The 48,020-nt window shown below is 67.6% G+C and carries 39 protein-coding genes; 20 read left to right on the forward strand and 19 right to left on the reverse strand.

Annotation, left to right across the window (positions count from 1 at the left end):
- Positions 1 to 789: sensor domain-containing protein (locus tag AWC17_RS27050; RefSeq protein WP_141224812.1), on the forward strand; the 789-nt coding region annotated here is incomplete at its 5' end.
- A 35-nt stretch (positions 790 to 824) separates the two neighbouring features.
- On the opposite strand, the gene AWC17_RS27055 is transcribed toward AWC17_RS27050, so the two are convergent.
- Together AWC17_RS27055 and AWC17_RS27060 are read right to left on the reverse strand one after the other, a co-directional pair.
- Entirely contained in the window at positions 825 to 1,409 is a 585-nt protein-coding gene (locus AWC17_RS27055; RefSeq protein ID WP_047322238.1) for a hypothetical protein, read from the reverse strand.
- Positions 1,410 to 1,690: 281 nt separating this feature from the next.
- Complete coding sequence (locus tag AWC17_RS27060; RefSeq protein WP_197083370.1) at positions 1,691 to 2,818, reverse strand: adenylate/guanylate cyclase domain-containing protein; 1,128 nt, start codon at positions 2,816 to 2,818, stop codon at positions 1,691 to 1,693.
- A 25-nt stretch (positions 2,819 to 2,843) separates the two neighbouring features.
- Here AWC17_RS27060 and AWC17_RS27065 point away from each other — a divergent pair, with 25 nt between their 5' ends.
- The gene (locus tag AWC17_RS27065; RefSeq protein ID WP_046182883.1) at positions 2,844 to 3,344 is read left to right on the forward strand and encodes a DNA-deoxyinosine glycosylase; all 501 of its coding nucleotides are present in this window, start codon (positions 2,844 to 2,846) and stop codon (positions 3,342 to 3,344) included.
- Here the strand turns inward: AWC17_RS27065 and AWC17_RS27070 are convergent.
- Positions 3,339 to 4,730: an amidase gene (locus AWC17_RS27070; protein WP_141224813.1), complete on the reverse strand. Its 1,392-nt coding sequence runs from the start codon at positions 4,728 to 4,730 to the stop codon at positions 3,339 to 3,341. The two genes, AWC17_RS27065 and AWC17_RS27070, sit on opposite strands and share 6 nt — an antisense overlap.
- A 37-nt stretch (positions 4,731 to 4,767) precedes the next feature.
- Between AWC17_RS27070 and AWC17_RS27075 the strand changes: the two genes are divergently transcribed.
- The 3 genes from AWC17_RS27075 (at position 4,768) to AWC17_RS27085 (ending at position 9,663) form a co-directional block, all read left to right on the forward strand.
- Positions 4,768 to 5,196, forward strand: a complete 429-nt coding sequence (locus tag AWC17_RS27075) for an HIT family protein (protein ID WP_046182881.1) — start codon at positions 4,768 to 4,770, stop codon at positions 5,194 to 5,196.
- Positions 5,197 to 5,206: 10 nt separating this feature from the next.
- Positions 5,207 to 5,653 (forward strand): nitroreductase family deazaflavin-dependent oxidoreductase, encoded by a 447-nt coding sequence (locus AWC17_RS27080; RefSeq protein WP_046182880.1) that lies wholly within the window; start codon positions 5,207 to 5,209, stop codon positions 5,651 to 5,653.
- An 89-nt stretch (positions 5,654 to 5,742) separates the two neighbouring features.
- Complete coding sequence (locus tag AWC17_RS27085) at positions 5,743 to 9,663, forward strand: bifunctional diguanylate cyclase/phosphodiesterase (RefSeq protein WP_082122921.1); 3,921 nt, start codon at positions 5,743 to 5,745, stop codon at positions 9,661 to 9,663.
- Positions 9,664 to 9,667: 4 nt separating this feature from the next.
- Here AWC17_RS27085 and AWC17_RS27090 read toward each other — a convergent pair whose 3' ends face one another.
- The 3 genes from AWC17_RS27090 to AWC17_RS27100 are packed head-to-tail and all read right to left on the reverse strand — an operon-like array spanning position 9,668 to position 12,696.
- The gene (locus AWC17_RS27090) at positions 9,668 to 10,699 is read right to left on the reverse strand and encodes an LLM class flavin-dependent oxidoreductase (RefSeq protein WP_046182879.1); all 1,032 of its coding nucleotides are present in this window, start codon (positions 10,697 to 10,699) and stop codon (positions 9,668 to 9,670) included.
- Between the two features lie 42 nt (positions 10,700 to 10,741).
- Complete coding sequence (locus AWC17_RS27095) at positions 10,742 to 11,872, reverse strand: FAD-binding protein (protein ID WP_046182878.1); 1,131 nt, start codon at positions 11,870 to 11,872, stop codon at positions 10,742 to 10,744.
- Positions 11,869 to 12,696 (reverse strand): uracil-DNA glycosylase, encoded by an 828-nt coding sequence (locus AWC17_RS27100; protein ID WP_046182877.1) that lies wholly within the window; start codon positions 12,694 to 12,696, stop codon positions 11,869 to 11,871. Before AWC17_RS27100 ends, AWC17_RS27095 begins: the two co-directional genes overlap by 4 nt.
- A gap of 82 nt (positions 12,697 to 12,778) precedes the next feature.
- Between AWC17_RS27100 and tap the strand changes: the two genes are divergently transcribed.
- A complete protein-coding gene (gene tap / locus AWC17_RS27105) occupies positions 12,779 to 14,032 on the forward strand; it encodes a multidrug efflux MFS transporter Tap (RefSeq protein ID WP_046182876.1) in 1,254 nt (417 codons plus the stop codon).
- 4 nt (positions 14,033 to 14,036) lie between these two features.
- Here tap and AWC17_RS33155 read toward each other — a convergent pair whose 3' ends face one another.
- Positions 14,037 to 14,633, reverse strand: coding sequence for an SHOCT domain-containing protein (locus tag AWC17_RS33155; RefSeq protein WP_046182875.1), 597 nt, complete (start codon positions 14,631 to 14,633; stop codon positions 14,037 to 14,039).
- A 64-nt stretch (positions 14,634 to 14,697) separates the two neighbouring features.
- Between AWC17_RS33155 and AWC17_RS27115 the strand changes: the two genes are divergently transcribed.
- The 3 genes from AWC17_RS27115 (at position 14,698) to AWC17_RS27125 (ending at position 17,982) form a co-directional block, all read left to right on the forward strand.
- Positions 14,698 to 16,065: an FAD-binding oxidoreductase gene (locus tag AWC17_RS27115; protein WP_046182874.1), complete on the forward strand. Its 1,368-nt coding sequence runs from the start codon at positions 14,698 to 14,700 to the stop codon at positions 16,063 to 16,065.
- A gap of 97 nt (positions 16,066 to 16,162) precedes the next feature.
- The gene (locus AWC17_RS27120) at positions 16,163 to 17,404 is read left to right on the forward strand and encodes a cytochrome P450 (protein ID WP_167385655.1); all 1,242 of its coding nucleotides are present in this window, start codon (positions 16,163 to 16,165) and stop codon (positions 17,402 to 17,404) included.
- A complete protein-coding gene (locus AWC17_RS27125; protein ID WP_141224817.1) occupies positions 17,401 to 17,982 on the forward strand; it encodes a TetR/AcrR family transcriptional regulator in 582 nt (193 codons plus the stop codon). The genes AWC17_RS27120 and AWC17_RS27125 overlap by 4 nt, the downstream gene beginning before the upstream one ends.
- Before the next feature lie 213 nt (positions 17,983 to 18,195).
- On the opposite strand, the gene AWC17_RS27130 is transcribed toward AWC17_RS27125, so the two are convergent.
- The gene (locus AWC17_RS27130) at positions 18,196 to 19,335 is read right to left on the reverse strand and encodes an acyltransferase family protein (RefSeq protein WP_046182871.1); all 1,140 of its coding nucleotides are present in this window, start codon (positions 19,333 to 19,335) and stop codon (positions 18,196 to 18,198) included.
- Entirely contained in the window at positions 19,332 to 21,032 is a 1,701-nt protein-coding gene (locus tag AWC17_RS27135) for a DEAD/DEAH box helicase (RefSeq protein WP_046182870.1), read from the reverse strand. Before AWC17_RS27135 ends, AWC17_RS27130 begins: the two co-directional genes overlap by 4 nt.
- Before the next feature lie 181 nt (positions 21,033 to 21,213).
- Between AWC17_RS27135 and AWC17_RS27140 the strand changes: the two genes are divergently transcribed.
- Positions 21,214 to 21,813 (forward strand): LppP/LprE family lipoprotein, encoded by a 600-nt coding sequence (locus AWC17_RS27140; protein ID WP_046182885.1) that lies wholly within the window; start codon positions 21,214 to 21,216, stop codon positions 21,811 to 21,813.
- A gap of 53 nt (positions 21,814 to 21,866) precedes the next feature.
- Positions 21,867 to 25,283: a TM0106 family RecB-like putative nuclease gene (locus AWC17_RS27145; RefSeq protein ID WP_046182869.1), complete on the forward strand. Its 3,417-nt coding sequence runs from the start codon at positions 21,867 to 21,869 to the stop codon at positions 25,281 to 25,283.
- Positions 25,284 to 25,296: 13 nt separating this feature from the next.
- On the opposite strand, the gene AWC17_RS27150 is transcribed toward AWC17_RS27145, so the two are convergent.
- Positions 25,297 to 27,273 carry an MFS transporter gene (locus AWC17_RS27150; RefSeq protein WP_047322233.1) on the reverse strand — a complete coding sequence of 659 codons (1,977 nt, stop codon included), beginning with the start codon at positions 27,271 to 27,273 and terminating at the stop codon, positions 25,297 to 25,299.
- Positions 27,274 to 27,497: 224 nt separating this feature from the next.
- Between AWC17_RS27150 and AWC17_RS27155 the strand changes: the two genes are divergently transcribed.
- The 4 genes from AWC17_RS27155 to AWC17_RS27170 all read left to right on the forward strand — a co-directional run bounded on the left by AWC17_RS27155 (position 27,498) and on the right by AWC17_RS27170 (position 34,037).
- Positions 27,498 to 28,277 (forward strand): hypothetical protein, encoded by a 780-nt coding sequence (locus AWC17_RS27155; protein ID WP_141224814.1) that lies wholly within the window; start codon positions 27,498 to 27,500, stop codon positions 28,275 to 28,277.
- A gap of 192 nt (positions 28,278 to 28,469) precedes the next feature.
- A complete protein-coding gene (locus tag AWC17_RS27160; protein ID WP_047322232.1) occupies positions 28,470 to 32,195 on the forward strand; it encodes a multifunctional oxoglutarate decarboxylase/oxoglutarate dehydrogenase thiamine pyrophosphate-binding subunit/dihydrolipoyllysine-residue succinyltransferase subunit in 3,726 nt (1,241 codons plus the stop codon).
- A gap of 93 nt (positions 32,196 to 32,288) precedes the next feature.
- Entirely contained in the window at positions 32,289 to 33,116 is an 828-nt protein-coding gene (locus AWC17_RS27165) for an SDR family NAD(P)-dependent oxidoreductase (protein WP_046185280.1), read from the forward strand.
- A 69-nt stretch (positions 33,117 to 33,185) separates the two neighbouring features.
- Positions 33,186 to 34,037 carry an SDR family NAD(P)-dependent oxidoreductase gene (locus tag AWC17_RS27170; RefSeq protein WP_046185281.1) on the forward strand — a complete coding sequence of 284 codons (852 nt, stop codon included), beginning with the start codon at positions 33,186 to 33,188 and terminating at the stop codon, positions 34,035 to 34,037.
- Between the two features lie 60 nt (positions 34,038 to 34,097).
- Here the strand turns inward: AWC17_RS27170 and AWC17_RS27175 are convergent, their stop codons facing one another.
- From AWC17_RS27175 to AWC17_RS27185, 3 genes are all read right to left on the reverse strand, one after another.
- A complete protein-coding gene (locus AWC17_RS27175) occupies positions 34,098 to 34,964 on the reverse strand; it encodes a glycine betaine ABC transporter substrate-binding protein (RefSeq protein ID WP_046185282.1) in 867 nt (288 codons plus the stop codon).
- The gene (locus tag AWC17_RS27180; protein WP_046185283.1) at positions 34,961 to 36,157 is read right to left on the reverse strand and encodes an NAD(P)-dependent malic enzyme; all 1,197 of its coding nucleotides are present in this window, start codon (positions 36,155 to 36,157) and stop codon (positions 34,961 to 34,963) included. Before AWC17_RS27180 ends, AWC17_RS27175 begins: the two co-directional genes overlap by 4 nt.
- Positions 36,158 to 36,278: 121 nt before the next feature.
- Positions 36,279 to 37,268, reverse strand: a complete 990-nt coding sequence (locus AWC17_RS27185; protein ID WP_046185284.1) for a malate dehydrogenase — start codon at positions 37,266 to 37,268, stop codon at positions 36,279 to 36,281.
- Positions 37,269 to 37,462: 194 nt separating this feature from the next.
- Between AWC17_RS27185 and corA the strand changes: the two genes are divergently transcribed.
- Positions 37,463 to 38,563, forward strand: a complete 1,101-nt coding sequence (gene corA / locus AWC17_RS27190; protein ID WP_047322255.1) for a magnesium/cobalt transporter CorA — start codon at positions 37,463 to 37,465, stop codon at positions 38,561 to 38,563.
- Between the two features lie 12 nt (positions 38,564 to 38,575).
- On the opposite strand, the gene AWC17_RS27195 is transcribed toward corA, so the two are convergent.
- Genes AWC17_RS27195 through AWC17_RS27220 form a run of 6 tightly spaced genes read right to left on the reverse strand, consistent with a single transcriptional unit; the run spans position 38,576 to position 44,082 of the window.
- Complete coding sequence (locus tag AWC17_RS27195; RefSeq protein ID WP_085165513.1) at positions 38,576 to 39,157, reverse strand: suppressor of fused domain protein; 582 nt, start codon at positions 39,155 to 39,157, stop codon at positions 38,576 to 38,578.
- Positions 39,158 to 39,159: 2 nt separating this feature from the next.
- Positions 39,160 to 40,338, reverse strand: a complete 1,179-nt coding sequence (locus tag AWC17_RS27200; RefSeq protein ID WP_046186405.1) for an ABC transporter ATP-binding protein — start codon at positions 40,336 to 40,338, stop codon at positions 39,160 to 39,162.
- Positions 40,339 to 40,342: 4 nt separating this feature from the next.
- Entirely contained in the window at positions 40,343 to 41,185 is an 843-nt protein-coding gene (locus tag AWC17_RS27205) for a carbohydrate ABC transporter permease (protein WP_046186406.1), read from the reverse strand.
- Positions 41,175 to 42,119 carry a carbohydrate ABC transporter permease gene (locus AWC17_RS27210; protein ID WP_082123185.1) on the reverse strand — a complete coding sequence of 315 codons (945 nt, stop codon included), beginning with the start codon at positions 42,117 to 42,119 and terminating at the stop codon, positions 41,175 to 41,177. Before AWC17_RS27210 ends, AWC17_RS27205 begins: the two co-directional genes overlap by 11 nt.
- Positions 42,116 to 43,528: an extracellular solute-binding protein gene (locus AWC17_RS27215; RefSeq protein ID WP_046186410.1), complete on the reverse strand. Its 1,413-nt coding sequence runs from the start codon at positions 43,526 to 43,528 to the stop codon at positions 42,116 to 42,118. The genes AWC17_RS27210 and AWC17_RS27215 overlap by 4 nt, the downstream gene beginning before the upstream one ends.
- Positions 43,529 to 43,554: 26 nt before the next feature.
- The gene (locus tag AWC17_RS27220; RefSeq protein WP_046186407.1) at positions 43,555 to 44,082 is read right to left on the reverse strand and encodes a general stress protein; all 528 of its coding nucleotides are present in this window, start codon (positions 44,080 to 44,082) and stop codon (positions 43,555 to 43,557) included.
- 159 nt (positions 44,083 to 44,241) lie between these two features.
- Between AWC17_RS27220 and AWC17_RS27225 the strand changes: the two genes are divergently transcribed.
- The 4 genes from AWC17_RS27225 to AWC17_RS27240 form a co-directional block, all read left to right on the forward strand.
- Positions 44,242 to 44,850 carry a DUF4190 domain-containing protein gene (locus AWC17_RS27225; RefSeq protein WP_085165511.1) on the forward strand — a complete coding sequence of 203 codons (609 nt, stop codon included), beginning with the start codon at positions 44,242 to 44,244 and terminating at the stop codon, positions 44,848 to 44,850.
- Positions 44,851 to 44,920: 70 nt separating this feature from the next.
- The gene (locus tag AWC17_RS27230; protein ID WP_046186888.1) at positions 44,921 to 46,228 is read left to right on the forward strand and encodes a magnesium transporter MgtE N-terminal domain-containing protein; all 1,308 of its coding nucleotides are present in this window, start codon (positions 44,921 to 44,923) and stop codon (positions 46,226 to 46,228) included.
- The gene (locus tag AWC17_RS27235) at positions 46,225 to 46,767 is read left to right on the forward strand and encodes a DUF1003 domain-containing protein (RefSeq protein WP_046186887.1); all 543 of its coding nucleotides are present in this window, start codon (positions 46,225 to 46,227) and stop codon (positions 46,765 to 46,767) included. The genes AWC17_RS27230 and AWC17_RS27235 overlap by 4 nt, the downstream gene beginning before the upstream one ends.
- Before the next feature lie 106 nt (positions 46,768 to 46,873).
- The coding region (locus tag AWC17_RS27240) for a lytic transglycosylase domain-containing protein (RefSeq protein ID WP_085165515.1) at positions 46,874 to 48,020 on the forward strand (1,147 nt) is incomplete at its 3' end.

The following is a 48,020-nucleotide window of genomic DNA, read 5'->3' on the forward strand; positions in this document are numbered from 1 at the left end:
CCCTATTACCCAGCCGCCAACGCCAATTGGGGCAGCCCACCACCACCACAGGCCCCAGCACAATTCACCGGTGCCCCCGCCTGGAACCAACCCCCACCCAAACGACGCAACCCCTGGCCCATCATCGCCGCCGTCGCCGCCGTGCTCGTTCTCATCGCCAGCGGCATCGGCATCTGGCTAGTCGTACGACCCAAGCCGGTGCCGCCTCCCGATCCGATACCGGCCGAGCGCCTCAGCGCGCTTCTCCTGGGCGCTTCCGACATCAACTCCGTCATGGGCTCCTCGACCATGGAGCCCGGCAAGCCCATTCAGGCAATGGACACCTCGTCGCTGACGGTGTCGCAGCCCGACTGCCAGGGAGCGCTCTATACCACCCAAAGCCCGGTGTACGCGGGCACCGGTTACTCAGCGGTGAGCGGGCTGGTGTCTTCCGAGCCGGGAGACAACTACGACCATTGGGTCAACCAGGCCGTTGTCCTTTTCCCATCCGCCGATAAGGCCCAGGCCTTCCTGCAGACTTCGGCGGGGAAGTGGAAGGGCTGCGCGGGCAAGACGGTGGCGGTGACCAACAAGGGCAAGACGTACCGGTGGACGTTTGCACAAATTCAAGGCGGTCCGCCGAAGATCGCGGTGCTGGACACCCAGGAAGGCGCCGACGGCTGGGAGTGCCAGCGCGCGATGAGCGTGGCGAACAATGTGATCGTCGACGTCAACGCGTGCGGATATCACATCAGCGATCAGGGCACCCAGATCGTCGACAAGATCGTCGCCAAAGTCGACAACGGGTAACGAGCGTTAAAGCCGAAGGCGCGCTGCGGCTTTGCCTACGACTGAAGGTCCGGTCCCTCCGCGCGCAAGTCGTCGACCGCCGACATGGCGCTACGCAATTTGGCCAGCCATTCCTCGGCATGTTCACCGACCAGCTTGACCGACCACGCGAGTGCGTCGGCGCGAGACCGGGCGACGCCGGCATCGACCAGCGTGTCGAGCACCTGCCGTTCCGGTTGCTTCAAGCGCGTCATCACAGGTACTGCGATGTGAGTGAACAGGATTCGCTCGGCGCCGAATTTGGAACCGACCTCGACGCCCCAGGAAACCTTGCGGCCGTAGCGATCCTGCGCTTCGTCAGCGATGCGCATGCGCTCCGAACGGGTTTCCTCGCGGAACCGCGAGGCGCGTCCTTCAGCACGGGCCTCGGTCTCCCCTTTCTCCGGGCCTTCGGGTTCAGGCAGCCGTCCGATGACCGTGATTTCTTCGCGGTCGACGGTGACCGTCGGGTCGCCGTCGAACCAGCTTTCTGGCAGGCGCCCGGCGAACCATTCCGGGGCGTCGCTGGCGTCGGGTTGCTGTGCTTGCTGCCAGCCGCCGGGGCGGCCACAGCGCCGGCCATGCGCGTGATGCGATTTCATAATTACATGATTACACCGTTACAACTGAAATGGAATAGCGTTCACCCGCGGCGAACCCCGTCGCGGCGACGGTGCCCCGCCAAACGGTGCGTCCAACTGCGGAGAACCTGTTGATATGGGCTGTTCAAAGTTGTATTTTTGGTAGCGAAGCAGGCCCGGAACGACCAATTCCAAGCGCCGGAAGTCAGGGTAGAAGACCGGCCGCGTAGGACCCGCGCATGACGGAGTCCAACGCCCCCTAGTGTCGTCCGGGCCTGCCCATGTCCGCCGGGATTTCCGAGTCACCCGCCTTCATTGGACCCATCGCCCCGGCGGATCCGGAACAGCTTTACCTCATTCTTGATGCCCTTGAGGCGGCGCGCCCCGGCGAACGAACCATCGAACTCGCCGGCGTCACCGATGGCCTCCCAGACCGAGTCCGCCGCCAGCACGGTGCCCGGGCGCGCCACACCGGTGACCCGGCTCGCGACGTTGACCGGGCTGCCGAACCAGTCGCCCGCCCGGCTCACCGCCATGCCGGAGGCCACGCCCGCGCGCAGCCGCGGGAAGTCGTTGTCGGTGTCGACGGCTTCCACGAGCTTCACCACAACGTCGAGCATGGGCAGCGGGTCGGGGCAGACAAACATCACCGCGTCGCCGATCGTCTTGATGAACCGCACGGGCGGGACGGTGATGTCTCGGGCCAGGACCGCCAGCCGGTTGGCCAGAAGCCCTAGTTCCTCCGCCGACACCGCCTCGCCGATCCGGGTGAAGCCGACGAGGTCCGCGAAGGCCACGGTGATCGGGCGCGCGCCCGGCAGGGGTTTGCCTGCGGCGCGCTCGGCGGCGTTGACCGCTTCGGTCTCCATCATGTGGCGCAGCTGCATGAACAGCATGTGCTGGATCATCGGGCCGAGCTCGGGCGCGATTTGGCCGACCAATGCCTTTGACGCCTTGGCGATTTCCAGCTCGGTGGCCCCGGGCCGCATGATCGCCGAGAGCGCCGTGTAGCGCATGACCTCGGCGGCGCGTGACAAGCCTTCGGCGAGCACCTGGACCACCAGCACCACTTGCTCGGGATCCAGACCCAGTTCGACGAAACGCTGGGCATAGGCCGCGGCTTCACCGTCGGCACGCATGTGGATGACGGCATCGGGGTCGTCCACCCTCGCCAGGCCGATGGCGCGCTGCACCCGTTGCAGCAGGTCGAGGTCGATGCCGTGGGTCTCGCTGATCTCCCGGGTGGACACGTAGGTGCCGTCGTCACCGATGAGGCGGCGGGTGGCGAGCAACAGTGGTGGGTTGTTCGCCCTGATCTCTTCGGCGGTGATGCCCTGCTCGAGCAGCCACTCCACCAATTCCGCCCGCTCGGTGCGTGCGCTGCCCTCAAGTCCGTCGAGCAGGTCCTCGTCCACGTCGCCAACGTACAACGGCGGCGAGCCATGATGGGAAGCGATGAGCGCACCACTGCTGCGGGGATTCCCGCCGGTCGTCGATGAGCACGCGAGGGTGCTGATCCTGGGTTCGTTTCCGAGCGTGCAATCGTTGGCCGTAGGTCAGTACTACGGCAATCCACGAAATGCGTTCTGGCCGATTACCGGTGAGCTGTTCGGGTTCGACGGGGCGGCGCCCTACGAAACACGGCTGGCGGCGCTGCAATCGGCCGGCGTGGCCCTCTGGGACGTGTTACGCGCATGCCGCCGTGCCGGCAGCGCGGACTCGGCAATCGAGCCGAAAAGCTTGGTGGTCAACGATTTCGGTGAACTGTTCGCGCGGTACCCCACCATCGCACGGGTCTACTTCAACGGCGCCAAAGCCACGGAGCTGTACCGCAGGCTAGCCGAGACCGACGAGCGGGTCGAGTACCGGCGGCTGCCGTCGAGCAGCCCGGCTCACGCCATGCGGCCGGGCGCCAAGCTCGCCGCCTGGCGCGAAACCTTAGTGCCGCGCTTATGACACCGGCGGTCGCCGGTGGGCCCACGGCCTGGCGGATTCGATCTGCGCGGCCAACGACAACAACGTCGCCTCGTCGTACGGCCGGCCCACCAGCTGCACGGCGATCGGCAGGCCGTCACCGTCGAAGTCCCACGGCACGGCCGCCGCGGGCTGCCCGGTCAGATTCCAGACCTGCTGGTAGGGCACGCGCTGCGCCACCGCCAGCAGCGTCCAGACCGCGCCGCGGCGTTGGTAGGCGCCGATGCGGGAGGGGGCCGTTGCGTTGCCCGGGGTGACGACGACGTCGACGTCGTCGAAGATCGACTGAATCCGGGTGCTGACCGCCGGCTCCGCGTCACGAAGGGCGGTCATCCGGCGGTCCGAAAAAAACGAACCGGCCCGTGCCAGGTTGCGGGTGCGCGCTTCGAGATGTTCGGGGTGAGCTAGTGAATCGGCGTCGTCGCTGATGCCGCGCAGATAGCGGGGCAGGTAATTGGTTATGACGGCCGACGGTGGATAGTCGGGGTCGGCGGTGATGACCTCATGGCCCAGATCGCGCAGCAGCGCGCCGGCCTGCTCGACCGCCGTGAGCTCCTCCTTGCCGATCCTGACGGGCAGGGGCGTTGGGACCTTGGTGCTCAGGGCAATTCGCAGGCGGCCGGGGTCACGCGTCGCCGCGGCGACGAACTCACCTTCGGGCCCCGGCACCGTTGACGTCGCGTCGAGGAACAGTGCGGCATCGAGCACCGACCGGGCCAGCGGGCCGTTGACGCTCAGCCCGTGCCACGCATCGTCGTGCGGCTCCAACGACACCCGATCCCGTTGCGGTTTGACCCCGAACAGGCCGCACCAGATCGCCGGGATGCGAATCGAGCCGCCACCGTCGGATCCCAGCGCCAGCGGAGCCAAGCCGGCGGCCACCGCGGCGGCGCTGCCGCCACTGCTGCCGCCGGGAGTGCGTCTGAGGTTCCAGGGGTTGCGGGTCGCACCGAAGGTCAGCGACTCGGTGTAGGGAAACATCATCAACTCGGGCACATTGGTTTTACCGAGGATGACGGCACCCGCGGCGCGTAGTCGGCGGACCACCTCAGCGTCGGAGGTCGCGGCGGGCCGGTGTGCGCCGCTGCCGTACGTCGTCACTTCGCCGACGACGTCGACATCGTCTTTGATCGCGATCGGCACCCCGAGCAGCGGGAGCCGCTCGCCCGCGTCGAGGCGGTCCTGCGCGACGGCGGCCTCATAGCGCGCGCTGTCAGAGAGCACCACGCGGTAGCAGCGCAGCTGGCTGTCCAGCCGCGCGATCCGCTCCAGGTAGATCTCGAGCAGGTCGGGCGCCGTCAGTTCGCCGTCGGCCAGCATCCGCGCCTGAGCCGCCGCGCCGGCAAAGGCCACGTCGCGAGCGTCCACTGCGGCAGCGTATCCCCCGGCCAGTACCGTGGGCGACATGTCCTGCGTGTTCTGTGCGATCGTCGCCGGGGAGGCCCCGGCCATCCGAATCTGTGAAGACGACGACTACCTGGCCATCCTCGACATCCGCCCGTTCACCCGCGGCCACACCCTGGTGATGCCCAAGCGGCACACCGTGGATCTCACGGATACGCCGCCGGAGACGCTGGCCGGGATGATCGCCATCGGCCAACGAATCGCCCGCGCCGCCCGCGCGACGGAATTGGCCGACGCGACCAACATCGCCATCAACGACGGCAGCGCCGCCTTTCAGACGGTGTTCCACATCCACCTGCACGTGCTGCCCCGGCGCAACGGCGACAAGCTGTCGGTCGCCAAAGGGATGCTGCTGCGGCGCGACCCCGACCGGGATGCCACCGCGCAAATCCTGCGCTCGGCACTGGCCCGCATCGACGCCAGCCAGTAATACTGGGCGGATGGCACTTCCGTCCTGGGTCGAGCAGCGTTTACTGCCGCACATTTTGCGCGCGCACGACACCGTTTATCGCAAGACGAACGGCTGGATCGGTCATCGCGCGCTGCTGATACCCAGCCTGCTGCTCCACACCGTGGGCGCCAAGACCGGCCAGGCCCGAACCGCGGCGCTCACCTATGCGCGCGACGGCGATGACTACCTGATCGTCGCCTCCAAGGGGGGAGATCCGCGCGCGCCCGGTTGGTATCACAACCTGCGCAAGCATCCCGACGTGGAAATCAACGTCGGGCCAAGGCGTTTCGCGGTAACCGCTCGCCCGGTGCTGCCGGACGATGCCGATTACTCGCGGCTATGGCAGATCGTCAACAAGAACAACGGCGACCGGTACACGGCTTATCAAGAGAAGACGTCGCGGCCGATTCCGGTCGTCGTACTCACGCGGCGTTGACCCCGAACCCGGCGCGGAGGTTTATTCTCCTCTAGCGCGGTGAACTCCTCGATTGCTCACCGCACGGCGCGGGATCGGCTGGAGTGGGCATGAAACCCTGGGCGGAAAATCCCTGGCGACGGTTCCGGCTGCCCCCACGCCTTGGTTGGCTCGTCGTCGGTGCATACGGTTTCGCGGGCGCCCTGGTGGTCGGGTCCTCGATCGGCGGCTGGGAGGGCGCCTACGCGACCCGGCCGGTCGACGAAATCGCTCTCGCGATATGCCTGCTGTTCGGGGCGGGGTGTGCAGGCTACGCCGCCCGCTCCGCGGCCGGGCGCCACCGACGCGGATGGCTGGCATTGGTGATCGCCCAGCTGGGCTGGGCGGCGGGCGAGGTCATCTGGGCGGTCTACGACGTGCGTCCGGAACTGGCCCACGCCACGCATCCGGCCGCCGCCGAGATCGTGCTGCTGCTCTGGCCGTTCGGCGCCTTTGCATCGCTGTTGCTGTTGTCGCGCTTCTCCCGCCACAGTCCGCGGCGACTGGTGCTGGACGGTCTCATCGTGGCGACGTCGCTGTTCGTGGTGTCGTGGGAATTCGTCCTCGACAAACAGCTGCGCGAGGACAGCGGTTCGCGGGCGACAACGGTCGCCGAAATCTTCAACGACGTCGTCCTGTTGACTACCGCGATCCTGATGCTGTCCCGGGGACGTCGCGGCGACCAGCCGAGCCGCAACCTGCTGGCCGGCGGCGTGGCGACCATCAGCGTCTCCGACATCGCGATGGTGTTCAAGAGCGGGATCGGCAGCTATCAGGTCAGCGATCTTGTCGACCTGGGCAGGGTGGCCGGGCTGGGCATGATCGCGCTGGCCGCGCTGTCGAGCGTCTACGAGTCCCCGGTGGCGGCGTCGCGCGATGAGGAAATGCTGTCGCGTACCCGGCTGTGGCTGCCGTACCTGCCATTGCTGGTCGCCGCCGCCGTCGGGTTGGGCCACGCGGTGGGCCTGATGGCGCACGGACCGTTACTGGTCGCGCTGGGAATCCTGGTGGCCGCGGTGCTCTTACGTCAGTTCGTCGTGTTGATGGAGAACCAGAGTTTGCTTTCCGAGGTCGCGCGGGAAGCGTTCCGCGACAGTCTGACGGGACTGGCCAATCGGGCGTATTTCATCGACCAACTGGAACAGGCCGTCGCCCGACAAAGCTGCGACATCGCTCCGATAGCGGTGTTGTGCCTCGATCTCGACAACTTCAAATCGGTCAACGACGCCCTCGGCCACCCCGCCGGCGACGAACTGCTGGTCCGGGTGGCCGGGCGGCTCACCGCCACCTTGGGCGACAACTGCGTGACCGCTCGCTTCGGTGGTGACGAATTCGCCGTGCTCCTCGAGGGTTCCGTCGAGGAGTCGCATGCGGCGGCGCATCGAGTGCTCGAGGCGTTCAATGCCCCGATCCTGGTCGAGGGCGTTCCCATACCGGTCCGACCGAGCGTCGGCTTCACGGTGGCCACCGGCGCGTCGGACTGCAGCGTCGAGCAGCTCCTCCGGCACGCCGACCTGGCCATGTATACCGCCAAACGCGAAGGCGGCCAATGCGTTCGCAGCTTCGTGCCCGATTTGCCGCTCTCCTACTCGTTCTCGACCGCACTGGTCGGGCCGGCCTCGGTCGCAGTGCCGGTCGTTGAGACGAGCACCGGACCGAGGCTGCGGCGCGCCGCTGACGCGGGAACGCCAACGCCGCTGCAACCGCAGGATGATATCGACGGCATTCGGTGGCCGCCGACGCCAATCCGGATTGCCTTGGCTGTCTTGATGATTGGTGTGATCTCCTTCACCGTGACCAGCATCCTCTTCCCGAATGCCAGCCACAGCGTCTTCTTTTCGAAATCCTTGTATTCGGCGTTGAACCTGCTGGCGGCCGGGCTGATCGCCGTTCGCGCGCACCGCCTCAAGGCCGACCGGATTGCGTGGTCCCTGATCGCGGCGGGCATGGCACAGTCGGCGCTCGGTGACGTCGCCTACGCCTTGTGGGTGCCGAACGCTCAGTCGCCGTCGGTTGCCGATCCGGAATACCTGGCGTTCTATCCATTCGTCTACGCCGGGATCTTGCTGCTGATGCGATCGCGCCTGAAACGGGTGCCGATGCCTATCCGCCTCGATTCCCTGGTGTGCGCGTTGGCCGTAGCCGCGCTGGCCGCGGCGCTGCGGGCAGGGCCGATGCACGCCGCCGCCGCCCGGACACCCGCCACCGTGCTGGTCGGTCTGGTCTATCCGTGGGGCGATCTGGTGCTGCTGGCCTTGGCCGTCGGCATGCTGCCAATCCTCGGGTGGCGCAGCGAGTTTCGCTGGGGCTTTCTTGTCGTGGGGCTGGTTGGCTTCGCGGTCGCGGACGCGGTGTACCTCTTCCAGACGGCGGAGGGCTCATACCAGGTAGGCACCACGCTGGACGCGCTCTGGCCGGCTTCGTCGCTGCTGGTGGCGCTGGCCAGCTGGGCGCCTTGGTCGTCACCGGCACCCGCGCCGCGGCACGGACTCGGCTCCTACGCGGTGCCGGTGACATGCACCGTCGTAGCGCTTGGCGTCGCCATCCTGGGGCACGATTCCCGGCTCGCCTCGACGCTCGCCGCGCTGAGCCTCGTTGCGGTCGCCGCCCGATTCTCGGTGACCTTCCGGGATGTCAGCATGCTGGCCGAAAGCCACAAGCAGGCCATGACCGACGAATTGACCACCCTGCCCAATCGCCGATCACTGGCGACGGCGCTGACCGCGCTGTCGGCTTCCGCGTCACCCGCCGGAACGGCATCGCATCGTGCGCTGCTCTTGCTGAATCTCGATAAGCTGCGGGAGATCAACGCCTCGGTCGGCCCCCACTTCGGCGACGAGCTGTTGTGGCACATCGCAAACCGACTCGCGCACAACGTGCGTCGGGACGATCTGCTTGCGCGCGTGAGCGATGAAGAATTCGCCATCCTGCTCGGCGAGGGATCGGACCTCGTCGCCGCACGCGCCCAAGCGGGTCGGTTGCTCGAATGCGTCAGCATCCCATTCGAACTGGATGCGATCAGTGTGCAGATCGATGCCTGCATCGCCATTGCGCTCTACCCCGACCATTGCGACCATCCGCAGGAGCTGTTGAATCGCGCCGAGGCGGCGATCCCGCACGCCAAGTCCGCCCTCAGCAAGATCGCGGTGTACGAGCCCACCTTCGAGCTGGATCGTGACCACGACCCCAACCTCGTCGGGGAGCTGCGCGCCGCCCTGATCGACGGCGACGAGTTGACGGTGCATTACCAGCCCAAGGTCAACGCGAGCGACGGAACTGTCCACAGCGTCGAGGCGCTGCTGCGCTGGCAGCATCCCGCCCGCGGGCTGCTGATGCCGGAGGAATTCCTCCCGGCCGCCGAACGTGCGGGTTTGATGCGCACGGTGGCCAATCGCACCATCAACCTCACGCTCGAGCAGATCCGGTCCTGGCGCGACCAGGGCTTACCGCTGACCGTCGCGGTGAACCTCTCGACGACGAACCTGCTCGACCTCGACCTCGCGGTCACCATCGAGCGACTGCTGCGGACCCACGGCTTACCCCCCGACGCGCTGATTGTCGAGATCACCGAGAGCGCCCTCGTCGACTCGGATCGGTCCCGCAACACCGTCGCCGCCCTGCAACTTCTCGGCGTTCGCATCTCGCTGGACGACTACGGCACCGGATGGTCGTCGCTGGCCCGCCTGCAGGATGTGTCGGTCGACGAGCTGAAACTCGACAGGCGATTCGTGGCGCGGCTCGCCCAGGACCCCCGATCGGTCGCCATCGTGCAGTCAACCGTGGACTTGGCGCAGAACCTGGGCGCCGACCTCGTCGCCGAGGGAGTCGAAGACGAGGCGACCCTGAGCGCGCTGCGGCGTTACGGCTGCAACATCACCCAGGGGTTCGTGCACAGCCCGCCGTTGCCGCCGGACGAACTCCGGCGCTGGATCACGTCCAGGAGCGCGATCGCGGGCCACGTCGATTCCGAGCGATCGGCTCTCACGGACTGACCGGTTAGAACAACTCCTTGGCGAGCAATTCCAGGGTCGCAACCCGCGCCGGCGCGGTCGCCGGGTCGGTGCCGCGGCGGGCCGAGGCGACCGGGTGGACCATCACCTCATCGACGTCGAACCGTTGCGCAAGCGCCCACAACTGCTCGGCGGCCTCCGCGGGTGCGCCCAGCACGGCGCGGTCCAGCCCGCTGTCCACGATGCGCTGCTGCTGCGGCGTCAGCTCGGCGCCCGCGGCCTCCTCGACGAGCGGCACCGGACCGAGAGGCTGACCGGTCCGCAGCTTCGCCATCATCTGCAGGTTGGGCAGCATCAAAGCCATTGCCTCGTCGTGTGTTTCGGCCACCGCGGCGTTGACCGTCAGGAACGTCACCGGCTCGGCGGAGAAGGCGCTGGGCTTGAATCGGGACCGATAGAGCTCGAGCGCCTCTTCGGTTCCGTTGCCGGAGAAGTGATGTGCGAAGACGTACGGCAGCCCCTTGGCGGCGGCCAGGTGCGCCGAGTACATCGACGAGCCCAACAACCACAGGCGCGGCTCGCCGGCCGCCGCCGGGGTGGCCTTGAGCCGGTAGTCCCCCGAGCGCAGTGGCACCACCACGCCGCGCGCGCTCATCAGCGCCGCCACGTCGTCGAGGTATTCCGGGAAATTCTCGATGTCGCGCTCGTCCCGGCCGCCACGCAGCGCATAGGAGGTCACCGGGTCGGACCCGGGCGCTCGGCCGATGCCCAGGTCGATGCGGCCCGGGGCGGCGGCTTCCAGCAGCGCGAACTGCTCGGCCACGGCCAGCGGCGCGTGATTGGGCAGCATCACGCCGCCGGACCCGAGGCGGAGCTGCGAGGTTTGCGCGGCCAGATAGGCGATCAGGACCGGCGGGCTGGTAGCGCCGACGGACGGCATGTTGTGGTGCTCGGCGACCCAGTAGCGCGTGAAACCCAGCCGATCCGCCGCCTGCGCCAGCTGCACGGTCGCCGCGAGCGCATCGCGGGTCGTCTGGTCCGTGCGCACGGGGACGAGATCAAGGACGGAAAGACGCACGTTCGCGTCAACGCCGTTTGGCGTGCGAACGTTCCCGGCCGGTCAGTAATCCTTCAGCGTGATCGAGCTGACGATGCGGTCGAAGACCTCCTGCGGTATCGGCGCCCCGCCCGGAATGTTGTCGACCACCAGCCATTGGTTCCGGTTGACGTAGTCGTTGAACTCTTTGTGGTAGTTGGCGAAGCCGAGTTCGTAGTCGACTGTCCCGCCTTCGGAGGCGGTCGCGAGCTCGCCGGCCAGGATGTAGGCGCCCAGCAGCGCGACACTGGTTCCCTGGCCCGACAACGGCGAGCAGCAATATCCGGCATCGCCGACCAGGGCGACCCTGCCCTTGGACCAGCGATCCATTTTGATCTGCGACATCTCGTCGAAGTAGAAATCCGGTGCGCTGCGCATGTACTCCAGCAGCTGCGGACGCACCCACCCGTCGTCGGCCATCCGCCGTTCCAGCTCGGCGAACTGCGCCTCGGTGTCGCGGTAGTCGATCCGCAGCTCGGTGTCCATAAAACCCAGCATGGCCCGGGCCTCGCTGTTGTTGCGCGCGCTGTATACCCCGGCCATGGTGGAGTCCCCGTAATGCCAGGTCTGCCAGTAGTCCAAGTCCAGGAAGTTGGGCACGGTGAAGATCGCCGCGTGGGTGCCCAGCCGCTCGATGAATTGCTCCTCGGGGCCGAACACCAACCGGCGAACGTTGGAGTGCAATCCGTCGGCGCCGATGACCAAGTCGAAGCTGCGCGCGGGGGCGCGTTCGAAGGTCACGTTGACGGCCGCGCCGTCGTCGTCCAACCCGGTGATGGTGTCGTCGAAGATGTACTCGGTGGTCCATTGGCTTGCGCCGTAGAGCAATTCGACCAGGTCGTCACGCAAGAGCTCGATGTCGGGGCTGTCGATGGGCCCGCCGGTGGGCGTCGACTCGGTGTCGCGGGACAGTTCGTTGCCGTCGCGGTCGACGACGGACGCGCCGCGGATTTGCGTCCTCCGTTTCTGGGCAGCGGCCAGCAGTCCCATGCGTTCCAGCACACCCAGCGCCGGGCCGCGGACGTCGATCGCCTGACCGCCGGGCCGCGGCCCGGCATGGCGCTCCACCACGGTGACCGAATAGCCATGCCGCCCAAGCCAATAAGCCGCCGTTGCACCGGCCACGCTGGCGCCGGAAATCAGAACGTCAGTCACTTAATCCCTGCCAGCCTTTTTGCGTCGCGGAAAACGTCGTCGAGCATTGCTGGTGTCAACCTACCGGTAAACATGTTCTGCTGGCTCGGGTGGTAGCAGCCGAGTAATCGCACACCAGGCGCGAATTGCGCCACGACCCCGTGGCCGAACCGCGGCTTGCGCATCGCGGACGCGCCCGGCAGTCGCAGCGCGATTTGCCAGGCGAACCCACCCAAAGCCACGATCGTGCGCACATGCTCGGACACCAGCCGCCATTCGGCCTCCAGCCAGGGCCAGCAGGTGTCCCGCTCCACCGGCGTCGGGGCGTTGGCCGGAGGCGCGCACCGCACCGGCGCCGCGATGCGAACCCCGTTGGCCCGCAACCCATCAGCGGCATCCACGCTGGTCGGCTGGTTCACCAGCCCGGCCCGGTGCAACGCCGCATAAAGCTGATCGCCGGACCGGTCGCCGGTGAACATCCGTCCGGTTCGGTTGGCGCCGTGTGCGGCGGGCGCCAACCCGACAATCAACAACCGCGGCCGCTCCGACCCCCAGCCCGGCACCGGCCGGCCCCAATACGGCTGATCGGCAAAGGCGCGGCGTTTGAGGACGGCAACGTCCTCGCGCCAGTCGACCAGCCGGGGGCAGGCCCGGCAGACGCTGATCAGGGCATCGAGTTCGGGGATCGACGCGGCGTGGGGCGCCAGCGCGGCGACCTGTGCGGCGTCGGCGGCCACGGTGGTCTGCGGGGTCGCCGGATCGCCCGGCCATCCGGTGCCGGGAACCACCGGAGAATCGAATGCCTGGCCGGTACGAGGGTGGACGAGCACATGAACATCCTGCAGTCAGCCGGTGCGCCACGTCCGAACGCCCCAATATTCAGTGGTCCCGCTGCGGATCAGCGGCTAAATTCTCCCCCGGATATCCATGAGCCACACGAGCCGCGGCCCGGCGCTTCTGATCCTGTCCGCCACGCTGCTGGCGACGACGGGCACCGGCATCTCGATCATCGCGTTCCCCTGGCTGGCGTTGCAGCACCATGACCGTGCGCGGGACGCGTCGATCGTCGCCGCCGCCATGACACTGCCCCTGGTGCTCTCCACGCTGGTCGCCGGTACCGCGGTCGACTTCGTCGGGCGTCGCCGCGTGTCGCTCGTCTCGGACTCGCTCTCCTGCGCGGCGGTGGCAGCCGTCCCGCTGACCGCCGGGCTGTTCGGGGTCGACGCGATCAACGTCGTCGAGCTGGCCATGCTGGCCTTCTGCGCGGCCGCTTTCGACCCGGCCGGGACGACGGCGCGCCAGTCGATGCTGCCAGAGGCCGCCGCTCGCGCGGGCTGGTCGCTGGACCGCACTAACAGCATCTACGAAGCCATGCTCAACCTGGGGTTCATGGTGGGCCCGGGCATCGGCGGCCTGATGATCGCCACGGTCGGCGGCGTCAACACGATGTGGGTCACGGCGGGTTGTTTCGGGTTGTCGCTGTTGGCGATTGGTGCGCTGCGGCTCGAGGGCGCCGGCAAGCCGCACCACGCGACCCGTCCCGACGGGTTGGTGTCCGGCATCGTCGAAGGACTGCGGTTCGTCTGGAATCTGCGGGTGCTCCGGACGCTCGGTCTGATCGACCTGGCCGTGACCGCCTTATACCTGCCGATGGAAAGCGTGCTGTTCCCAAAGTATTTCGCCGACAAGCACCAGCCCGCCGAGCTGGGTTGGGCGCTGATGGCGCTCGCGGTCGGCGGCGTGGCGGGCGCGCTGGGCTATGCGGTGCTGTCGAAACACACCCGTCGGCGTACGGCCGTGCTGACGGCGACCCTCACCTTCGGCGCGGCGACGGTCGGGATCGCGTTCCTGCCGCCGCTGCCGGTGATCCTGGCGCTCTGCGCGGTGACCGGCCTGGTCTATGGGCCGATCCAGCCCATCTACAACTACGTCATGCAGACCCGGGCGCCGCATCATCTTCGTGGCCGGGTGGTCGGGGTGATGGCGGGGCTGACCTACTCTGCGGGGCCGTTGGGCTTGCTGGTGGCCGGTCCCCTCGCCGATGCCGCCGGACTGCAGGTCACGTTCCTGGCGTTGGCGGTGCCGATTCTGCTGATCGGGCTCGCGGCCGCAAGGCTGCCGTCGCTGCGGGAATTGGACCGCGCGCCGGAGTTCGAGGCGAATCGGGATTCGCCGCTGTGATTCGTCAGTCGCCGAGGATCTTTCGCTTTTGTTGCTCGAATTCCTCATCGGTGAGCAGTCCCCGGTCTTTCAGCGCAGCCAGCCTTTCCAGCCGATCGATCGGGTCTGCAGCCTGTTGCGTTTGCCCCGCCTGCATCGCGCCGAGCACCTGCTGTTGCATCTCGGCTCCGCGCCGCATCATGTCCTCCCGGAATGCGGTGGGATCGGCAATGGCTTGGCGGATGACATCGGTCATCGGCATACCCATGACCTGAGCGCCCGCCAGGTCGGGGCGGGCCGCGGTCACGGCGTCGATTGCCACATCGGCCGTGGCGGCCGGCCGGTGGTCGATTTGAACCCGGCTGTGGTCCTTCGGGTCGTAGAGCACCGGCAGTCTGGTGCCCGGCCGCGGTGAGCTCAGCTGAGGTAGCAGCGCGGTGACGCTGGCCTCGAACGGCGGTTCGGCGTCGGGCGTGATCCGCAGAAGTAGCTTCCAACGAACCTCGGTGTTGTTAACCAGATTCGGGTTGCCGACGGTGACCGAGATCGCCGACTGTTCGGCGGCGAGGACGTCCGCAAACGCACGGATGCCGACTTTGCTCAGATCTCTGCGTCCGAACATTGTGACCCGACCTTTCGGAGAATCGCTCAACTGTACAGCGCTGACGGGCCCGTAGGATCGGGTCGTGAATGCGGACGTCCTGGCCGAGCTGATCGCCGGCCTGCCCGACGGGATGGTCGTCACCGACCCGACCGTGACCGAGGGCTACCGCCAGGACCGCGCCTTCGACCCGTCGGCCGGCAAACCGCTGGCCGTGGTCCGGCCGCGGCGTACCGAAGACGTGCAGACCGTGTTGCGCTGGGCCAGCGCCCACCGGGTGCCGGTGGTGACGCGGGGTGCGGGCAGCGGCCTGTCCGGCGGGGCAACGGCGCTCGACAACGGCATCGTCCTGTCGACGGAGAAGATGCGCGACATCAGGGTCGACGCGGTGACCCGCACCGCGGTGTGCCAGCCCGGACTGTTCAACGCCGAGGTGAAGAAGGCCGCCGCCGAGCACGGCCTGTGGTATCCCCCCGATCCGTCGTCGTTCGAGATCTGCAGCATCGGCGGCAACATCGCCACCAATGCCGGCGGGCTGTGCTGCGTGAAGTACGGCGTCACCACCGACTACGTGCTGGGCATGCAGGTGGTGCTGGCCGACGGTACGGCGGTCCGGCTCGGTGGCCCCCGGCTCAAGGACGTCGCGGGTTTGTCGCTGACGAAGCTTTTCGTCGGCAGCGAAGGCACCCTGGGCGTCGTCACCGAGGTCACGCTGCGCCTGGTGCCCAAGCAGAACGCGTCCAGCATCGTGGTGGCAGGCTTCGCCACGGTCGAGGCCGCCGTCGATGCGGTGCTCGGGGTCACCGCGCGGCTGCGCCCGTCGATGCTGGAGTTCATGGATTCGGTGGCCATCAACGCCGTCGAGGACACGTTGCGCATGGACCTGGACCGTGGGGCGGCCGCCATGCTGGTGGCCGGGTCCGACGAGCGCGGCGGGGCCGGCAGTGAGGACGCCGCGATCATGGCCGCGGTGTTCGCCGAAAACGGTGCGACGGAAGTGTTTTCGACCGACGATCCCGACGAGGGCGAGGCGTTCGTCGCCGCCCGCCGGTTCTGCATCCCCGCGGTCGAGGCGAAGGGATCGCTACTGCTCGAGGATGTCGGCGTACCGCTCCCGGCGCTGGGCAGGCTGGTCACCGGCATCGCGCGCATCGCCGCCGAGCGTGACCTGACGATCTCGGTGATCGCCCACGCCGGTGACGGCAACACCCATCCGTTGATCGTGTACGACCCCGCGGATGCCGCGATGACCGAGCGGGCCCATCTCGCCTTCGGCGAGATCATGGACCTGGCCGTCGGGCTCGGCGGCACGATCACCGGTGAGCACGGCGTCGGCCGGTTGAAGCGGCCGTGGCTGGCCGGCTACCTCGGGCCCGAGGTGATGGAGCTCAACCGGCGGATCAAGCAGGCCCTGGACCCGGAGGGCATCCTGAACCCGGGCGCGGGCATCTAGGCATTCGGGCCCGTAGCGCCTGCGCTCAACGTGCGGCCGGGCGCACACTCGGCCTCCCCTCGTTGACATTCTGGCCTGATTGTCGTACCAATGAGACATGGCTGCGGTTATGTCTCACAATGCGCCGGTCGTGTTCGAGCTGGCCACCGCGGACACCTGGGCGGATCCCTGGCCGATGTACCGCGCGCTTCGCGACCACGATCCGGTGCACCACGTCGTCCCGGCCAAACGGCCCGAGCACGACTACTACGTGCTGTCTCGGCACGCCGACGTGTGGGCCGCTGCCCGTGACCACGAGACGTTCTCCTCCGCGCAGGGGCTGACGGTCAATTACCGTGACCTGGAAATGATTGGGCTGCAGGATAATCCACCGTTTGTGATGCAGGATCCGCCGGTGCACACCGAGTTTCGCAAATTGGTGTCCCGCGGCTTCACGCCACGACAGGTCGAGGCGGTGGAGCCCAAGGTGCGCGAGTTCGTCGTCGAGCGCATCGAGCGGCTGCGCGCCGACGGCGGCGGCGACATCGTCACCGAGCTGTTCAAACCGCTGCCGTCGATGGTGGTCGCGCACTATCTCGGTGTGCCCGAAGCGGACCGGGCGCAATTCGACGGCTGGACTGATGCCATCGTCGCGGGAAACACGGCGGACGGCGGGATCGGCGCGGCGCTGGGAACCGTCGGTGATGCGGTCGGGTCGATGATGGCCTACTTCACCCGTTTGATCGAGCGGCGCCGAACCGAGCCCGAGGACGACACCATCTCACACCTGGTCGCCGCCGGAGTGGGCGCCGACGGCGACATCGCCGGGACCCTGTCGGTGCTGGCATTCACCTTCACCATGGTCACCGGCGGCAACGACACCACCACCGGAATGCTCGGTGGCTCAATGCCTTTGCTGCAGCAACGTCCCGACCAAAGGCGGCTTCTGATGGACGATTTGGGGCTGATCCCCGACGCCGTCGAGGAGCTGCTGCGGCTGACCTCGCCGGTGCAGGGACTGGCCCGCACGACCACCCGCGACGTGAGGATCGGCGACACCACCATCCCCGCCGGCCGCAAAGTGTTGCTGCTGTACGGGTCGGCCAACCGAGACGAGCGCCAATACGGCCCGGATGCCGGCGAACTCGACGTCACGCGGTGCCCGCGCAACATCATGACCTTCAGCCACGGCGCACACCATTGCCTGGGTGCGGCGGCGGCACGGGTGCAATCCCGGGTCGCGCTGACCGAACTGCTCACCCGCTGCCCGGATTTCGAGGTCGACGAGTCCGCGATCGTCTGGGCGGGTGGCAGTTACGTGCGACGCCCGCTGTCCGTGCCGGTTCGGGTGAGGTCCTGATGGCGAACGACTGGCTGGGGGCGCACCGCACCGAAGCGGCAGCGGACCGGATCCTCGACGCGGCCGAGCAGCTCTACACCGAGCGCGACCAGGCTTCGATCGGCATGAACGAAATCGCCAGGGCCGCAGGCTGTTCCCGCGCGACGCTGTACCGGTACTTCGAGAACCGCGAGGCGCTGCGAACCGCCTACGTGAATCGCGAAACCCGCCGGCTCAGCCGCGCGATCAAGGAGCAGATCGGCGGCATCGACGATCCCCGGGAACGGCTGGTCGCGAGCATCACCGCCACGCTGCGGATGGTTCGTGGCAGCCGCGCGTTGGCGTCGTGGTTCGCCATCTCCCGGCCGCCGATCGGCGCCGAGGTGGCCGGGCAGTCCGAGGTGATCACCGCCCTGGCCGCCGCGTTCGTCGGCTCGCTCGGGCCCGAAGACCCCGCCATCGTGGAGCGCCGGGCGCGCTGGATGGTGCGAGTGATCACTTCGCTGTTGCAGTTCCCCGGTCGAGACGACGCCGACGAGCGGGCGATGATCGAAGAGTTCGTCGTCCCGATCGTGACGCCGGTTTCCGCGCGCAGCTAGGTGTACCGGCAGCTGGTGCCGCGCCCGTTCGTCACTCCCGCCACATTGTTCCCCGGCCGGAACCAACGCTCGAAGTGCCCGCCTCTCAGCGACAAACCCGCCTGGTCGCGCGCGCATCGCAATTGTCGCTGAGAGGCGGGCACTCCGCTGCCCACTTCCGCACCGATGCGCCTGGGGCGGATGGGGCGGATAGGACTCGCTGATCCAGGCGGCTCAGGTCCGCACACGCGTGAAGCTGTGCAGGAGCCAGGCCAGCGGAATGGTCAACACCATCGTTGCGAGGAACAGGTTCAGCATCGAGCCGGTGTAGACGTGCGCGCGAACGATGTAGACCATGGCGAATTCCATGGTGATCAGGTGGATCAGGAAGATCTCGTAAGAGATCTCCCCCAACCACACCATCGGCCGCGTCGCCAGCAGCCGCCAATACCAACCCTGATCCCCCAGGGCCAGTGGCGCCACCGCGAGCGCGGCGATCACGGCGTAAAAGCAGGTCTTGAACAAGGCCTCGCTCAGCGTCGCCGGCGACGTGGTGGGCGCGCCGGCGATGGGAGTCGAGACGATGAAATAGCAGACGATGGCCAGCGGTATGGCCACGAACGCGTAGCCGCGCACGCCCATCGCCTCCAGCACGGCCAGCAACATCCCGGCGAGGAACCAGGCGAGGTAGGTGGGCAGCCACAGCCGCGCGCCGTCGGGAAACCAGTGATCGGTGTGCACGAGGACCAGCCAGGCCGGGCTGATCAGCGTCATCGCGGCGAGAGCACCCAGCAGTAGCCTCGGCTGCCACCGCCGGCGGCAGACGAGCACCAACAGCACGTATGCCAGCAGCGGGAGCAGCACGTAGAAGGACGCTTCCACCGCGAGGCTCCACATCTGGGTCAGGCCCTGATGCAGGTACTTCCCCAGGTAGCCGTTGCAGTAGATCTGCGTCAGCGTCAGGTTGCGCACCAGTCCGAGCCAGGTGTGCCCGGGGTTGGGTCCGGCCTCGCGGAAGTGGTACAGCACATAGGCGAACAGCACGGTGATGACGTAGGCCGGCATGATGCGCCGAACCCGGTGCCACGCATAGCGACTCAGCGACGGCGGCGGCGCGCCGGTGGCGGCGGATTTCAACCAAGGACGGAAGAGCAGGAAGCCGGACAGCACGAAGAAGATCGGCACGCCGATCTCCAGCCGGGAGCCGACCAGGCCCCAATAGCCGTGGGTGTACTTGCCGGTGGAGTACGCCGCATGGGTGCCGACGACGAGGAGGGCGGCGACGGCGCGGATTCCGGTCAGCGACGCGACCCGGTCGACGTGAGCGGTCTGCTCGAGTCCGCCCTGGGCGTCTTGTTCTTCGGACAGGGTCATCCGGTGTGTTTCCTGCGCGGCTTTCCGCCGTCACGGCCGCGGGGCTTTGTCGCCGACCGGTCCGGCTGAAGGTTGATCAGCACTCCCGAAATGCGGGTGTGCTCGAGCTTTTTCAGTGTCGACTTGGGCAGCTTGGCCGGCAACTCCACCAGCGAGAAGTCAGGGCCGATGGCGATGTGGCCGAAATCGCTGCGATGCAGGCCGCCTTCGTTGGCGATGGCGCCGACGATCGAGCCGGGGCCGATCTTGTGCCGCTTGCCGACCGCGATGCGGTAGGTAGTGAATGGCCGTGTGTTCCTTGGCTTTTCGGGACGATCGCGATGCTCGGCGGGCCGCTCGCGCCGTTCGCGCGGCGGCTCGGGCGCCATCAGGAACTCTTCACCGTCGCGGGAGTGCAGCGCCAGCGCCGCGGCTATGTCGGCCAACGGGACATCGTGCTCGCGTTCGTAGTCCTCGACCAGCTTGCGGAACAACTCGATCCCCGGACGGCTTAGCGACGCGGTGATGGAATCGGCGAACCTCGCCACCCGCTGGGCGTTGACATCCTCGACGGTGGGAAGCTCGGCCTCGGTGAGCGTTTGCCGCGTTGCCTTTTCGATCGCCTTGAGCAGGTGACGCTCCCGCGGGGAAACGAACAGCAGCGCGGTCCCCGAACGCCCGGCCCGGCCGGTGCGCCCGATGCGATGCACGTAGGACTCGGTGTCGTGCGGGATGTCGTAGTTGAGCACGTGCGATATCCGCTCCACGTCCAGCCCGCGCGCGGCCACGTCGGTGGCGACCAGGATGTCGATGCCGCCGTCCTTCAGCGCGGCGACGGTCCGTTCGCGCTGGCCTTGTGGGATGTCGCCGTTGATGGCGGCCGCGGAAAAACCTCGGGCCCTTAGCTTTTCCGCGACTTCCTCGGTGGCCTGCTTGGTGCGTACGAAGACGATCATCGCCTCGAACGGCTCCACTTCCAGGACCCGGGTCAGCGCGTCCATCTTGCGCGGACCGGCAACCTGGATGTAGCGCTGCGAAATGTTGTCGGCGGTAGCGGTTTTGGCTTTGGTGGCGACCTCGAGCGGATCGTGCAGGTACTTGGTGGTGAGCTTGCGGATCGCGGGCGGCATGGTCGCCGAAAACAAGGCCACCTGTTTGTATTCCGGAGTTTCGGACAGTATGCGATCAACTTCTTCGGCGAAGCCCATGGTGAGCATCTCGTCCGCCTCGTCGAGCACCAGGTAGTCGACGTGGGAGAGGTCCAGCGTCCCGCGCTCGAGGTGGTCGATGACGCGGCCCGGAGTACCGACCACCACCTGGGCGCCGCGCCGCAGCCCGGCCAGCTGAACCGTGTAGGAGGAGCCGCCGTAAATGGGCAGCACGTTGATCTGCGGCAGATGGGCCCCGTAGCGGCTGAACGCCTCGGCGACCTGCAGCGCCAACTCACGGGTCGGCGCCAGCACCAGCGCTTGGGTCACCTTGCTGGCGACGTCGATCTTGGACAGGATCGGGATCGCGAACGCCGCCGTCTTGCCGGTGCCGGTCTGCGCCAGCCCGACGACGTCCGAGCCCGCCATCAGCGCCGGAATCGTCGCCGCCTGGATGCCCGTGGGTGACTCGTAGCCGACGTCGGCGATCGCCCGCAGGACGGAGGGGTGGATCTGCAGGTCGGCAAACGTCGTAGAGGCAGCCTCAGGCGAGCTGTCCGGGAGGGTCATCGTCCAAGGAGTCTAGTGGTGATCGCGAGCTCAGCGGTGCTGAGCGCGGCGGGTCACCACCATGAGGCCCGTGGTGATCGCGAGCTCAGCGGAGCTGAGACTGCCGCGCCCGCGTGATCATGAGCACAGCTTTGCCGAGTCCGGCCACGCCTGTCACACCCCCGCGCGCGATGACGGTACGGTGCGCGATGTGTGGTCGCTACCCCGCCGTACCGAGCCACTGACCGGCTCGGCCGCTCTCGCGTTGATCGCTCTGACGTTGACCGGCTGTGGTTCGGGAGACTCCACGGTCGCCAAGACGCCGCAGGCTACGACGACCACCGAGACCCCGTCCATCACCGCCCCGGTTCAGCCTTCCGGTGCCGCCGCACCGCCCGGCAGCAATGCCGCGCCGGCCGACCCGTGCGCGGTCAATCTCGCCTCGCCCACCATCGCGAAGGTGGTCTCCGAGCTGCCGCGCGATCCGCGCAGCCAGCAAGGCTGGAACCCGGAGCCGCTGGCCGGCAACTACAACCAGTGCGCCCAGCTGTCGGCGGTGATCATCAAGGCCAACACCAACGCCGCCAACCCCACCACCCGGGCGGTGCTGTTCCATCTCGGGCAGTTCATCCCGCAGGGGGTGCCCGACACCTACGGGTTCAACGGCGTCGACGCGGCGCAGACGACCGGCGACACGGTCGCGCTGACCTACCCCAGCGGCATCAACGGGTTGAACACCGATGTGCGGTTCCACTGGAACGGCAACGGCGTGGAGCTGATCGGCAACACCCCCGGCCGCTAGGCCCCTCGGCGAGGCCGCCTTTTCCGTCGGTCCCCTCACCTACAGTTGCTGCTGTGTTCGTCACCGGCGACAGCGTCGCGTACAGCGCGTCGGATCTCGCGGCCGCCGCCCGCTGCGAGTACGCACTGTTGCGGGATTTCGACGCGAAGCTGGGCTGGGGACCCACCGCCACGGCCGAGGACGACCTGCTCGCGCGGACCGCCGTCCTCGGGAACGAGCACGAGCGACGCGAACTGGACCGGCTGCGCGACGAGTTCGGCGATGGCGTCGCGGTCATCGGCCGCCCGGCCTTCACGGTCGCCGGCCTCGCGGCGGCCGCCGAGGCGACCCGGCGCGCCATCGCCGGTGGCGCGCCCGCGGTGTATCAGGCCGCGATGTTCGACGGCCGCTTCGTCGGCTTCGCCGACTTTCTGGTGCGAGACGACGAGCGGTACCGAGTCATCGACACCAAGCTGGCCCGTTCGGCCAACGTCACCGCGCTGTTGCAGCTGGCCGCCTACGCCGACGCGCTGGCCGCCTCGGGTGTTCCGGTGGCGCCGGAGGCCGAACTGCATCTGGGCGACGGGACGGCTGCGCGCTATCGCGTCCGCGACCTGGTTCCGGTTTACCGCTCCCAGCGCGCGCGATTGCAGCGGCTCCTCGATGAGCACCACGCCGGGGGCACCGCGGTCCGCTGGGACGACGAGGGCGTGGGCGCCTGTCTGCGTTGCCCGTTGTGCACCGAGCAGTTGCATGCGACCGACGACCTGCTGCTGGTCGCCGGCATGCGGGTGGGCCAGCGCGACAAGCTGATTGACGCCGGGATCACCACGGTGTCCGACCTGGCCCAGCATGCCGGTCCCGTGCCGGACCTGGCGCCCGGCGCGGTCGGCAAACTGGCCGCCCAGGCGAGACTCCAAGTCCACCAACGCGAAACCGGCACGCCGCGGTTCGAGATGGTCGACCCGCAGCCGCTGACGCTGCTACCCGAACCGGACCCGGGTGACCTGTTCTTCGACTTCGAAGGCGACCCGCTGTGGACCGTCGACGGGCGGGAGTGGGGTCTGGAATACCTGTTCGGCGTCCTGGAAGCCGGGCCGGCCGGCACGTTTCGCCCGTTGTGGGCGCACAACCGGGTGGACGAACGCAAGGCCCTGACCGATTTCCTGGCGATGGTGGCCAAGCGCCGCAAGCGCCGGCCGAACATGCACATCTACCACTACGCGCCGTATGAGAAGACGGCGTTGCTGCGGCTCGCCGGCCGCTACGGGGTCGGCGAGGACCAGGTTGACGAACTGCTGCGCAGCGGAACGCTGGTTGACCTTTACCCCCTGGTGCGCAAAAGCATTCGCGTGGGTGCGGAGTCGTTCAGCCTGAAGGCGCTGGAACCGCTCTACATGGGATCGCAGCTGCGGGCCGGCGATGTCACCACGGCCACCGGCTCGATCACCTCGTACGCCCGGTACTGCGAACTGCAGGCCGACGGTCGCGGCGACGAGGCCGCCTCGGTGCTCAAGGAGATCGAGGATTACAACCACTACGACTGCCGCTCGACCCAGGAACTGCGTAACTGGTTGATGTTGCGTGCCTACGAATCCGGCGTCGTGCCGATCGGCGCCCAGCCCGTCCGGGACGGCAATACCGTCGAGGACCGTGACCGGCTGGCGGTGACCCTGTCGACGTTCACCGGGGACGCCGCCGTCGGTGATCGCACGCCCGAACAGACGGCGGTGGCGCTGCTCGCCGCGGCCCGCGGCTACCACCGGCGCGAGGACAAACCGTTCTGGTGGGCGCACTTTGACCGGCTGAACTTCCCCGTCGAAGAGTGGGCGGACAACACCGACGTCTTCATCGCCGAGCATGCGTCCGTCAGCGTCGACTGGAACACGCCACCCCGCGCGCGCAAGCCGCAGCGGCGGGTGCAACTTCGCGGCGAGCTGGCGCGCGGCGAGCTGATGACCGACGTCTTCGCCCTCTACGACCCCCCGGCCCCGCCCGGCATGTCCGACGACCCCGACCGGCGGGCGGCCGGACGTGCCACGGTGATCGCGGCGGACGATCCGGCCGTGCCCACCGAAGTGACCATCGTTGAACGAGTGGGCAACGACGGCAAGCCATTTCACCAACTTCCGTTCGCGCTCACCCCCGGACCGCCGATTCAGACGACCGCACTGCGTGAGTCGATCGAGGCGACGGCCGCCGCCGTCGCGGCCGGCTTGCCGCAGCTACCCCGCAGCGCGGTCGTCGACATCCTGCTGCGGCGCGCGCCCCGCACGCGTAGCGGCTCCGTACTGCCCCGTGGCGCCGACGCCTCGAACACCACAGCCGACATCACCGCCGCGGTGAGGGACCTGGACTCGTCGTACCTGGCGGTGCACGGGCCGCCGGGCACCGGCAAGACGCACACCGCCGCCCGCGTGATCCAGCGCCTGGCCACCGACCATGGCTGGCGCATCGGCGTGGTGGCGCAATCCCATGCCACGGTGGAGAACCTGCTGGACTGTGTCATCGACGCCGGGCTCGACCCGGCGCGGGTCGCGAAAAAGCGCAACGACCGCAGCGCCCCGCGCTGGCAGGAGATCGACAGCAGCGCCTACGCCGCATTCATCGCCGGCACCGCGGGCTGCGTGGTGGGCGGTACGGCATGGGATTTCGCCAACGCCAATCGGGTACCGCGGGGCGGCCTGGACCTGTTGGTGATCGACGAGGCAGGCCAGTTCTGTTTGGCCAACACCGTCGCCGTGGCGCCGGCGGCCGCCAACCTGTTGCTGCTCGGCGACCCCCAGCAGCTGCCGCAGGTCAGCCAGGGAACCCACCCCGACCCGGTTGACACGTCCGCGCTCGACTGGCTGGTCGACGGTCAGCGCACCCTGCCCGACGAGCGTGGCTATTTTCTGGACCGTTCGTACCGCATGCATCCGGCGGTCTGCGCCGCCGTCTCCGCGCTGTCGTACGAGGGAAGGCTGCATTCCCACGAGTGCACCGCTGCCCGACGGCTTGCCGGATACCGGCCCGGCGTGCGGACGCTTACCGTTGGGCACCACGGCAACTCGACGGAGAGCCCGGAGGAGGCTGAGGCGATCGCCGTCGAGATCGATCGACTCCTCGGCACGCCGTGGACCGACGAGCACGGCACCCGGGCCCTGACCGCCTCCGACGTGTTGGTGCTGGCGCCCTACAACGCCCAGGTGGCGCTGCTGCGCCAGCGGTTGTCCGCTGCCGGGTTCGGCGGGATCCGGGTTGGCACGGTCGACAAGTTCCAAGGCGGGCAGGCGCCGGTGGTATTCATCTCGATGACGGCCTCCTCCGCGGACGTGGTGCCGCGCGGAATCTCGTTCTTGCTCAACAGGAACCGGCTCAACGTCGCGATCAGCCGGGCCCAGTATGCGGCGGTCATCGTGCGCTCGGGATCGCTGACCGAGTATCTGCCAACCACGCCCGCGGGCCTGGTCGACTTGGGCGCGTTTCTGGCGCTGACGGAGCCGACGTGACGACCGGCCCGGCCTAGCTGCCGGACGAGTGCCGGCCGTAGCCGGTGGGGTCGTCGTCGGGATCGCGGCGGTGACGCTGACCGCGCGCCGAGCCGTTCTGCGGTCGTTCCGGCCGCGGTGCGAGCCGATCGGGTGGCACGGACCGGTAGGCGCGTGCCGAAAGCTCGGTGACCGGACGGAAGCGCTCGCGATTGTCGACGTGAGAGCCGTTGTGCGCGAAGCCAATTGGTTGGCGTTGCGGAACCGGGTCATCCCGCCCGCCGTGCCACCCGTCAGCCGGCGCCGGGCGCGGGCGGCCGACGCGGTCGGCCAGCGGCTCGGCGCCGCTTTCGCGACCGTATGCGGCGCGGGGTGTGTGGGCGGGCTCGGATTCCCGAAGAAGGATGAATTCGACGTACTCGTCGTCGTCGTAGTCGTCGTCGACCACGTCGCCCGCCTCGGGCAGGCCACCTGCCATGCCCGACGGCGCGAAGCCGACCAAGAACAGCGCGGCGACGATCCCGAACAGCGCGATGAAGGCGGGCAGCAGCACCGATTGCGACATGGCGGCCGCGAACGGGTCGCGCAGGAACTCGGGCAGTTGCAGGGCGGCGGCCGCCTCGTCGCCCGAACCGCCGGGCGGCTGCGGCGGCATCTCGGCGCCGATGCGTGACGTCATGAACGCGGCCATGCCGGCGCTTCCGAGCACCGCGCCAAGCTGGCGGACGGAGTTGTACACGGCGGAGCCCGCGCCGGCCAGGCGCGGCGGCAGGTTGCGCGTCGCGGTGGCGGTCAGCGGCGACCACACGAATGCCATCCCGACGCCCGTCGCAAAGAACGGCAACACCAGCCGCCAGATCGGCGTGGCCGGCGACATCTCGAAGGTGAGCCAGGTCAGCGCGATCGCCAGCACCGAGAAGCCGAAACCGAGGACCGGCCGCGGATGGTATTTGTCGACCATCCTGCCGACGAACGGCGCGAACACACCGTTGGCGATCGCCATCGGCGCGATCAGCAGGGCCGAGCGCGTCGGCGACAGGCCGCACACGGCCTGCGCGTAGAACGTCAGCGGCAGCATCATCGCGGTCGCGACGAACGAGATGATGGCCACCCCGACGTTGCACAGGCCGAAGTCGCGGTCTCCGAAAATCACCAGGGGAACCAGCGGCTCGTCGGTGTTCATCGACTGCCAGAACACGAACACCGTCATGAACCCGATGCCGGCGACCATCATCGCCCAGATCCAGGGTTCCCAGTGCGCCGCCTGGCCCTGTTGCAGCCCGAACACGATCAGGAACATGCCCACCCCGGACAGCACGACTCCGACCAGGTCGAACCGGTGCGACTGGGTGGCTAGCACCGGGACGAGCCAGTACGCCAGCGCGAGCCCCAGCACGCCGATGGGGACGTTGACGAAGAAGATCCACTGCCATCCCAGCCCGTCGACCAGCACGCCGCCGACCAGCGGGCCCACCAGGCTGGCGACGCCGGCGGTGGCGCCCCACAGGCTCACCGCGACGCCGCGGCGCTCCGGCGGGAAGATCCGGGTGATCGTCGACAAGGTCTGTGGGGTGAGCACCCCGGCGCCGACACCCTGCACGACCCGGGCGGTGATCAGCATGGCGGCGCTGCCCGACAGCCCGCACCACACCGAGGCGACGGTGAACACGACCAGGCCGATCAGGTAGAGGTTCTTGGTGCCGAATCGGTCACCGAGCCGCCCGGCCACCAGCAACACGACCGCATAACCCAGCAGGTAGGCGCTGGTCACCCAGACCACGGTGTCGTAGCCGATGTGCAAGCTGTTCATGATCGTCGGGTTCGCGATGGCGACGATGGTCGAATCGACCATGATCATGAAAAAGCCGATCATCATCGCCCAGAGCGCGTTCCAGGGCTTCTGGGATTGTGGCGAGTTCTGGGTGAGGAGGTTCCAGCGCTGGGCGAAGTGGGCTGGGTTCGGCGCCGCGCGCCGGGTGCCCCCGGACGACGGAGGCGTCGCCGTGGTCATCTACCCACCTCGTTTCAGCTCCCGAGGATGCGTGACTGCACGGGGCCTATCTCGTCGACCGGCCCGGACCGTCACGGACATCCAGCCTGCATTATTGCCGCTGAGGCAATTGAGGGAAGGCATGGATCCGATCCGGGGTACACCAGGCGGAAGGTTTCGTGTTCGGTCGGTGTTCCGCGGCGGGCACGTTAGCCTGGTAGGAAGCCATTTGCAGGAGAGGCAAGATGCGGGCCCGACGGAAGCGGTCTTCGAACCGGTTTTTTAGCATGTCGCACGCGGATCAGGCGCCGACGCCCACCAACGGCCGGCCCAAAGCATCCGCGCGGGCATTGGCCCAGGTCATCGAGCGAAGCTCGCGGGTCCAGGGCCCGGCGGCCGAGGCCTACGTGTCCCGGCTGCGCAACGCGCACCCGAGCAGCGGCCCGGCCGACATCCTCGCCAAGCTGCAGAAACGCTACGTGGGCATGGTGACGGCCAGCGGCATGGCGGTCGGCGCGGCGGCGACCATCCCCGGCATCGGCACGTTGAGCGCGCTGTCTGCCGCCGCGGCGGAGACCGTGACGTTCCTGGAAGCCACCGCATTCTTCGTGTTGGCCGTCGCGGTGGTGCACGACATCCCCGCCGACCACCGCGAACGGCGCCGGGCCCTGGTGCTGTCCGTGCTGGTCGGCGACAACAGCAAGGAGACAGTCGCCCAGCTGTTCGGCCCGGCCCGCACCAACGGCGCCTGGATTTCCGAGACCGTGGCCGCAGTGCCGCTGTCGTCGATGTCCCTGCTGAACTCGCGGTTGCTCAAGTCGTGGGTCAAGCGGTACACACTGCGCCGCGGCGTCCTGATGTTCGGGAAGCTGCTTCCGGTGGGAATCGGCATCGTCGTCGGGGCCGTCGGCAACTATTTCGCCGGCAAGAAGATCGTCCGCAACGCCAACCGAGCATTCGGCACCCCGCCGGTGCGCTGGCCACGCGCCCTGCACCTGGTGCCGCCGTTCCCCGAAGCCGGCTAGCTGACGGCGGTCCGTTCCTACCCCGTCTCCCTGGCGAATCGCTGGCGAAAGGTTAGCCTTTATAGGGCGGAAACGTTGAGCATCGACACTGGTGTGACATGCTCCACAATCCGGGGTCGACAAACGTACAGGCGCCGCGCAGCAGCTGCTTAAAGCGCTTGCAGGACAGAGGAATTGAGGCGAACAGCGGTCGTGAGCAACATAAGTTCACCATTCGGACAAAACGAATGGCTGGTCGAGGAGATGTACCGCAAGTTCCGCGACGACCCCTCGTCGGTCGATCCGAGCTGGCACGAGTTCCTGGTCGACTACAACCCCGAGCCGACCGGCGAATCGCCCTCGAGCGCCACGACCACAGATGACGGCCAGACCGCCGCGAGCGCCCCGCAAGCAAAGCCCGCGCCGGCCGCGCAGCCGTCGACTCAGACCGCTGCGCCCGCCAAGCCGGCGGGCAGCGCAGGCAACGGCGCCCCAGCCGCAGCACCAGTGCAGCCCAAAGCCCCGACTCCCCCACCGGCCGAAGGCGACGAACTGCAGACGCTGCGCGGCGCCGCGGCCGCCGTCGTCAAGAACATGTCCGCCTCGCTGGACGTGCCGACCGCCACCAGCGTCCGCGCCGTTCCGGCCAAGCTGCTCATCGACAACCGGATCGTCATCAACAACCAGCTCAAGCGCACGCGCGGCGGCAAGATCTCCTTCACCCACCTGCTGGGCTACGCGCTGGTGCAGGCGATCAAGAAGTTCCCGAACATGAACCGGCACTACGCCGAGGTCGACGGCAAACCCACCGCGGTCACCCCGGCGCACACCAATCTAGGTCTGGCCATCGACCTGCAGGGCAAAGACGGCAAACGCTCACTGGTGGTGGCCGGCATCAAGGGCTGCGAAACCATGCGGTTCGCGCAGTTCGTCACCGCATACGAGGACATCGTGCGGCGGGCCCGCGACGGCAAGCTGACCGCCGAAGACTTTGCGGGCGTGACGATTTCGCTGACCAACCCCGGCACCATCGGCACCGTGCACTCGGTGCCGCGGCTCATGACCGGCCAGGGCGCCATCATCGGCGTCGGCGCCATGGAATACCCCGCCGAGTTCCAGGGCGCCAGCGAGGAACGCATCGCCGAGCTGGGGATCGGCAAGCTGATCACGCTGACCTCCACGTACGACCACCGGATCATCCAGGGCGCGGAATCCGGTGACTTCCTGCGCACCATCCACGAGATGCTGCTGTCGGACGCGTTCTGGGACGACATCTTCCGCGAACTGGGCAACCCGTACCTGCCGGTGCGGTGGAGCACCGACAACCCGGACTCGATCGTCGACAAGACCGCCCGGGTGATGGAGTTGATCGCGGCCTACCGCAACCGCGGCCACCTGATGGCCGACATCGATCCGCTGCGGTTGGACGGCAGCCGGTTCCGCAGCCACCCCGACCTCGAAATCCTCAACCACGGCCTGACGCTGTGGGACCTCGACCGGGTGTTCAAGGTCAACGGCTTCGCCGGTTGCGAGTACAAGAAGCTGCGCGACGTGCTGGGCCTGCTGCGCGACGCCTACTGCCGCCACATCGGCGTGGAATACACCCACATCCTCGAGCCGTCGCAACAAGAGTGGCTGCAGCAGCGTGTTGAGACCAAACACGTCAAACCGACGGTGGCCGAGCAGAAATTCATCCTGAGCAAGCTGAACGCGGCCGAGGCCTTCGAGACGTTCCTGCAGACCAAATACGTTGGACAGAAAAGGTTTTCGCTAGAGGGTGCGGAAAGCGTGATCCCGATGATGGACGCGGCGATCGACCAGTGCGCCGAGCATGGCCTCGACGAGGTGGTCATCGGGATGCCGCACCGCGGCCGGCTCAACGTGCTGGCCAACATCGTCGGCAAGCCGTACTCGCAGATCTTCAGCGAGTTCGAGGGCAACCTCAACCCGTCGCAGGCGCATGGCTCCGGTGACGTCAAGTACCACCTAGGTGCCACCGGCGTGTACCTGCAGATGTTCGGCGACAACGACATTCAGGTGTCTTTGACCGCCAACCCGTCGCACCTCGAGGCCGTGGACCCGGTGCTCGAGGGTCTGGTCCGGGCCAAGCAGGACCTGCTGAACCGCGGCGCCCACGACGACGGGGACGAGAAGGCCTTCTCGGTGGTGCCGATGATGCTGCACGGTGATGCCGCCTTCGCCGGCCAGGGCGTGGTCGCCGAGACGCTGAACCTGGCGAACCTGCCCGGTTACCGCGTCGGCGGCACCATCCACATCATCGTCAACAACCAGATCGGCTTCACCACGGCGCCGGAGTATTCGCGATCCAGCGAATACTGCACCGACGTCGCCAAGATGATCGGGGCGCCGATCTTCCACGTCAACGGCGACGACCCGGAAGCCTGCGTGTGGGTCGCCCAGCTGGCCGTGGACTTCCGCCAGAAGTTCAAGAAGGACGTCATCATCGACATGCTGTGCTACCGCAAGCGCGGCCACAACGAGGGCGACGACCCGTCGATGACCAACCCCGCCATGTACGACGTCGTCGACATCAAGCGTGGGGTCCGCAAGAGCTACACCGAAGCCCTGATCGGCCGCGGTGACATCTCGCTGAAGGAGGCCGAGGACGCGCTCCGCGACTACCAGGGCCAGCTGGAGCGGGTGTTCAACGAGGTCCGGGACCTGGAGAAACACGGCGTTTCGCCCAGCGAATCCGTCGAGGCCGACCAGATGCTCCCCGCGGGCCTGTCCACGGCGGTGGACAAGGCGTTGCTATCGCGCATCGGTGATGCGTTCCTCGCCCTGCCGGAGGGCTTCAGCACGCACCCGCGGGTGCAGCCGGTGCTGGAAAAGCGCCGGGAGATGGCCTACGAAGGCAAGATCGACTGGGCCTTCGGCGAGCTGCTGGCGCTGGGTTCGCTGGTGGCCGAGGGCAAGCTGGTCCGGCTGTCCGGCCAGGACACCCGGCGCGGCACCTTCTCCCAGCGGCATTCGGTGATCATCGACCGCAACACCGGCGAAGAGTTCACCCCGCTGCAACTGCTGGCGACGAACCCCGACGGGACTCCCACCGGCGGCAAGTTCCTGGTCTACGACTCACCGCTGTCGGAGTACGCCGCCGTCGGCTTCGAATACGGCTACACCGTGGGAAACCCGGACGCCCTGGTGCTATGGGAGGCGCAGTTCGGCGACTTCGTCAACGGCGCGCAGTCGATCATCGACGAGTTCATCAGCTCCGGTGAGGCCAAATGGGGTCAGCTGTCCAACGTGGTGCTGCTGCTGCCGCACGGCCATGAAGGCCAGGGCCCCGACCACACCTCGGGCCGCATCGAACGCTTTCTGCAGCTGTGGGCGGAGGGTTCGATGACGATCGCGGTGCCGTCGACCCCGTCCAACTATTTCCACCTGTTGCGCCGGCACGCCCTCGACGGTGTGCAGCGGCCGCTGATCGTGTTCACGCCCAAGTCGATGCTGCGCAACAAGGCCGCCGTCAGCGACGTCAGGGACTTCACCGAGATCAAGTTCCGCTCGGTGCTCGAAGAGCCGACCTACGAGGACGGCATCGGTGACCGCAGCAAGGTCACCAGGATCCTGCTGACCAGCGGGAAGGTCTACTACGAGCTGGCGGCGCGCAAGGCCAAGGACAACCGGGACGACGTCGCGATCGTGCGCATCGAGCAACTCGCCCCGCTGCCGAAGCGCCGGCTCAACGAGACCCTGGACCGCTACCCGGGCGCCAAAGAGTTCTTCTGGGTGCAGGAGGAGCCGGCCAACCAGGGCGCGTGGCCGCGGTTCGGCCTCGAGCTACCGGAGCTGCTGCCCGACAAGCTGACCGGGCTCAAACGCATCTCGCGCCGGGCCATGTCGGCCCCGTCGTCGGGCTCGTCCAAGGTGCACGCGGTCGAGCAGCAGGAGATCCTCGACACGGCCTTCCGCTAGGCCGGCGACGGATTCCGCGCCCCACCCACCGGTACCGGGGACCGCCGGTACCGGCTAGCCTCGACGCAAACGAGCCGACAAGGAAGGTTGCTCATGCAAGGGTTCGCCGGAAAGGTCGCCGTGGTGACGGGCGCGGGTTCGGGTATCGGGCGAGCGCTGGCCATTGAGTTGGCTCGCTCGGGCGCCAAGGTCGCGATCAGCGACGTCGACGTCGAGGGCCTGGCGGAGACCGAGGCGCAGTTGAAGGCGATCGGAGCCGAGGTCAAATCCGACCGGCTCGACGTGACCGAGCGCGAGGCGTTCCTGGCCTATGCCGACGCGGTCCGCGAGCACTTCGGCAAGGTGAACCAGATCTACAACAACGCCGGCATCGCCTTCACCGGCGACGTCGAAGTCAGCCAGTTCAAGGACATCGAGCGGGTGATGGACGTCGACTTCTGGGGCGTGGTCAACGGCACCAAGGCGTTCCTCCCGCACCTGATCGCCTCGGGTGACGGCCACGTCATCAACGTCTCGAGCGTGTTCGGGCTCTTCTCGGTGCCCGGGCAGGCGGCCTACAACTCGGCCAAGTTCGCGGTCCGGGGCTTCACCGAGGCGCTGCGACAGGAGATGGTGGCGGCCGGGCATCCGGTGGCGGTGACCACGGTGCACCCCGGCGGCATCAAAACCGCGATTGCCCGCAACGCCACCGCCGCCGAGGGGCTGGACCAGGCCCAGCTGGCCAGCCTGTTCGACAAACGGCTGGCCAAGACCAGTCCGCAACGAGCCGCCCAGATCATCCTGGAGGCGGTGCGCAAGAAGAAGGCCCGGGTACTGGTCGGCACGGACGCCAAAATTTTGGACGCCTTGGTGCGGCTGACCGGCCCCGGTTATCAGCAGCTGTTCGGACCCGTCATGGGCCGTTTGCTGCCCAAGCAGTGATGCCAGCGTAGCGAGGGCCGTTGGTACCGGATAGCCTGACGCAGCACGCCGCCACGAGGGAGTACCGCAATGCATGGGTTCGCCGGCAAGGTCGCCGTGGTGACGGGCGCGGGTTCGGGGATCGGCCAGGCGCTGGCCCTGGAACTGGGCCGCGCGGGCGCCAGGCTCGCGATCAGCGATGTAGACGCCACGGGGCTCGCGCAAACCGAAGAACAACTGAAGGCCATCGGCGCGCCGGTCAAAGCCGATCGGCTCGACGTGACCGAGCGCGGGGCGTTCCTGGCCTACGCCGACGCGGTCCGCGAGCACTTCGGCAAGGTGAATCAGGTCTACAACAACGCCGGCATCACGTTCGTCGGGTCCATCGAAGACAGCCGGTTCAAGGACATAGAACGGGTAATGGACGTCGACTACTGGGGTGTCGTGAACGGCACCAAGGCGTTCCTCCCGCACCTGATCGCCTCCGGCGACGGCCACATCATCAACATCTCGAGCGCGCTCGGCCTGTTCTCGGCTCCCGGGCAGGCGGCTTACGTTTCGGCCAAGTTCGCCGTCCGCGGCTTCACCGAGGCGCTGCGACAGGAGATGGTGCTGGCCGGCCACCCAGTGCGGGTGACGACGGTTCACCCCGGTGGCGTGAAGACGGGGTTCGCCCGCAACGCCATCTTCGCCGACGGGCTCGACCAGGATGGCTTGGCGGACCTGTTCGAGAAACAACAGGCCAAGACCACACCGCAACGAGCGGCCCAAGTCATCTTGGCCGCCGTGCACAAGAACAAGGCGCGGGTGCTGGTCGGCGCGGACGTCAAGGCCATGGACCTGGTAGTGCGGCTGGCGGGCTCGGAATACGACCGCCTGCTGGGCGGACGCTTCACGGGCCGGGTGAAGGAAGCGGTGGTCCGGCTGCTACCCAAACGCTGACGCCGGTCGATGAGCGCGGGAATCGCGCGAAGAGAGCCGGGGTCCATCGGCCTTGACGTTTCAACGCCCCAGCGGGTGTTCCGCCAACCACCCGCCGGCCACCGCCTGCGGGTCGGCTCCGCCGGCCACCTGGCGGCGCATGTCGACCAGGGCCGCGGTGTCCAGCACGCCGGCGACTTCGTTGATCGCCAGCAATTGCCGATCGCTCAGCGCGTTGCGGCGATACAGCGGCACTACGTTCTCGGCCCGTATCAGTGCGGGCTTGCCGTCGGCGAGCGTGACCAGGTCGGCGGGCAGGCCCGGGTCGGCGGTGGTCGTCCAGGCCGCGGTCAGCTGTCCGGTCCGCACCGCAGCGAACATCGTTGCCTCGTCCGGGAATTCGCGCGAAACAGGAAGCCGGCAGGTGCCCACGGTCGACGGGGCCTGGCGCCCGGCGACGGTGCCGACAAGCAAGCCGGCGCAGTGCTTCGGCAGCGTGCTCAAGTCCGCGCTGACGCCGCTGCCACCCCACGCCTTGGCGGTGGCCCCCGTGACCAGGAGCACGGGTTTGTCTTCCGCGGCGGTCGTATAGTCGCCCGCGGCGACACCCTCGGGTAGCGCGGCCACCATCGCGCGGTAGACGTCGGCGTCGGACATCGCCGCCGCGCCGGGTTGCAGGCTTTGCAGCTTGCGGCCGGTGAAGGCCGGGACGACAGTGAACGCGCCCGAGTCGAGGCGCGCCATCGGATCGTCAGCGGTCTCGGCGCGCGCCGCGAAACCGTATGACCGCACCGCGGCCACATAAACGCCGGCCAGCAGCGTCGAGTCGGGATCCGTCCCCGAGCCGACCACCAGTTCCGGACGGGCCCGGTGGTCGCCGGCGTCGGTCCTGCAGCCGGCCACCACGAGTATGGCGAGCAGCGGCACCGCCAGCCAGCCGGTTCTCACCCCGCGATGTCTGCAGGGTCCGCGGCCAGGGCCACCGCCGTGGCGACCGCATCCCCGACGCGCAGGTCCAGCGGGCTCGGGACGATCCGGTCGAAAGCCAGGTCGTCACTGACAACCGAGAAGATCGCCTCGGCCGCGGCAACCATCATCTTTTCGGTGATCCGGCGCGCGCCGACATCCAGCGCACCCCGAAACACGCCGGGGAATGCCAGCACGTTGTTGATCTGGTTGGGGAAGTCGCTGCGGCCGGTGGCCACCACCGCGGTGTACTTGGCCGCGACCTGCGGATGGATCTCCGGGTCGGGGTTGGACAGCGCGAAGACGATCGCATTGGGCGCCATCGTGGCGATCATTTCCTCGGGCACCACACCCCCCGACACCCCGAGAAACAGGTCGGCGCCGCGCAGCGCTTCCGCCATGCTGCCCGTGAGACCGTCCGGGTTCGTGCGCTGCGCCAGAACGCTCTTCACGCTGTTCATGTCGTCGCGGCCGGTGTGCAGAATCCCGCGGGAGTCGAGCACGGTGATGTCGGAAATACCCATCGCCAGAAGGAGATTTGTGCACGCGACACCCGCGGCCCCGGCGCCGGAGACCACCACCCGCAGCGACGTCATGTCGCGGCCAAGCAACTTGGTGGCGCCCATGAGTGCGGCCAATGTGACGATCGCCGTGCCGTGCTGGTCGTCGTGCATCACCGGGCAGTCCAGCGCTTCGATGACTCGCCGTTCGATCTCGAAGCAGCGCGGCGCGGAGATGTCCTCGAGGTTGACGGCGCCGAATGTCGGGCGCAGTCGCACCAGGGTTTCGACGATCTCATCGGGATCCTTGGTGTCCAGCACGATCGGGATCGCGTTCAGGCCGCCGTACGCCTGAAACAGGGCGCACTTGCCCTCCATCACCGGCAGCGACGCCGCGGGCCCGATGTCACCCAGGCCCAGCACCGCGCTGCCGTCGCTGACGACGGCGACCAGCCGGTTCGCCCACGTGTAACGGGCGGCCTGAGTGTGATCGGCGGCTATCGCACGACTGACCTGCGCCACGCCCGGGGTGTAGGCGATCGACAGGGCGCGCCGGGTGTCCAGCGGAGCTGTCGAGCCTACGGAAAGCTTGCCGCCCACGTGTGCCTCGAAGATCTCCGCGTCGGTGATCGCTTGTTCGGCGCGCGTCTGTATCGATTCAATCAACTCGGACACGCGCCCCAGGGTACTAACTACCGATTAGTAGGCCTAATCTGCGAGGGATCAGATTCCCCGCTCGGCTCATTTCAGTGGCGACCCGCTACACCCGGCTTCGCCGCGCGTGCGATCGGCACGGCTAGATCAGACCGAGCTCTGTCACCGCGTTGCGCTCGTCGACCAGCTCGGCGGTGGTCTTGTCGATGCGGCCGCGGGAGAAGTCATCGATCTCGAGCCCCTGCACGATCGACCAGTTGCCGTCCTTGGTGGTCACCGGGAAGGACGACACGATTCCCTCCGGCACGCCGTAGGAGCCGTCGGAGTAGACCGCCATCGAGACCCAGTCACCGTCGGGGCTGCCCAGCAGCCAGGAGCGTGCGGCGTCGGTGGTCGCCGACGCGGCCGAGGCGGCCGAGGAGGCGCCGCGTGCATCGATGATCGCAGCGCCGCGCTTGGCGACGGTAGGGATGAAGTCGTTCTCGATCCAGCTCTGGTCGTTGACCACCTCGGCGGCGTTCTTGCCGCCGACCTCGGCGTGGAAGATGTCGGGGTACTGGGTGGCGGAGTGGTTGCCCCAGATGGTCATCTTCTTGATGTCGGTGACCTTGGCGCCGGTCTTCTTGGCCAGCTGCGAGATGGCCCGGTTGTGGTCCAGGCGGGTCAGCGCGGAGAACCGCTCCCGGGGGATGTCGGGGGCGTTGCTCAGCGCGATCAGCGCGTTGGTGTTTGCCGGGTTGCCGGTCACGCCGATGCGGACGTCGTCGGCGGCGACGGAGTTGAGCGCCTTACCCTGCGCGGTGAAGATCGCGCCGTTGGCCTCCAGCAGATCGCTGCGCTCCATGCCCGGCCCACGCGGCCGCGCGCCGACCAGCAGCGCCAGATTCACGCCGTCGAAGATCTTGTTCGCGTCGGCGCCGATCTGAACGCCGGACAGCAGCGGGAACGCGCAGTCGTCGAGCTCCATGACGACACCCTCGAGCGCCTTGAGCGCCGGCTCGATCTCGAGCAGACGCAGCTCGATCGGGCGGTCCGGGCCCAGCAGTGAACCGCTGGCCAGGCGGAACAGCAGGCTGTAGCCGATCTGGCCGGCGGCGCCGGTGACGGCAACCTTGAGAGGACTTGCGCTCACGTCGGAATGCTCCTTGTGGAGATAGTCATGAAGATTCGGGTCTCGGCTCCGAAACTAGCGCACCCTGCTCGGCTGCCAATCTCCGGTCCGATACCGCAGCATTCCGCCACAACCCGATCGTCGCGCTTTACGAAGCCTGGACGCGTAGCATGGAGCACCGCCCGGTCAGACCTGCGCAGCGATCGGAGATGGATGTGTTCCAGGGTTTTGACGCATTGCCCGAAGCGCTTCGGCCGCTCGCGCACGAGCCGCATCCGAATCTGGAGCCAGTGGCGCGTCCTCACATTGAGGCGTTGGTAGATTGCGCCGTCTACGCCGAAGGTCACCGGCTACCCGGGAAATTCAGCTATGCCGCGGCGCGCGACAAAGTGCGCCAGATCGAGATGTTCGGGCACGAGGGATTCGTCTGGATCGGCCTGCGCGAGCCGGACACAGAACAAATGCAGGAAGTAGCCGACATCTTCGGGCTGCACCCGCTGGCGGTCGAAGACGCCGTGTGCGCACATCAGCGACCAAAGCTGGAGCGCTACGACGACACGCTGTTTCTCGTCCTGAAAACAGTCACCTATGTCCCGCATGAATCGGTGGTGCTGGCCCGCCAGATCGTCGAAACCGGCGAGATCATGGTCTTCGTCGGCGGTGAATTCGTGGTCACGGTCCGCCACGGCGAACACGGCGGACTGTCCGAGGTGCGCAAGCGCATGGAAGCTGACCCGGATCAGATGCGCCTGGGACCGTATGCGGTGATGCACGCCATCGCCGACGACGTGGTCGACCATTACCTCGAGGTGAGCGCTCTGGTCGAAGCCGACATCGACAGCATCGAGGAGGTGGCGTTCGCCCCGGGCCGCAAGCTCGACGTCGAACCGATTTATCTCCTCAAACGCGAGGTCGTCGAACTACGCCGGTGCGTCAACCCGCTGTCAGGCGCGTTCCATCGAATGCAGATGGAAAACAAGGACCTGATTTCCAAAGAAGTCCGGCGCTACCTGCGCGACATCGCCGACCACCAGTCCGAGGCCGCAGACCATATCAACAGCTATGACGACATGCTCAACTCGCTGATACAGGCGGCATTGGCTCGAGTCGGCATGCAGCAGAACAGCGACATGCGCAAGATATCGGCCTGGGCCGGCATCGTCGCGGTGCCGACCATGATCGCGGGCATCTATGGCATGAACTTTGAGTTCATGCCCGAGCTGAAGTGGCACTGGAGCTACCCGGTGGTGGTCGGCATAATGACTACCGCCTGCCTGGTGTTGTACTTCACCTTCCGGAAGGTTAACTGGCTCTGAGCCGCATCCTGATCAATCCGGTTGCGCCGCAGGGCGATTCGGATTCAGCACGTCGACGCCATCGTTCTGCCAGGCCTCTCGCATGGCTTCGGCGCCCTTCAACCGCACCCAGGCCGCCTCGGTCGCGGTGATGGGAGTCGCCGAGAGGAATTGCACCGGGTCGCGGGGCGGCTCCAGCGACAGCTCGTCGATATCGCTGGGGCCCAACAACACCGCGGTGAACGGCGCCCGCCCCGCGGGCCCGGCCCACAGCGGTGAGCCGAGGTCGACCAGCGCGTCGGCGGTCAGCACCAGGCCCTCGACAGCCGGCGTCGCCGCCAATACCGCCAGGCTGCGGGCGATACCCGTGGCCGGCCCCGGATCGCGCAGGCGCAGCACGACTTCGGCGCGCGGGCCCCGCGTGTGGTCATCGACGAACTGCGTCGGGTCGGTCATCGGATAGCGCGAACAGCCCAGCGACACGTAGTGCACCACCCCGTCGCTCCCGCGGAAGCGCAGCACCTCGATGGGTTCGGTGCCCAGGAATGTCACGCTCGCCGAATCGGGCTCGGCGTCGGCGAAGTGGCGGCGCAGATGCGCGCGCACCTGGTCCAGGGTCACTGCGCCTCGGCCGGCGCAATGGTCAGGTTCGCCCCGGAGCCGGCGTCGAAAACGGCAAGCTTCGTGGTGTCGAAAGCCAGCTCTATCGACTGCCCGATCGCCGCTTTGGATTCCGCGGGCACCCTTGCCACGAACTGGTTTTCGTGTGCGTCGGCGTCGGCGGCCAGCTCGTCGAGCTGGACGGAGTGCGCCGCCCACCCCGCGGTGGAGTAGTACACGTACTTGTCGGCGCCCAGCGACTCAACCATGTCGACCTTCACCTCGAAGGTGAGCGCCCTGATGCGCTGGTACCCGTCGATCAATGCGGCGTCCTGCAGATACTCGGGCCGCACCCCGACGATGACATTCTCCGGCGCCGGATGTTGCGCGATCACCTGTTGGGCTTCCGGTGTCAGCATCACCTCCCCGAAAGGCAGCGTCAGCCCGATAGGTGTCAACGTGGCCGGGAAGAAGTTCATGGCCGGCGAGCCGATGAACCCCGCAACGAACAGGTTGGCCGGGTGTTCGTAGAGCTCGTCCGGGGTGCCGATCTGCTGCGCGATTCCGCCGCTCATCACCACCACCCGGTCGCCCAGCGTCATGGCCTCGGTCTGGTCGTGCGTGACGTAGACGGTCGTGGTGCCCAGCCGCTTCTGCAGCCGGGCGATCTCGCCACGCATCTGGACGCGCAGCTTGGCGTCCAGGTTGGACAGCGGCTCGTCCATCAAGAAGGCCTTGGGCTGCCGCACGATCGCCCGGCCCATCGCGACCCGCTGTCGTTGCCCGCCCGACAATTGGGAGGGCTTGCGGTCGAGCAGTTCAGTCAGGTCAAGGGTTTTCGCGGTCTCCTCCACTTTCTGGGCGATCTCGGCCTTCTTCATCTTCGCCAGCGTCAGCGGGAACGCGATGTTCTGCCGCACGGTCATGTGTGGGTACAGCGCGTACGACTGGAAAACCATCGCGATGTCCCGATCCTTGGGCGCCTTCTCGTTCACTCGTTCGCCGCCGATGCGCAGCTCCCCGGACGAGATGTCCTCCAGGCCGGCAATCATGTTCAACGTCGTGGTCTTACCGCACCCCGATGGTCCGACCAGGATGAGGAACTCGCCGTCGGCAATGGTGATGCTGAGGTCTTTCACCGCCGTGGCGCCGTCCGGGTAGCTCTTGCTGACATGGTCCAGCACAATCTCGGCCATCGAGCTATCCCTTCACCGCGCCAGAGGTCAACCCGGCGATGATTCGTCGTTGGAAGATTAGAACAAAACCGATGATCGGGACCGTGATCACGACGGCACCGGCCGCGATCGATCCGGTGGGTTCCTCGAATTGCGAACTGCCACCGAAGTTTGCGATGGCCACCGGCGCGGTGATCGCCGCCTTCGTGGCGGTCAGCGACAGCGCCAGCAGCAGGTCGTTCCAGGCGAAGATGAACACCAGGATCGCCGCGGTGACCACTCCAGGCGCGGCCAGCGGGACGATCACCTTGCGGAAAGCCTGGGCCGGTGTGGCGCCGTCCATCTTGGCCGCCTTCTCCAGATCCCACGGAATCTCCCGGAAAAACGCCGACAACGTGTAGATGGCAAGCGGCAGAGCGAACGTGATGTAGGGCAGGATCAGGCCAGGCCAGGTGTCGAACAGACCGACGAAGCGTTCGATGTTGAACAGCGGGGTGACGAGCGAGATCGCGGGGAACATGGTGACCAGCAAGGTGGCACCGATCAGGATCCGCTTGCCGGGAAAGCTCAGCCGCGCAATCGCGTAGGCCGCCATCGCGCCGAGCACCACTGCGATCGCGGTCGTGATCAACCCGATCCCGATCGAGTTGATCAGCGCCGCGCTGAACAAGTCACCCCGGAAAATGCCCCGGTAATTCTCGAAGGACACGGACGACGGAATCAACTTGCCGTCCTTGACCATTGACGTCGGCTTGAGCGAGAGGCTGAGGATCCACAACACCGGAAGAAGCGCGTACACCACCACGACGGTGTCTAGAAGGACCCAGCCGGCCCAGGCCCGCCGGGAGCCTCCCCAGTTAGCGGCCATCGATGTCACCACCGGGCGCCGCCGCGCCGAACACCTTGATGTAGACAAGCGCGATCACGCCCACGCAGACGAAGATCAGCACGCTGATCGCCGAGCCCAATCCGACATTGAACCCCTTGAACAGGTTGTTATAACCCAGGATTGATACCGAGTCGGTGTTGTTGGCGCCGGCGGTCAGTACGTAGATGTTGTCGAAGATGCGGAAGGCGTCCAGCGTCCGGAACAGCAACGCGACCACGACCGCCGGCTTGATGATCGGCAAGGTGATGCGCATCAGCCGCCGCCACGGCCCGGCGCCGTCGACTTGGGCAGCCTTCAGCAAGTCCTCGGGCACCAGCGCCAACCCGGCCAGCAGCAGCAGCGACATGAAAGGCGTCGTCTTCCAGACCTCGGCGAGGACGACGATGCCCAGCGACGGGAGCTGCTGTGTCAGAGGCGCTTGGGTAAAAGGCGAGCCGTGCGGCAAAAGGTTGGCCAAATAGCCGGTTCCGGGGGTCCACGCGTAGTACCAGCTGTACGACGCGACCACGGTGACGATGCCGTACGGGATGAGCACCGCGGTGCGCACCAGACCCTTCCCGACCAGGGTCCGGTGCATCACCAACGCCAGCACCAGGCCCAACACGAACTCGAGCGACACCGAAACCACTGTGATGCCCAGCGTTACGGCCAGCGCAGTCCACCAATACCGGTCGGTCAGGATCGTTTGGTAGTTGCTCAGCCCGACGAACGCGGTGTCGTTGGGGGTGGCGAGATTGTTGCGCTGCAGGCTCAGCCACACCGCGTAGCCGATCGGATAGGCCGTCACCGCCAGCATCAGAATCGACGCCGGCGCGACGAGCACGAAGGCAAGTCGCCGTTCCGACAGTCGGTTTCGGGTACGAGCACGCGGCGCGACGGCGGCCCGCCCGGGCTCTACGGCAGTCGCTGTCAAGGCAACAGCCCCTTACCGTCGATGGCCTTCTGCGCCTGCGCGGTGAGCTCGTCGGCCGTCCGCTCCGGGTCGATCCGGGTGATGGGGCTCAGCACCGCCGACAGCCGCAGCGACAACGCCTGATACACCGGCGTCGCCGGCCGCACGGCGGCGTCGGTGAGTTGCCGGCGGATGACGGTGTACATCGGATACTTGGTCTGGAACTGCGGGTCGGAGTACAACGAAGTCCGCACCGCGGGCAGGCCACCTTCCATCGAAACGTACTTCTGGCTCTGCAGGCTGCGCAGGCAGCGCACGGCTTCGAACGCCTCCGCTCGGTGGCGGGTGGTGCTGGCCACCGCCAGGTTCAAGCCGCCGATCGTCACCTTGGCCGGTTGGCCCGGCGCCACACCGGGATACGGCGCGAAACCGAAGACTTTCTGGCTCGCGGCGTAGGCGATGCGAAATTGGTCGTCGCTGGGCACAAACGTCCCGACGTCGTTGATGCTGCCGGCCAGGGCCGGAATTCGGTTCAGCGGCAGGAAGGGGACACCGCCCTTCACCGCGTTCTCCAGCATGGAGGCCAGCACATACGGCCAGTTGACTTCCAGTGCGGCCTTGCCCTGTTCGACCGCCAGGCGCGCCGTGCCTTCGTCGGTCCGGGTGATCGACGGGTCGGCCCCCGGGGCGGTGCCCACCGACTTGAGGATGCGCAGCGCGTCGACGGTCGCGGCCCTGTGCGCGGGTGTGTCGGTCAAGGTGACCCGGCTGCCGTCCTCGGAGAGCACCTGACCACCGCCGCTCACCAGCAGCGTGTTGAACCACACCACCAGGCCCTCACCCTCGTTCGCCTGAACGGCGATCCAGGCGGGCTGGCCCGCGGCGTGCAACCGGGCGGCCTCGACCACCATTGCATCCCAGTCCCGCGGCGGTTGTCTCACCAAATCGGGCCGGTACCACAGCAATTCCGTATTGGTGGTGACGGGCGCGGCATACAGCTTGCGCTTCCAGCGGGCGGTCGCCAGCGGGCCGGGCAAGGTGTCAACGGTGGCGTCGGCCTCGGCCCGCCCTTCGGGGTCGTCGGATAGCGGCAGCGCCCAGCCCGCCTCGGCGAACTCCGCGGTCCACACCACGTCCAGTGCCATCACGTCCAACCCGCGGTCGTGAGCGCTCAGCCGCCGCGCCAACTGCACTCGCTGCTCCCCGGGCCCCCGCGGCAGGCTCACGTGCTGGACGGCGAACCGGCCTCCCAATTGCTTGGTGCACTCTTGAGCGACCGAATTGAACGCAGCCGAATCGGTGGCCGGTGTGAAGAAGGTGATCACCAGCCCATTGCCGGCGGACCCGCAGGCCTCCACCGCCGCGGTGATGGTCACCGTCGCCAACGCAATGGCACCCATCCGGCGCAGGCGCCCACGACGATTCACCACCGAATTCACACCTCTCGCGCGCGGCCTCAAATCGCTAAGCGCGCCAACAGGTCCCGTGCCTTCTCCGCGTTCTGCGGATCGCAGAGCACGTCGTAGCGGCCGGCCACCAGCTGCATGGTCGAGCTGAAATCCCTTGTGCCACGGGCCATCGCGTACGGGACGGCGGAGGTGATCAGACCGAAGAAGACACCGGCGACCAGGCCGGTGGCCAGCGCGGCCCATGGATTCGGGCTGAAGAAGCCGAGCACCAACCCGATGAACAAGCCCAGCCAGGCCCCGCTGAGCACACCACCGCCGAGCACCTTGGCCCACGTCAGCCGGCCGGTGACCCGTTCGACCTGCATCAGGTCGACGCCGACGATGATCACCTGCTGAACCGGGAACTGCTGTTCGGAGAGGTAGTCGACGGCGCGCTGCGCCTCGGCGTAGGTGGGATAGGACCCGACCGGCCAACCCTTGGGCGGCGTCGGCAGCCCTGGGACGCCATGCCGACGGGCCGCCGCACCTGGGGGCGTGGCGCCGGGAACTTGACCGGGCTGGAAAGGACTAGTCATTGGTGCTCATTCTCCTCCGCCCTGGCCAACGTCACATCTCGGACCCTCTTAGCCTATCGAGCGACCGGGCGCCAACCTGCGAAAACAAGGCGTCGTCCTCCGACGTGGCCCGGCGGCGCACGGCGATCCGCCACCTGCGCATCGGCTAGGTTGAACAGCATGACAGCGCCTGGCGATGGCTTCGGCGAACGCGCCCACGATGACCAGGGCAAACCGCCCCCCGTCGGCAGCGGGGGCCCGCAACAGCCAGACGCTCCGTGGGAACCGCCGGCGCCCGAATATCCGCCCCCGGCATATCCGCCGCCGGGCTATCCCACCGAGTACCACCCCGGCTATCCGGCCCAATACCCGCCGCCCCCACCCGGATACGGGCCGCCGCCCGGTTATGACCAGCCGCCCGGTTATGGCGCGCCGCCGTACCAGCCGGCGCCACCCCAATTCGGGGGGTCGCCCGCCGGCTACGGGCCGCCGCACTATCCGGGCGGCTACTACTCCGCACCGGACTACCGGGGCGGCTACGGACCGCCGAGCGGAGTGAAACCGGGGACAAATAAGCTCGCTATCGCGTCGCTCATCTCGTCGTTCACCGGCGTGTTCTGCTGCTGTCTCGGCTCGATTGTCGCCATTGTGCTGGGCGCAGTCGCGATCAATCAGATCAAGCGCACCCAGCAAGACGGCTACGGTCTCGCCGTCGCCGGCATCGCTATCGGCATCGCCACCCTGGTGGTCACAACGATCGTCGTCCTGTTCGCGATGCACTCGCGTTAGCAACCTCCCTCAACGGGGTCCGACACCGCCGCCAGCTGCCGTGCCAACCGCGGCTGCCTAGGCTTTCCCCATGGCATCGGTCAACAGGGTGTACATCGCCCGGCTCTCGCGGATGTTGGTGCTGGGTCCACTCGGCGAGTCCTTCGGCCGGATCCGCGATGTCGTGATCAGCATCAGCATCGTGCGTCAGCAACCGCGCGTGTTGGGGCTGGTCGTTGATCTGGCGACGCGGCGCAGCATCTTCATCCCGATGCTGCGGGTCGCCGCGATCGAGCCGGAGGCCGTCACGCTCAACACCGGCAGCGTGTCCCTGCGCCACTTCGAACAGCGCCCGGGCGAGGTGCTCGCGATCGGTCAGGTGCTCGACACCCAGGTCAAAGTCAACGATCCAGCGCTGCCCGAGCTGGCCGGCCTCGACGTCGTCGTGACCGACCTGGGCATCGAACAAACCCGCACCCGCGACTGGATGGTGAGCCGGGTCGCCGTCCGCAGCCAGCGGCGGCTCGGCCGGCGCGGCCCCGTGCACGTCGTGGATTGGCACAACGTGCAGGGCCTGACCCCGTCGGCGCTGGCGCTGCCGGGCCAGGGGGTGGCGCAGCTGCTGGACCAGTTCGAGGGCTGGAAGGCGGTCGATGTGGCCGACGCCATCCGCGGCCTGCCGTCCAAGCGCCGCTACGAGGTGCTCAAAGCGCTCGACGACGACCGGTTGGCCGACGTCCTGCAGGAACTGCCCGAGCTGGACCAGGCCGACGTGCTGTCCGAGCTGGGCGCTGACCGTTCGGCCGACGTGCTCGAGGAGATGGATCCCGACGATGCCGCCGATCTGCTCGGCGTGCTGAATCCGACGGACGCCGAGATGCTGCTGACCCGAATGGACCCCGATGATTCGGCGCCCGTGCGTCGGCTGCTGGCGCATTCGCCCGACACGGCGGGTGGCCTGATGACGTCGGATCCGGTGGTGCTGACGCCCGACACGTCGGTCGCCGAGGCGCTGGCCCGCGTCCGCGACCCCGACCTCACCCCCGCCCTCTCGTCCATGGTGTTCGTGGCGCGCCCGCCCACGGCCACACCCACCGGTCGGTACTTGGGATGTGTGCAGCTGCAGCGGCTGCTTCGCGAACCACCGGCGGAGCTGGTCGGTGGGATAGTCGACACCGACCTGCTGACCCTGACGCCGGAAACGCCGCTGGGGGCGGTGACCCGCTACCTGGCCGCGTACAACCTGGTGTGCGGACCGGTGCTCGATGACCAGAACCACCTATTGGGCGCGGTGACGGTGGACGATCTCCTCGATCACTTGTTGCCGCATGACTGGCGAGTGGATGTGCAGGCGCTCGACGCCGCCGGGCGGCTCGACGAACTGGGAGGATCCGCGTGAGCAAGTCCTCGGCACCGCGCCGGCTCTCCACCCCGCGGACGTCGCGCAGGTACTCGCCGCGCCTGGACCCCGAGGCCGTCGGCCAGATCACCGAGTCCATCGCGCGTTTCTTCGGCACCGGCCGCTACCTGCTGGTGCAGACGATCCTGGTGGTGGCGTGGATTGCGGTGAACCTGTTCGCGGTGGGACTGCGCTGGGACCCGTACCCCTTCATCCTGCTCAACCTGGCCTTCTCCACACAGGCCGCGTACGCGGCGCCGCTGATCCTGCTCGCCCAGAATCGTCAGGAAAATCGCGATCGGGTCGCGCTCGGACAAGATCGCCATCGGGCGGCGCAGACCAAGGCCGACACCGAATTCCTGGCCCGCGAACTCGCCGCGGTGCGACTGGCGGTCGGCGAGGTCGTGACCCGCGAATATCTGCGCGACAAGCTCGAGGAACTGCGCTCGCTGCTGGCCGATTTGGACACCGAATCCAAGCACTCCGAGGCGGTGCAGGGCGGTGCCGGCGGGGACCGCAATGTTAAGAAATCGGGGTAAGAACCAGTTCCGACCATTGCGCCACTCTGGTCACAAGAGTTATGTATGGTGATCTAGTTCACGGCTAAGAGAGCAGTTGACCAGCTCACATACCTAGGACGGTCGAGTGCGCATTGGGGGACGCCGGGGTGCACGCCCGGCCGCCGCGGCGGAGCGCCAGCGAGCACTTCAGGTTACAAGGACGCGTGCGTTCGGCGTAGCAACCATCACTCCCCTGGTCTTCGCGGGAGCAGTGAGCGGGGCGGCGCCTTCGCTCCCCGAAAAACTCCCCCCGGTGCACGCGAACATCGCCCCCGTGGCCGCGGTATCCCCTGCCGTCCCCGACCTCTCGGGGCCGGCCGTCGTGCCCATCGACCGTTCCCCGATCGCCTTCCACGTCGCCGAACCCGCATTGTCGGCACCCCCGCCGGCGATGATCGTGAACGCGCCTGGGGCGCTTGGCATTCCGAGCATCGCGCTGGCGGCCTATCGCAGTGCCGAGCAAAAGATGGCCGTAGCCGCCCCGAACTGCGGCGTCAGCTGGAACTTGCTGGCCGGGATCGGGCGCATCGAGTCGGGCCATGCCGGCGGCGGCGCGGTTGACGCGCGCGGCACCGCCGTCGTCCCGATCTACGGCCCAACGCTGGACGGCACGCTGCCGGGCAACGAGGTCATCCTCCAGAGCAGCGCTGGCAATCGGCCCACCTACGCCCGCGCGATGGGGCCGATGCAGTTCTTGCCCGGTACCTGGGCGCGATACGCCTCCGACGGCAAAGGCGACGGCGTTGCCGATCCGCAGAACCTGTTCGACGCCACGCTGGCCGCGGCGCGCTACCTGTGCAGCGGCGGCCTCAACCTGCGCGACCCGTCGCAGGTGATGGCCGCGATCCTGCGCTACAACAACTCGGTGGCTTACGCGCAGAACGTGCTGGGGTGGGCCTCGGCGTACGCCACCGGTGTGGTTCCGGTCGACCTGCCTCCGATGACGGGCCCGCCGCCACCGCTCGGCGACGCGCACTTCGAGCATCCCGAGGGACTCGGCCCCAACCTGCCGATGAACATCAACGGGTTGCCGTCGGATGATCCGCTGGCGCGCATGCCGCTGATCGACCTCACCCAACCGCAGAGCGGCGGTCCGCCGCCGATGTTTTCGTGGATGGTCCCCACGCCACAGCAGGCGCCGACCCGACTGCCCGGCTGCACGGTGATCTGCGTCGGCCCCCAGAACCCGCCGCCCAACGCCGCCCCGCCGTGGGCGCCGCCGATGGCCGGTC

Source organism: Mycobacterium nebraskense (assembly GCF_002102255.1).
Classification (GTDB): domain Bacteria; phylum Actinomycetota; class Actinomycetes; order Mycobacteriales; family Mycobacteriaceae; genus Mycobacterium; species Mycobacterium nebraskense.

Coding starts and splice junctions, on each gene's coding strand:
- AWC17_RS27055 (WP_047322238.1), bottom strand. CDS start 1,409: ATGAAATCGCATCACGCGCATGGCCGGCGCTGTGGCCGCCCCGGCGGC.
- AWC17_RS27065 (WP_046182883.1), top strand. CDS start 2,844: ATGAGCGCACCACTGCTGCGGGGATTCCCGCCGGTCGTCGATGAGCAC.
- AWC17_RS27075 (WP_046182881.1), top strand. CDS start 4,768: ATGTCCTGCGTGTTCTGTGCGATCGTCGCCGGGGAGGCCCCGGCCATC.
- AWC17_RS27080 (WP_046182880.1), top strand. CDS start 5,207: ATGGCACTTCCGTCCTGGGTCGAGCAGCGTTTACTGCCGCACATTTTG.
- AWC17_RS27085 (WP_082122921.1), top strand. CDS start 5,743: ATGAAACCCTGGGCGGAAAATCCCTGGCGACGGTTCCGGCTGCCCCCA.
- tap (WP_046182876.1), top strand. CDS start 12,779: ATGAGCCACACGAGCCGCGGCCCGGCGCTTCTGATCCTGTCCGCCACG.
- AWC17_RS33155 (WP_046182875.1), bottom strand. CDS start 14,633: ATGTTCGGACGCAGAGATCTGAGCAAAGTCGGCATCCGTGCGTTTGCG.
- AWC17_RS27120 (WP_167385655.1), top strand. CDS start 16,163: ATGGCTGCGGTTATGTCTCACAATGCGCCGGTCGTGTTCGAGCTGGCC.
- AWC17_RS27130 (WP_046182871.1), bottom strand. CDS start 19,335: ATGACCCTGTCCGAAGAACAAGACGCCCAGGGCGGACTCGAGCAGACC.
- AWC17_RS27135 (WP_046182870.1), bottom strand. CDS start 21,032: ATGACCCTCCCGGACAGCTCGCCTGAGGCTGCCTCTACGACGTTTGCC.
- AWC17_RS27150 (WP_047322233.1), bottom strand. CDS start 27,273: ATGACCACGGCGACGCCTCCGTCGTCCGGGGGCACCCGGCGCGCGGCG.
- AWC17_RS27155 (WP_141224814.1), top strand. CDS start 27,498: ATGCGGGCCCGACGGAAGCGGTCTTCGAACCGGTTTTTTAGCATGTCG.
- AWC17_RS27165 (WP_046185280.1), top strand. CDS start 32,289: ATGCAAGGGTTCGCCGGAAAGGTCGCCGTGGTGACGGGCGCGGGTTCG.
- AWC17_RS27170 (WP_046185281.1), top strand. CDS start 33,186: ATGCATGGGTTCGCCGGCAAGGTCGCCGTGGTGACGGGCGCGGGTTCG.
- AWC17_RS27200 (WP_046186405.1), bottom strand. CDS start 40,338: ATGGCCGAGATTGTGCTGGACCATGTCAGCAAGAGCTACCCGGACGGC.
- AWC17_RS27205 (WP_046186406.1), bottom strand. CDS start 41,185: ATGGCCGCTAACTGGGGAGGCTCCCGGCGGGCCTGGGCCGGCTGGGTC.
- AWC17_RS27220 (WP_046186407.1), bottom strand. CDS start 44,082: ATGACTAGTCCTTTCCAGCCCGGTCAAGTTCCCGGCGCCACGCCCCCA.
- AWC17_RS27225 (WP_085165511.1), top strand. CDS start 44,242: ATGACAGCGCCTGGCGATGGCTTCGGCGAACGCGCCCACGATGACCAG.
- AWC17_RS27230 (WP_046186888.1), top strand. CDS start 44,921: ATGGCATCGGTCAACAGGGTGTACATCGCCCGGCTCTCGCGGATGTTG.